Raw genomic sequence first — 57,671 nt, 5'->3', positions numbered from 1 at the left:
TCCTCTTAACTTTTCAACGGTGCTTCAATGCCTGAACAACCCTGTTACTGAGTTCATTTTGCCGCCTGATTGCCAACATAACGCTGACGGCTACCTGACCGCGTTGTCAGAAATCCTTTCCCATCGCAGTCTGTTTCCTGACAAAAATGTTATTTTCCTGTCACGATGCTGACAGCCCTCTCCGCCTAATCTGAGCCTGCAAATTTTATTCTGCGATCCTGAATAATCAGACCAATACTCATCGGGAGAGACCATGAAATTCACGCTTATAAGTGCAATGCTACTCACGGCAATGGCTGGAGTGACCTCAGTCAATGCGGCTGATTACAAAAAAAATCCATTCACACTCGTCTATGACGGATCCATCACTGAGAACGTTAAAGGCAAGGTCAACATTCATCCGGTGAAATACGATCTGCATGGGATCCAGATAGCTGCGAATGTCTATACCCCTGCTAACTATGATCCCGCCAAAAAATACCCTGCGGTAGTGGTGGCACATCCTAATGGCGGCGTAAAAGAACAGGTCGCCGGGTTGTATGCCCAGCGTCTCGCCGAACAGGGCTACATCACGATTACCGCCGACGCGGCTTATCAGGGTGCCAGCGGTGGGATGCCGCGCAGCGTGGATAAACCCGCTAATCGCATTGAGGATATCCACGGCATGGCTGACTACATCAGCCAGTATCCCGGTGTAGATACCGCCCGCCTTGGTCTGCTGGGTATTTGCGGAGGCGGCGGGTATTCACTTGTTGCGGCCGAAACTGACAAGCGGTTCAAATCGATAGCAACCATCAGCATGTTTAATTCAGGCCTTGTGCGCCGCAACGGTATGCAGGATTCACAGCTGGATACTATCCAGCAGCGTCTTCAGCAGGCTTCTGACGCACGTGCTCAGGAAGCCGCCGGAGGAGAAGTACTTTACTCCGGCGATGCCAACCTGACTGATGAACAGATTGCTAAATTACCCTTTGCCTTGTATCGCCAGGGCTACGAGTACTACTGGAAAACCCATGCCCACCCGAACTCCACGTTTAAATACACCACCAGCAGTCTTCTGGATTTGATGAGCTTTGACGTAACGGACTATATCAATCTCATCAATAAACCGCTGCTGATGATTGCCGGCACAAAAGCGGATACGCTCTATATGACTGAAGATGCGTTCGCGAAAGCCACCGGTACGAAGGACAAAGAACTCTTCCTGATCGAGGGTGCTACTCATATCGAGACGTACTGGGTGCCAAAATACGTTAACCAGGCAATGCAAAAGTTAGACGTCTTCTTCGAAAAAAATATTTAATCTTCCGCAGCCATGTTGGGCAGCGCTGAACGCTGGCCAGCATGTTGAGAATAACGGATGGTGAGGAGAAGATAACCCGGTCTGAATGGATAGGCTTTATGAATGAAATTCATAGGCCCGCTCAGGATCTTACAATCCGACTAGAGGAGGGATGAGTCGGACATTAAGCATGCGACAGGTCTATTAACCTTTGCGCCGCCTGTAAGTCTGCCAGGGTATCGATATCGTGGGTGATACCGTAATCCGACAGGAAAATATCTTTAACCTCTTCCCGTTGTCGTGCGCGTCTCACTATTTCTTTTGCTCCCCTATTTCCGGAAAGGGCGCTTAATTCAGCACGGTTTTTGTGCCCGAACCCGACCGGATGACCCGGATGATGCTGGTAGTGAGGCACCACAATCGAATTTTCTTCGAGCTCCGCGGCGACGCGTTGCAATGATGAAGGCTGAATTAAGGGAAGGTCGGCTGGCAGAATTAGCCATCCCGGAGCCTCTGGCGTGGCGTGAATGCCAAGAGAAATAGACTCGCCCATGCCGCGCGTTCCACCTTCAGGGCAGACCAGATGCCATTTCAGCTTCGCGTTTTCGACGGCTTCCAGCACATGTTCTAAAACCGACTTGCCGTTGAGCTGTGCGGCTAGTTTATGGGTACTGCCCCCGGAAGTAAGAAAGCGCTCCCCACGCCCGGCTGCGAGGATCAGGACGACGGGGGCAGGCATGAATCCTCCTTCTGATGGAGACGTACAGAGGCGACCTCTGCCAGCACGGAGAGTGCCAGAGTATGCGCATCCCGGGCTTTTGGGAATATCCCGACAGGCGCTCTGATTCGCTCTGTCTCCTCCTTACACCACCCCAGCTCGTGGAGCTTTTGCAGACGCAAAGTGTGCGTTCGAAAACTGCCCAGCGCGCCGAGATAAAAGGGTTTCGCCTCGCGCGCGGCCTGCAGTACTGGCAACTCCCGGTTGAGATCATGGCACAGCAAAATTACCGCCGTGTCGGCATCTATCTTAGCGCTGGCTGAGGCCGGAAAACGGTCAAAGATATGGCTGTCATAGCCTGTTGCCGCCGCAAGGCTGGCGGTTGCCTGTGCTTCAAGAGAACTTCCGTAAATCATCAGCCTTACGCAAGGCCTGAACCCCACCTCAAAGCCATTGAGATTCCAGCCTGTTCGGGTTTGCGCGGGCAGGCACACCAGCGATTGTGTTTGCGGATCGTAGCGCAGCCCCGCCGGTTTTCTTTGTTCCAGACGGTTCAGCACGGCAAGAAGGGGCCGTGGTGAGCGCAGCTTATGGAGCGTCAGAGTGATCCCGCCACCGCAGGGCAGAATAATGTCGAACCATGGTGAACCCTCGCCGTAGCGAATGTCGCGATCGCGGCCTGAGACCATCACCTCCAGCGCTTCAAAAGCAGTGGCGGCTTCCACGCAGCCGCCGGAGACAAAACCGCAGTAGCGGCCATCTTCGCGCACCACCATCTGTGCCCCCAGTGGTCGCGCCGCGCCGCCGCGTATCTCAACCAGCGTCACCAGCACCGCCCCTTTACCGGACATCAGCGCCTCCACCGCAAAACGCAGAATGGTCACGGGGTCATCGGTAAGAAACGCCAGTTCCGGCTTATGCAAGCGCTCGTCTATGTCAAAAAGCGAGTATGACATTGCTCCTCCTTAAACCACATCCGGCAGCTTATCGAGCAGCTTATCCAGGGTGATGGGGTAATCCCGTACCCGGACACCAGTGGCGTTGTAAACCGCATTGGCGATAGCCGCGCCTACGCCGCACAGGCCGAGCTCACCCACGCCTTTGGCTTTCATCGGGGAGGAAATGGGGTCGGTATCATCCAGGAAAATGACCTCCTGTAACGGAATATCCGCATGGACCGGCACCTCATACCCCGCCATATCGTGATTAACGAAGTATCCCAGACGAGTATCCACGGCCAGCTCCTCCATCAGTGCCGCGCCCATACCCATGGTCATTGCGCCAATGACCTGACTGCGGGCGGTTTTAGGATTCAGAATGCGCCCTGCGGCACACACCGCGAGCATGCGATGCACACGGATCTCGCCCGTTGCGCTGTGCACACCCACTTCAACAAAATGTCCGGCGAAGGTCGACTGCTGGTACTTCTCGCTGAGCGTCTCGAATTCAATACTCTCTTCTGCCGTCAGCCTGCCGCCAGACGTAGCCTCACGCAGCGTAGCGCTGCGCGTACCGCTGATAATTTTGCCGTCGGCAAACTGCGACTGCTCAGGATCAAACCCGACGGCTGAGGCAATCATCTCACGAAGCTTCACGCAGGCGGCGTACACGCCGGAGGTGGAGGTATTCGCGCCCCATTGCCCGCCAGACCCCGCAGAAACCGGGAAACTGGAGTCGCCGAGGTGAACAGTAACCTGCTCCAGCGGTACGCCAAGCATTTCCGCCGCCGTCTGGGCCAGAATGGTGTAGCTGCCGGTGCCAATGTCGGTCATGTCCGTTTCCACGGTAACGGTGCCATTTTCCTCGAGGTGAACCCGTGCGCCGGATTTTTCGAGCAGATTATTGCGAAAGCCCGCCGCGACGCCGATACCAACCAGCCACTCACCATCGCGCACCTGTCCGGGTGTGGCATTGCGCTGCTTCCAGCCAAATTTATCCGCCCCGGTGCGTAAGCACTCGATAAGCTGACGGCGCGAGAAGCGGCGTGTCGGCCTGGCGGGATCAACCTGAGTGTCATTCAGAATGCGAAACTCGACGGGATCGATGCCTGCTTTTTCCGCCAGCTCATCTATCGCGATTTCGAGTGCCATTAATCCGGGGGCTTCGCCGGGCGCACGCATGGCGTTCCCTTCCGGCAAATCAAGCGTGGCGAGCCGCAGGCCGGTATGACGATTCGCCCCCGCGTAGAGAAGTTCGCTTTGCTGTACCGCCGTTTCCGGTGTGCCGCCGGGCAGATTGCCAGACCAGCTTTCATGGGAGATAGCGGTGATTTTTCCGCTCTGGTCGGCACCGATACGCAGGTGCTGAAGGGTCGCGGGACGGTGAGTGGTGTTATTGGGAATGACGGGGCGGGGGAGCATCACTTTAACCGGGCGTTTTACCGCACGGGCGGCGAGGGCCGCCAGCAGCGCATCGCTTCTCAGGAACAGCTTGCCGCCAAACCCACCGCCGATGTACGGGGAGATAATTCGCACATTCTCCACGGGCACTTTCAGCGTTTTCGCCAGATCGGTGCGGCACCAGTCAATCATCTGGTTTGAGGTCCATACCGTGACTTTATTGCCCTCCCAGATGGCCATCGAGGCGTGCGGCTCCATCGCCATATGGCTCTGATCCGGGGTGGTGTAGGTGGCATCAATCTTCACCGCTGCGGAGGAGAACGCGCCGTCAAAGTCACCGACGTTCTTGTCAGGCGTATCTTCCGGTGGCTGACTGACAGCCGGTTTCTCATCCGCAAGAGAATAAGCCCCTCTTTCGCGGCGATAGTGCGCCTGTACCAGCGAGGCCGCCGCCCGCGCCTGTTCGAAGGTTTCTGCCACCACCAGAGCGATGGCCTGATGGTAATGCTCAATCGTGGGGCCGCCCAGCAGTCTGGCGGTGTTTTTGTCCCCTTTGCCGAGTGCCCCGGCGTTACTGGCGGTGATGACTGCCAGCACGCCTGGCGCTTTTTGCGCGGCGTCTATATCAAGGGCGGTAAGCCGGCCTTTTGCAATGGCGGAACCGACGATATAGCCATAGGCGGCGTTGGGCGCTATTTCGTGCCATTCGTAGGCGTAACGTGCCGTACCGGTCGTTTTCAGCGCGCCATCAATGCGGTCATGTGGACGACCGATAACCTTCAACTGATCAATCGGGTTTTCCCCGGCAGGTTTATCAAATTTCATGCCTGAGCCCTCGCTTCTGTCATTACGGAGGCAAGCGTTCGCTTCGCCAGCAGGAGTTTGAAGGTGTTTTCAGCGGTGGGATGTGCGCTGGCAAACAGCGTGTCATACACGGCCTGCGCCCCGAGGGGCATTTGAGCGTCCGCAGCCTCAACGCGCCAGGGCTTATGCGCCACTCCGCCCATCGCGACGCGTCCACTGCCGTCTGGCTGTATGATCGCCGCGACTGACACCAGAGCAAAAGCGTAGGAGGCGCGATCGCGCACCTTGCGGTAGAGATGTGCCCCGCCGACAGGCGGTGGCAACGTTACCGCGACGATAAGCTCGCCGGGTAGCAGAGCGGTTTCAATATGAGGTGTTTTCTCCGGCGGCCGATAAAAATCAGCCAGTGCGATATTGCGCGCCTTTCCATCCGGTGTGATGGTTTCCACCACCGCATCCAGCAACCGCATCGCGACCGCCATATCGCTCGGATGGGTGGCAATGCAGGCTTCGCTTATGCCTACTACGGCGTGCTGACGGCTAAAGCCTTCAAGCGCCGAGCAGCCGCTGCCGGGCAGGCGTTTATTGCAGGGCTGATTGGTATCGTAAAAGTAGGGGCAACGCGTGCGCTGAAGCAGATTACCTGCGGTGGTAGCCTGATTACGTAACTGGCCGGAAGCGCCAGCGAGAAGGGCGCGGGAGAGTACGGCATAATGCTGCCGCACGTGCTCGTGGGCTGCCAAATCGGTGTTCCGCACTAATGCGCCGATGCGCAGGCCGCCCGTGTCGGTTGCCTCAATCTTATCCAGCCCGAGCCCGTTTACATCGATAAGATGGGTAGGTGTTTCAATTTCCAGCTTCATCAGGTCCAGCAGATTGGTGCCACCCGCGATAAATTTTGCGCCGGGAACACGCTGAGCGCTGAGCGCCGCCTCAGCCGGGGTATTCACTCGTTCATAGGTAAATGCCTTCATGATTTTATCTCCCCCGCAGCGTCTTCGATGGCAGCAAGGATGTTGGCGTACGCGCCACAGCGACAGAGGTTGCCGCTCATACGTTCACGGATCTCATCGGCTGTCATTTCAGGCGGGGAAACCAGGTCGCGGGTGACGTGGCTTGGAATGCCGTCCTGAATCTCTTTCAGCACAGCCACTGATGAGCAAATTTGCCCGGAGGTGCAGTAGCCGCACTGGAAGCCATCATGCTTGATAAAGGCCGCCTGCATGGGATGAAGATGGTCTGGTGAACCCAGGCCTTCAATGGTGGTGATCTCGGCTCCCTGATGCATGACTGCAAGCGTCAGGCAGGCATTCAGCCTGCGACCGTTGACCAGTACGGTACAGGCCCCGCACTGTCCGTGATCGCAGCCTTTTTTGGTGCCGGTCAGATGCAGATTCTCCCGCAAAGCGTCCAGCAGCGTGGTCCGGGTATCCACCTCCAACTGCTCGTTTTTACCGTTCACTTTTAGTGTGAGGGGCATTATTTCAGGGGCGGGAGTTGCAGCCGGAACGCTTGCTGCAAGCGTTGAATGAGGATAAACGACGGCTGTTGCCGCCGTCGCGGCACTGACTTTAATTAGGTCGCGACGGGTCAGACTCAAATCGTGCGGTTCGTGATTGCCAACCCGATTATCTTCGGGGTATTCGCCGTGGTTGCTCATGCCAGGCCTCCGGTATGCAAAAGGGGAAATAAGAGTGCGTTGCGAGAATGCTGTTCGTTTTTTTAAACGTTAAGCATAGTCGGCGAGAGCAAAAAGAATATTCTTAAAACGCGAATGCCGTTATGTGTGGCCTGCATAGCAGAAACGCATCATCAGCCTTAAAAAAGCTATTTTTGTACAACAAAGTTACGCCGTCTGTGTCGGGATAATAAGTAGCCATTAAATCGCTTTGTATGGAACCTTTCCCGACAGGAATGTGGATATGTTAAAAAATACTCAGACACGTGCGTTTCATGTTATGGCAAAACCGTCTGGTTCTGTCTGTAATCTTAATTGCAGTTACTGCTTTTATCTTGAAAAGGAAGTTTACTATCAACAACATAATATAATGAGCGATAACGTTCTTGAGACGTATGTGCGAAGTTATATTGAATCGACGTATCCTGAAGATGAAGTCGCCTTTACCTGGCAGGGCGGAGAGCCTGCGTTAGCCGGGCTTGAATTTTATCAAAAAGCGGTCTCGCTACAGGATAAATACGGGGCCGGTCGGAAAATATCTAACAGTTTTCAGACCAACGGGATTTTACTAAACGATGCGTGGTGTCAGTTTTTTTCTGATAACGATTTTTTGATTGGCCTTTCGCTGGATGGTCCGGCAGCGATCCACGATAAGTATCGTCTTACTAAAAGCGGTAAACCCACCCATCATCGGGTTATGCGGGCGCTCGCCCTGCTGCAAAAGTACAAGGTAAAATACAACGTACTGACATGCGTAAATCGCCATAGCGCTCAGTACCCGCTGGAGATTTATCATTTTTTGCGTGACGCCGGGGTAGAGTTTATTCAGTTTATCCCGGTCGTGGAACGACTGGCGGATGATGACGCTCTGCAAGCCGGGCTAAAATTACATGCTCCCGGCGGGGATGGAAGCCGCGTGACGCCCTGGACGGTATTGCCTGCCGATTATGGTCATTTTCTTATTAGCGTATTCGAAGAGTGGCGTAAGCGGGATGTCGGCAGCATTTTTGTCATGAATATCGAATGGGCGTTTGCCCGCTTTATCAATGCCCCCGGCGCGGTGTGCCACCATCAGCCCACTTGCGGGCGCTCGGTTATTGTTGAGCACAACGGCGATATTTATGCCTGCGACCACTATGTCTATCCGCAACACCGGTTAGGCAATATTATGGGGGCAACCCTGGCGGAGATGATCGATTCAGCGGGCCAGGTAAAATTTGGTACTGATAAATATAACTCGCTGCCACGCCAGTGCCGTCAATGCAGGGTGTTACAGGCCTGTCAGGGAGGGTGCCCGAAGCATCGCTTTATGCGCAGTAAAGAGGGCGAGCCTGGACTCAATTATTTATGCGACGGCTTTCAGCTTTATTTTAATCATCTGCCGCGCTGGTTAAAGGCGATGACCGATCTTATCGCCAGTGGGCGGCCAGCCAGCGATATTATGCACGCGGATCTCATTCACATTAACAGCGCATCAAAGAAGTGAAAATAAAAAACGGCCATACCGGATGGCCGTTTTGCACAAGGCTTACAAATGAATTTGTACTGAAGGCGGGTACTTATTGAGGATGTTATTATAGTTTTTGATTTCTTCCTGCAGAATTATCCCGACAGGTATGTGGCGTATACCAACACTCTCATCTTCCTGTGGATTGGTATACAGATTAAAGATCATTGATCCCGCTGTCTTGCTGATAGATCCTGTAAATCCTCCCTGATAGCCTTTACTGGTGAAAGCATAAGGTTGCTGGATCAGCGTATGGTATTTAAATTCATCAACCCGTACGGCGGAAAGCTGACCGTTTAAGAAGTAATGCTCAGCCCGACGATTAGATTGCCCTGTATTTCCAACAAACCAGGATGCCTGATTAACCCCATCGATAAAGGTACTTTTGGGAACCAGTTTCGCAAGTTCAGCGCCCGATTTTCCCGCCAGGGCAAGGCTGGTGGGGAAAATGTCAGTGAGATCAAATAAGCCGTCAGATCTGCGGGGCTGTATCATGCCTTTCCAGTAAACAAAAGTGGGAACACGGACACCGCCTTCCCATGTCGATCCTTTTGATCCGCGGAAGGGTGTCCGACCATAGGGAGCGACTTCGGCTTCAGGGCCATTATCAGAAGTAAAGACAATCAGGGTATTATCCAGTTGGTTGGTTTCTTCCAGTGACTTATAGAGTCGGTTAAAGACATCGTTCATTTCAACCATACAGTCGCTAAAGGACGTTTTTGCCGGAGAACGACCGGCGTAATACGCGTTCGGGTAATTATCAAAATGACAGCCGCGCGTACCATAGTAGAGAAAGAAGGGTTTATCACTCTTCTGCATCGTACGGATAAAATCTGCACCATACTGCGACCAGCGTTGATCTAAATCTTCCATATATTTGGGAGTGATCTCCGCAACTTCATTAAATGTTCCGCTACGCGTCGCATGAATATCGCTCTTATTAAACGGCAGATTTTTTATATATTCCTGGCGGGAGGGGCTAAGGGCTATCTCTGGGTTAACATTGGCGTCCCGCCATTCTGTATACATATCTGAAACGGAGAGGAAGCCACGGAAATCATCGAAGCCAACGTTCTGAGGTTGAGACTCTTTATTTTCTCCTATATGCCATTTACCAATAGCCTGAGTGACATAGCCTTGATCGTGTAGCAGCTGGGGTAATGTGGTGAAGCCTTGTAATCCTCCTTTCTGACCGTACATAGGGGGCACCAGAATGCCATGGTGGGCTGAGTATTGCCCGGTCATGATAGAGGCTCTTGTCGGCGATGAGCTGGGCTGCGAATAAGCGGATGTTAAAATAAGCCCCTGTTCCGCGACCCTGTCTATATCCGGCGTCGGGTTACCTACTGCCACGCCGCCACCATTAAAACCGACATCCATCCAGCCTACATCATCCATGATAAAAACCAGAATATTAGGTTTTTTACCCGTTTTCTTTTCTAATTCTGCAAGTTTTTGTGCCGTTTCCTTTTCCTGCCCGGCGTTATAGATCACCGGCATCATATTATCGGCCAGAGAAGTGGTTTTAGTGACCATATACAACCCGGGCGTGTCATAGCCTTTATAGGCCTCAGTCGGTTGACCATTCGCGGCATTAACCATAAACGGGATAGCAAGTGTAATAGCCGACGCGACTGTTTTCATCATAAATAACTTATTCATAGGGTACTCCATGTTAAAGGCGATTAAATAAAAGCTCGACAGGCTTTTTTATTAACGGCCGAAGGTAATGTTCAATCCTGTAAAGAGAGTAAATTGCGGCTCATAATCCCCATTATGTGCCATGGTCCATTGAGGTTCGATAAAGGTATTGATTATGTTACTGCCTGATTTCCATGCCCGACCAATGCCAACGCCGACGGGCAGATAGTAATCATCGTTTTGCATGTTATAAGTCATTATCCCTGACGAGCGCAGATACCATCCTTGCGGAAGATTATTGAAAACAAAAGGTTGTAATGTGAGAGTCTCAACGTTGGTCCGATCTTTATCACCCGCGAAACTTTTCTGCCATTGCAATAATCCACCAAACAGACCGCTGCCGGAATCCTGTACGACAACAGCGGAAAAGCCTGCCAGCCATTTACCGGAGCCTGTTTCGTCCTGTGAGGCTGAATCCAATGTTAATAAGGGGCCGACACCGAGTTTAACGCCTTTTTGCTTAAGCAGAAGAATGTCAAAAATATTAATATCGCCGATGCCGGTATTATATCCGCCGGAAATTTGCGGTCGTGTGACAACCGGTACTGACATTCTGAAAATTTGGGGCACAGGGATCAATCCCGGCGCTATGGGGATCGTCCCGCGCAGGAAGAAATCATCAGTATGTTGTTCGCTGCCATAGAGTTCAGGGGTGTAATAATTATGAAAAGCCAGGGCGAAAGCCGGATGCAGCGGGTTATTAGATTGATTCGCAACACTGGCACTCTCACCCCATGCATAACAGGATAATGCCAGCAGACTCCCTGCCCAGAAAAGCCTGGTGTGATGAGTAAAAGCGATCATTTTTCGCGTCCTTTTACCAGGCGTACTGTAAGCGGAACGTCCAGCCATCGACATCCGGCGAACTTTCGCGATGATCAACGATGTTCGTCCATGCCACCATGCCGCCAAACTGCGGCGTTACCTGAAACCCGAATGATGCGCCGAGCATGACATCGTTTTTCTCATCGTCCTGCAGAACGTTATTAACCTTCGTTTCTCCACCGCCGGTCCACGAGCTGTCAATGGACAGCCATAATTCCGGCGATAAGCTGTAACTGATATGCCCTTCAGCGGTCCAGGAGGGACGCTGTGATAACGTGTTATTACCCAGATAATCATCATTATCGGTATAAAATACAGCCCACCCATTCAGTTCCAGCCAGACAGGACCCACCGGATATCCGGAGGCTAATTCCGGTTTAAACACCCAGCGATTAGCGCCAGCATTTAAGACGTTATTACTGTCATACTGACCATCCGGCACCGTAAGCCAGAATGCACCGGTTAAAAAGGGCTCTGGCGTCCATTTCCGAAACTCACTTTTGGATAAAGACGGGCCGCCAAAGATGTTATGCGCAAATACAATCTGGGTATCGCCGGGGTTTTCATTGATAAAACTTCCGGGGAAGCGGGCGTTGTCCGGCGTGGCCGACAGCCGGGTATAAGGCTGAACAATCTGTATAGCCGACGTGCGCCCATCAATCGCAAAGGTATAGCCATAACGAAAGAGAAATGTGTCAGCATCAATATTGACGCCGGGAGCATCAACGTTCATTGGCGCATAATAGCCAAACACAATATTGAGATCGTTCGGTAAGTTCATCCAGTCACGGGCATTGTCAGCATACGCGCCCGCGGATACGCATAAAAAAAGGATGCAGGCATAAGAAAGCCTGTTACAGCATTTTCTCGCCTGGTGTATGCAATGCGTTATGTTCATAAGCAATCCCTGTAGACACATGATGTGCACAGGAACATAAACGCAATAAAATCGTACAGGTGGATATTATAAAAACAGAAATAACCTAACGCTGAACGTCACTTTCTCATAACGCATGGATAATTCAAGCTTTTATTTTTGTGCGGGATATTTTTATTGTTTCAGTATCAGGTAAACCAACAAAAAATTACAAGCGGAAATAAAATTATCAACTGGTAATATAAGTAATCATTTCATTATTAATTTTTTCACAGATTAAGCGAGGATCATCAAGTAATAATTAAATCGCTTTTTAATAAAACTGTCTGACTGCAGGATGAAACAGGTTCGCCTGATGATGTCACTTCTCACCGGCGAACCTGCGGCTTCACCAGCCGGTCACAACATTCCGTACAGCAGCGCCGAGACGGTCAGCACACCACCCGTTAACACAATTAGCGGCGTAACCCCGCGCAGGGGACGCAGTGCATCACGGGTATAAATCAGAAAGACCGGGATCAGGAACAGGAAGATAGCAATCATTGGCCCGCAGACGGTTTCAATAAGATTGATCACATTCGGGTTCGCATAGACCACGGCAAACGACACGGCGAACATCAGCAGAAACGCGATTGTTTTGCCTTTGCTTTCAGTTACGCCGGTCGTTTCAGTAACCAAATCGGCGAAGGTTTCGGCAACCGGCAGGCAAATCCCTAAAAAGGATTTTGTCATGCCGATAATGGCGATCAGCGGAGCAGCATAAAAAAGTAATCCTGAGCGTCCTTCTCCTTCCATTACTGATAAGACGTTAAGGTTCTGCGCTTTCGCGGCGACAAAGGTGTCATGGGGAATGCTCAGGATACAACTCAGTACAAAGAATATAATGCTGAAGAAGATCAGCGTATAGGCAAGGCGCACAACCCGCACCGCTTTATTTTCGCCGCCGTTATGCTTTTCGCGATAATGTGCCGCCAGGGGGGAAATCAACGGCGTGGAGCAAAAAGCGAAAGTGATCAGCGGCAGCGTAAGCCAGAGGTTTTTTATCGTCTCACCGGTTGCCACATTATTGGTGGCGCTCAGCGCCGCAGTGAAATGATCCAGCTGCCAGTGAGGGATCTGGATTGCCGCGATAATCACCACCGTCAGGGCAAACGGCAACGCGAGGGTGCTTAAAATACTGACTACCTTTTCACGTCCGTTACTCAACACCATAAACAGACCCGCGACGATAATAAACGCCAGCCATGCGCGGCTCATTATCGTAATATGAAGATGATCGCTCAGGAGATTATCCAGCGCGTTTACCAGCGATACCGCGTAAACCAGCGTGACAGGAAAATGTGCCAGACAAAAATAAACCCGTACCGCCTTTTGTCCTTTCGCGCCGAAGAAAGTGCCAAACATCGGCAGGGATTTATCTGCCGTCTGGTGATCGCGCATAAACACGCGGCAAATCAGCACGTGCGGTACTATCGACAGCGGGAAGGCGAGAAGCAGCAGCATAAAGAACACCAGCGGCCCACGCGTACCTATTTCTACGGGCAGAAACAACGTCCCCGCGCCAACGGTGGCACCGTAAACACCGAGCATCCAGATGGTATCTCTGAATTTCCATCGAGGTCGGGAAGTGGCAATGTTTTCTACAATTTGCGTAGTCATAGTGTCATCTTTCATTAAAGGTTATTCAGAATGAGCTTAAGCGTGGCGGATGTATATATGGATGGCCAGCAGTAAATGGAAATTTAAAATTTAGTTAACAACCAAAGGCAATTGTTAAATTATTCCTTTGGAAGCTACGATCCATTCTGAAAAAAACGCTTCAATTTAAATAATCACCTGCTATTTAATTATCATATTCGCAGGGCGATGGAAAGGGAATTTGTCCGGCATCAATTGCGGGACGCCGTATGTACTAAAAAATCGGCTGAATGTTACAGTTTTAAATAATTCTGCAACATTCACTGGTGCATTACACTAACAATGTTTTTTAGCGGTTAATTATCGCGGGTGCGATGTAAACGAAGTTAACTAAAGTTAAACTGATAATATGTTAAGCAGCATTAATACTTGATCCAATGTCGGCTGTGCGTTATTTTTTGTTGCCGGGCGCATCCAATGTGCCGTCATTCCTTATTAATAACGATTTAATTTTATGAAAAAGACGCTTTTAACTTTGGCTATTTTATTGCCTGTGGGAAACGCGTATGCGCATGATAATTGTGCTGCGCTGGATAACTGGCAGTCGGAATGCAGCGCCGCAGAGCAGGCGGTAGAGGATAAAATAAACCAGACGCAACAAAATGGCATAGACAGCTGGTTAAACGATATTAACAACGAAGCGGATCGCCTTGGCGTCCATTTTGACAGCCCCGAAGAGGTTAATTACTGGAACGAGCATCATTACATTACGTGGGGCGACACCAGCGTATCCGATGATTTACTTGCTCAGTTGCATGATAGTATTACGGGGGATCACAACACCGGCAAGCCCGATAATAACGGCAGCGATAATAACGGCGATAACAATAATAATAACGCCGATAACAATAATAACCCCGATAACAATAATAACCCCGACAATACCGACAACCCTAATACTGACCCGGCGGATAACGGCGATACCTCACTGGCTTCGGTGATCGGTTACGCGGATGCTGTTTCCGATCACGCCGAAGCCGCCGCAGAAGGGCACGCCGATGACGCCGCCGCCGCAGCTGAAAAGCACGCCGACGCTCATGCGGACAGCGCCGCGGCTCATGCCAGAGCGCAGGCTAACACCTACACCGATGAACAGTTTGCCGCTGCGGAAGCCTACGCCAAAGTGCTGGCGGAATCCTCCGCGCGTTATGTTGATCAGGGCGTACAGGATGCAAAACGCTATACCGATCGCGTCGCTAAAGGTTTGCAAAAGCAAATTGATCGCAATAACAAAGCGATTAAACGCCTCGGTGCCAGCGCGCAGGCCACCGCTAACCTCCATTACAACGCTAACCGCAGTGGCTATGCCGTATCAGTAGGCGATTATCGCGGCGAAACCGCGCTGGCGGGCGGTTTGCAGTTCAGAGCGGGTAATCACAGTGCCGTTACGGTGCAGGGCAGTTATGACGCTGAAGCCTTTGGCGGCAGCATCGGTTTACATGGAGACTGGTAACAGATGTCACCTTACATGAAGCTTTTTCTTTATCTGCTTATCGTTGGCTGGGGATTGTTTGAGGGCGTACGAAATAACCCTGATAAATAACCTCCCTGGAATTTACTCACCCGCATAATGTTCATGGCGGGCCATCAGTATCCTCATCAGTGAGATGAGGATACTGACCTCATTTGCAGTGCTGCCTGATGTCAATCACTATCCACAATCACCCAACATAAAATCTGCGAAACTAGACATTTGTCGACTTTTCATCTTAAAGTCGGGATTCTGCTGTCAGACAACGCTGGTGTTCAGTTAACAAATGGTTAAATAATATTTTGCCGGGTGTAAATGACCGACCGAAAACCTCCATGGTCGGCATACAACCGGTGTTTGCAGTCGCTACGACACACCTCTTTGGGAGAATTTATGCATTCCTCTGTTAATAAAAACGAAAGCCGGACTTTCTTCGGGCATCCTTATCCGCTTGGCTCGCTGTTCTTCACGGAAATGTGGGAACGATTCTCCTTTTACGGCATTCGCCCGCTGCTGATTTTGTTCATGGCCGCTACCGTCTACGATGGCGGTATGGGGCTGGCACGTGAAAATGCCTCGGCCATTGTGGGGATCTTTGCCGGTAGTATGTATCTTGCCGCGTTGCCGGGCGGCTGGCTGGCGGACAACTGGCTCGGCCAGCAGAGGGCGGTGTGGTACGGCTCAATTCTGATTGCCCTGGGCCACCTCTCCATCGCGCTGTCGGCCATGATGGGCAACAGCATGTTTTTTATTGGCCTGATGTTTATCGTCCTTGGCTCCGGGCTATTCAAAACCTGTATTTCGGTGATGGTCGGTACGCTTTATAAAAAGGGCGATGCGCGTCGTGACGGCGGCTTCTCGCTGTTTTATATGGGCATCAACATGGGATCCTTTATCGCGCCGCTGATTTCTGGTTGGCTGATTAAATCCCACGGCTGGCACTGGGGCTTTGGTATTGGTGGAATCGGCATGCTGGTGGCGCTGGTTATCTTTCGCCTGTTTGCCGTACCGGCCATGAAACGCTACGACAGCGAAGTGGGTCTTGATTCCACCTGGAACAACCCGGTGGCGAAGAAAAACGGCGTCGGCGGCTGGCTGCTCGGCCTGGCGGCAGGCGTGGCGATTGTCGTGGCGCTTATCGCGCAGGGCGTAATTGTGATTAACCCGGTCGCTGTCGCCAGCGTGCTGGTATACGTCATTGCCGCCTCGGTGGCCCTCTACTTTATCTGGCTCTTTGTGTTTGCCGGGCTTAACCGTAAAGAGCGCGCCAGACTGCTGGTGTGCTTTATCCTGCTGGTTTCCGCCGCCTTCTTCTGGTCGGCCTTCGAACAGAAACCGACGTCATTTAACCTGTTCGCGAATGACTATACCAATCGTATGATCGGTGATTTTGAGATCCCTGCGGTGTGGTTCCAGTCCATTAATGCGCTGTTCATTATCATTCTGGCGCCGGTGTTCAGCTGGGCATGGCCGATGCTGGCGCGTAACAATGTGCGCATGAGCAGTATGACCAAATTTGTGATCGGCATTTTGTGCGCTGCGGGCGGCTTTGGGCTGATGATGCTGGCGGCGCAGAACGTGCTGGCGAACGGCGGGGCAGGCGTATCGCCATTCTGGCTGGTGGGCAGCATCCTGATGCTGACTCTCGGCGAATTGTGCTTAAGCCCGATTGGTCTGGCGACCATGACCCTGCTTGCGCCGGAAAGAATGCGTGGTCAGATGATGGGGCTGTGGTTCTGCGCCAGTGCGCTGGGCAACCTGGCGGCGGGTCTGATTGGCGGTCATGTGAAGGCGGATCAGCTGGATATGCTGCCGGATCTGTTCGCGCGCTGCTCTATTGCGCTGTTGATTTGCGCGGCGGTGCTGACCCTGCTTATCGTTCCGGTGCGTCGTATGCTGGAAAATGCCCAGGTGAAAACTGAAGCAAAACCGGTTGCTGATGCCTGAGTGATATAACGACGCTATGGCAGGTGTAAGCCTGCCTTAGCGTTTCGCCGTATCAGGCATAGCGACCAAAGACATGATAAAGACCCGTCAGGTTATTGACTGCAAACTTATGATAAATGTTGCGACGATGGTGGCTCACCGTTTTGCCGCTGACGTCCAGATAACGTGAGATTTCCTTATTATTTCGCCCTGAAATAATGTAGGGCAATAAATCACTTTCCCGCTTCGTCAGGTTCTTCTCTTTTTCAATATGATACAGCCGCCTGTTTTTGGTGACGATAATATGCTGATTGCCGGAGGCAAAATCCTTCAGGCACGCCTTTAATTTTCGGACGGCACTGACGCAATCAATTGAGTAATCGGAAACGGTATTGATAAGAATATTTTCAATGGTGTTTTCGAAGCAGCTTTCACGCGTAATAAATATAAAATAACTATCTGGATACTTATTCTTAACAACCAACAGATCGATGAGTTGCTGAATGTCTGACTGCCCGTAATCCACCACTATCGCTTTTGTTTGACTAAGTATTTTCTTGGTGAATGTATTAATGGTATCGCTGTACATCACCCGTGAAAAGGATTTGCACTCGGTAAGTAGTTGACGGGAAAGCTCATGAAACCCTTCACGAAAGAAGCTGCATGACGTTATTACAGCGATCATTATCCATAACCTTTATTAAAAATATTCATGGTGGCAATAATTACCTGTGACGGCAATAAAAGGCAATTAAGAAATAGGATTTGGATTATAAGAAAACTCTTACCAAAAAAGAAGCATATCGTGCGGCGACATTATTTTTATTACGATGGTGCTTAATAACTTTATAAAAAACAGATGGCTATATTTTTCTTTAAGATAAATCGTATTAGGGCAGCAACTGTCTGAATGGATCGCGAACTTTCCTCTGATATGTTTGGAGTCGTAACAAAATGTGAACTCATTAATTAAAGTACAGGCCCGCTGTCGGTAACGGGAACGCCGTAAAGAAATCGCGGCGCATTACCTTAAATAAGGCTGAATACTTAAGGAGTATGGTATGGAGAAGAATTTCCGCATCACCCGCATTGCCAGAAGTGTAGGGCTGGTATTAGGTGGCAGTCTTATCGTTCCTCACCTCAGCGCTGCAAATACCTGTGTCTCTTATAGCGCCGGAACCTGCGGGCTTAAGGAGTTGCAGGTCACCACCAGCCTTAATCCAAAACCGACAGCCTGGTATTTTACCAGCCCAACCCAGGATGCCGCCATTAACGGCGATGCGGCCGCGAAAAGCGTCTATTTCGCCAGCGGTACCTCGTCACGTGGCGATAATGACATTCAAAACCTGTTGGTTGATGGCGCGAAATTAGATAACGCTTACATTAACGCCAGTAAAAAAGGCACCGCCAGTATTACGCTGGCGAATAACGCGTCCGTGGACTGGCTGGAGGCTGGCGGCGGCACCACGCATTTACAGATAAAAGTCGATCGCTCCACCGTGAACGGCGCGCAGGCGGACGTGGACTACGATAAGAACGGCAAAACCCCTGCCAGTAAAAACTATGCCAGAGGGTCGGCGCTCTACCTCAGTACCACTGATAACGGTAACCAGAAAATCGATATTGTTAACGGCAGCGTGCTGAACGGCAGAGTGTTAACCGGCGGTGGCGGTATTCATGAAATAAATATCGAAGAGAGCCAGTTGAATAAGGGCGGCGTGGTGATCTCCGGTAGCCGCAATAACAATACCATCGCGTTGAAAAATAGCCGTATTGATACCGCCGGCGCGGTGGTGCCAACGGATAAAGCGCTGCACATTACCAGCTTCGCCACCACGGAAATCCAGAACGACATTGCGCTGGAAAACAGCCAGCTTAACGGCAGCATTTCGGTCACCAACCCGAAAACCGGTTTAAATACCCTGACGCTGAACGGCAGTACCGTGACGAAAACCACTAATGCCAATGGCGATGCGATTATCGTGAACGGCGGCACCTCCACCCGTCTGGCGGCGGCGTCCAGCACCATTAATGGCAATATCGCGCTGACCAGCAGCGATCGTGTGCAGGTTGATCTGCAAAACGCTCAGCTTAACGGCAATATGACGCTCGGCAACGCCATCGGTATTGATGTAAAACTCAGTAATAATGCGCATATCACCGGCGATGTGATCCTCGCGGGTGACACTGTGCAGAGCGCGAACGTGCTGCTCGACAATGCCGTTATCGACGGTCACCTCTACGGCAGCGTCAACAGCGCCCTGACGCTGGCCCGCTCGATGACCCGTCTGGATGGCAGTAAATTCAGCAATATCAGTAAGCTGAATATTATCGGCCAGACCGCGATACAGGGCGGCTTTACCGACGGTAACGTCGGCCAGGCGTTGCAGGTGAACGGCGGCAAAGTGACCGCCCCCGTCGATCTGAGCCTGGGAAAACTGACGTTCAATGCGGCGCAGATTATGGCGGATACGCTCTCCCTGCGCGATGGCGCCTCGCTTGAGCTGACTAACAAGAGCCTGCTGCAAACCCGGTCAGCACAGCTTTTTAATCAGGACGCCAGCACTGATACCACAGGCGGATTTAACGCTACCGGATCGCGCATCCGCATTAATGACAGCACCCTGGTGTTAACCGACAGCACCTATCAGCTCGGCTACGTGAAGTCGATAAACCAGCTGCTGGAAGGCCACACCAATGGCGCGCTGGTGATGACCGGACAACTGGTCAACGGCGATACGGCCGTGGGCACCGTCACTATCGCCGACGCCGCGGTTGCCGGGGCGGTACTTTCAGTGGTGCAGGTCACGGCGGATAAAAACCATCTGGTGATAGGCGCGTCCGGCGCGCCGCTGCCGGAGGATGCCATCGGCGTGGAAAACAGCTTTGGCGCCGCGCAGCTGGTGCTGGAAGGCACGCAGGATGCAGAGGTTGAAATTACCGGCGGCCAGTCGCTGACGCTGACCGGGGCGATGGGCGGCGCGCTGATTGGTGTCGCCGGGGCGCCTGAGGCAAATGTGAATATCAACGTCAGCAACGGCGCGTTAAACCTCGGTGCCAGGGCCACGGGCAACACCAGCGGCACGCTGCATGGCAATATCAGCGTGGGCAGCGACAGCCAGATGAACGTGGTCGCCGGACACCACAGCGTGACCTCCGGCAACAGCGAAGCGGCCATAGTCAGCAGCGGTACGGTGAATATCTATCAGAACGCTATTTTTGACGCCGACCTGGCGTTGCAGGATGAGGCGCAACTGAACGTTCAGGGGGCGCTTAATGCGGAGCATCTGATCGCAGGAGAGGACGCCATGATCACCGTCGGCAGTCTCACCGCCGCGGGATCGCTGGTGGTGGGCGATGCGGATCTGCAGGGCGCGCGGATGTTTATCGACCCGGCATGGAAGAGCGGCGCCACCCTGAAAGACGCCTCGCAGGTGGTAATGGCCGGTCGCGAGGTGAATGGTCGCCTGACCACCGGGCAGAATGCCCTGCTGGTGCTGGGGGACACGTCCAGCGCAGCTGCGCTGCAACACTTCGCCGACAGCGGGCTTCGCTGGGGCAAAGAGAGTATTACCGCGGCACTGGCGATTGGCGCACCGCAAACGCTGGCGGCAGGAACGGGCGGTCTGCGTATTGATGGCTCGCTGACCAGCGCATCGGCTTCCCGTGACGCCACGGTGAACCACGCTGAATTTGGCGAACATTCGCTGCTGATGGTGAATGCTTCCGCCGCCGCAGGGCACGGGGCGCTGAACGCCACTGACGGCACGTTAAAAGTGGCAGACTCGGCCGCGCTTTATATCGCCGACGCCAGAGCCAATAAAACCTATACCATTGCGAACGGTTTCAGTGACATCCAGCGGGAAGGGCAGGGCTGGCAGGGGGCGAACCTGGTGGTGAACAAGCTGCTTGACGCCACCACACAGGAAAATAACGGCGCGGTAACGGTCACCACCTCCGCCAAAGCGTCGCAGGTGGTTCTGCCGGGCGTGGCGATCGGTAATGCGCTCAACAGCATGATCAGCAGCGGATCGAACTCGCTGACCAGTCCGCACGCCAGTATTCGCCTGCTGTCGACCGCCATTGAAGATCCTAAAGTGCACAACAGCGAGGTGATCAAAACCGTCAACAGCGTGGCGCAACTGGCTATTGCGGGCGGGGTGCAGAGCAGCACGCTGGCGACCGGGATGGCCGCTGCCGGGGCGATTCAGGACAGGCTGTCGGTCACCGGTAACGGGCTGCAAGCGGATAAGGATGCCAGCGTCTGGGTGCAGGCGCTGTATGGCAACCAGCGCAACCGCGATTTGCACGCCTCGCGCATGACCTACGGCTATGACACCGACTTCACCGGCCTGATAGTGGGCAGCGATATGGCTTATGACAGCGCGCTGGGGGCGATGCGCAGCGGCGGCGCGGTTCATGCCGGTAACGGTGAAACCGACTCCACCGGTGACTTCAACGCCACCAGTAATGACTTCAGCTTCTGGGGCGTCGCGCTGTATCAGAACTGGGCGAGTCAGGGCGCGAACGTCACTGCGGACATCGGCTACAGCGAAAACCGTAACGACCTTGAACAGCGTATTCCGGCATGGACAAATCTGGATGGCAAAGTGAAGGGCGCGGTGGATTCGCAGTTGTTCACCGTCGGCATCACCGGTGAATATCGGATTAACACGCCGCTGGTGGAGATTGTCCCGCACGCGGGCGCTCGCTTCAACCAGCTGACCACCCACGGGTTCGATACTAACGGCAGCCGTCGCGACAGCCTGTTTAAAACGGATCAAACGCGCCAGGATATCTGGCAGTTCCCGGCGGGTGTGAAGTTTACTAAAGCCTTCGCGCTGGATGCGGGCTGGGATCTGCGCGCCCGGGCTGATGTCGGAGTGATTGCTGTCGCAGGCGACACGCGCACGCAGAGCAGAGTCTCCGCACCTGGGATCCAGGCTTCTGACGTGATTGCCGCCGATGTGGTCGACAACACCGCGTTCAACGGACAACTGGGCGTGAAGCTGCACAAAGGCAACATGGCCTTCGGCGTTGGCTACAACATCACGGCGTCTGAACACAGCACCGGTCAGACGATAGGCGCAACCTATAAACTTTCCTTCTGATAACATGAGGCTCGCGGGCGTCAGGCCCGCGATTTTTTTAGCTTAAATCATGCAGGGCTTTATCGAGTGGCGGCGTAAGCGCCATCTCCGGAAACTCCACTGCCAGCCCGCGCCGTTCAGGCGTACAGCACATCACGCCCACTTTCGCCGGGCCACGCGGAAACCAGCCTAAACGCAGCAGCGGCCAGTGCTGGCCATCGGTGGAATACTGTAGCCGCAGGCTGTCGCCCTTGCGTGTGAGCCGCAGCCAGAAAGTGCGCGGATCGCCCGGAAAAATCCCCGTCGCCCAGTCCGAATTCTCCCGCGTCAGCACGCTGCCGATAGCCGGCGCGCCATCGTTATACTCAATGCCGGCTTTTAACCAGTGGTGCTCGTCGATCATCAGCATGATCCCCGCCTGGTCGTACAGGGTGTTGAAATCTGCGCATACCTTTACCTGGAAGGTAAAGTCATCGGCGACTTCTGTTGCGAAGATATGCCCGGAAAAGCGCTCAAAGCCATACCAGGTTTTTTGCCAGAAGTCGGTCTTTTCGTCGGTAATAACCTGTAGTTTACCGTTTTCGTAATGCCACTGTGCGGGTTCATTGATCCAGTTAAAATTTACTGACATGCAGCCTCCAGCGTCGTCAGGATGAAGTCTCAGTGTAGAATCTTTCATACAAAACAGCCTATGGCGTACGCACCATTTCATACTGGGCAATCACCATTTCCTTAAAGCCCGCCCCTTCAAACAATGAAGAAAAAGCGGACGGAACGGCGACGGGCGTTCCAATCCCAGGATATTGCGCGTTGATTTTTTGCAACAGCTGGCGGGCAAGGCCCTGACGGCGGTGCGCGGGATCCACGAAAAGATAGCGCAGCTGCGGCGTGGCTGTCAGCGTGGCGATCACCCCCCAGGCGTGCTCGCCATCTTTCACCACCCGACACGGCAGCGACGGGAAGCAGAGCGGATCGAGCTGCCAGGGCGTATTTTCAGCCGGGCCGCGATAAACCGCGCACAGCAGGCCATCCAGCGAGTCGTCTGCCAGTTCAGTCCTGGGTTCGACAAGCTTGCCCTGATAGCCGCACAGTTCGCGCGCGACGCAAAATCCCAGCGATTCATACAGCGCAATGGCAGGCGTGTTCTCGCGGATCACTTCCAGCGACAGCGAGGTGACCTCTGCCAGCCCGGCAAATAACGCGCTCAGCATCGTTTTGGTCAGCCCTTTACCGCGCCAGCCAGGCTGGATCGCAAAGGCCGCCAGCCGCGCACGTTTGCCCCGCCGCGTAATAAGCGCGATCGCCACAGGCTCGTTATCCATAAACCAGACGCAGGAATCTGCAAAGCTCAGCCCCTCGGCAATAAAGCGGGCGGCGAAGTGCTCTGGCGTCAGCGTAAAAGGAACAAAATAATCCTGAAAACAGCGCCCGAGAATATCCGTCAGCTCAGTGATGCTGAGCGCGTAAGCGGGTACGGCGGTAAAAGGCATCGCATCTCTCCATGAACAAATGAGTCACTTATTCTACAGGGTAACGCCGACGGTTACTGTTGGGTTGACGGCAAAAGGCAGCTACACTCAGTTTGCAGATAACATTGCGCATGTTGCGCGCTTTTGCCAGAGGATATGACAATGCACCACACGATGAAAAACGATCCTGAAGATACGTCAAAAGAAGAAACCCAGGGTTCCGGCCTGTTGCAGCAAAAAATGCTCGCCTCCCGCTCGATCATTATTTCCGGCGAGATCAACCAGACGCTGGCCGAAAAAGTAGTGACGCAGCTGATCCTGTTGCAAAGCATCAACAATGATCCGATTAAGCTTTATATCAACAGCCAGGGCGGTCATGTTGAAGCGGGCGATACCATCCACGACTTTATCAAATTCATTCGTCCGGAAGTGCATGTCATTGGTACCGGCTGGGTCGCCAGCGCCGGGATCACCATTTACCTGGCAGCGAAAAAAGAGCACCGGTATTCTCTGCCAAATACCCGTTTTATGATCCATCAGCCGTTAGGCGGCGTGCGTGGTCAGGCAACGGATATTGAAATTGAAGCGCGTGAAATTATTCGCATGCAGGAAAGGGTTAACAAGCTGATTGCCGACGCGACCGGGCAGCCGCTGGAAAAAGTGAAAAAAGATTCAGATCGTAACTACTGGATGTCACCGGAGCAGGCGCTGGATTACGGCGTCGTCGGTAAATTAATTCAGCACTATGATGATTTAAACCTCGACTAAGCCTGTATTGCGCGCATAAAAAAAGCTCCCCAGGGAGCTTTTTGTTTTTGTCGGACGGCGCCAGGACAGGCTCGCTGACTTATTTTGTCAGTTCAGCGGTCATGTGCACGTTATTACTGACGTTAGCTTCGGTAATTTTATAGGATGCGCCGGCTTTTTCTGCTTTTGCGGCAATCTGCGCTTCAGCGGCGTCCAGCGTGGAGGCAGAAGCGGTAACGGATTGTGCGAAAGCGCCAAAAGACATCAGGGACAGAGCGGCTACAGCGGCCAGGGTTTTAACGTTTTTCATGATAATTCCTTCAACAGTATATTCGGTAAGAGCGTTAACTTTTCGTTCAGGGATCATTAGTTACTGGAGATCGCCTGCGGTCAGGTTTTCAGGATCGAAAGCGTGACTGTATTCCAGGTGGTTCTGATGCGCGGTGTTATCGATATTCGAACCGGCTTCAGGACGCGGTGTATGGTTATCGGCTGCCATTGCGCCAAAGGAGACGGTGGCGGCCAGGATAAAAGCAGTAACTACGCTGATGTTTTTCATTTTTTATACCTTCTTTCATCAAGGGTCGTTATCGGCGACTTATTTATAAATGACCGCAGTACCGTGCAGCGTATTCGGGCCGGTAACAGAAGTAATGCGGTAAGACTTCGCGCCCATTTCATCGGCTTTCTGTGCCAGTTCTGCTTCCAGTGATGCGATGTTAGTGCCCGCGTTAGCTGAGATATGCCCCACTTTCTGCTGACCGGCGGGAGTCGCATCAACCTGCACCGCAGCGACGCTTGCGAAAGAGAGTGAACTCAGGATGGCGACGGCGAACAGAGCTTTAACGTTTTTCATAATCAGTACCTTCAGTATTCGGTGTAATGAGTGTCGTAAGTAATTACTTAACGATCGATAGACAAATGATAGATGTGATCTGCATCACACGTCAACCTTATTTTTTAATGACCGTTAATATAATTATTAAACCCATATAAATCATTTAGATACATGAAAAAATTTTTTGTATAAAACCTGCTGGTCATCGCTGCCGACTTGTTTTTATAATGATTACTATATAAATCACTGAAAGCAGGGGGCCGAATGACCATGCAGATGACAAGTTGTACGAAGAAAGGCAGGGGACGACCCAAAGTGTTTGACCGTGAGGCCACGCTGGATCGGGCGATGGAACTATTCTGGCAGCACGGCTACGAAGCGACCTCGCTTGCCGATCTGGTAGAGGCGACAGGCGCGAAGGCGCCGACGTTATATGCAGAATTTACTAATAAAGAGGGACTGTTCCGGGCGGTACTGGACCGCTATGTCAGTACCTTTGCCGCCAGGCACAAAGCGCAGTTGTTCTGCGATGAGAAACCTGTGGAGCAGGCCGTGCGTGACTATCTCACCGCGCTGGCCCGTTGCTTTACCAGCACAGATACCCCGGCAGGCTGTTTTCTGATTAATACTTCCGCCACGGTATCGGCATCTTCAGAGCAAATCGCCTGTGCTGTGCGTACCCGTCATGCGCAGGAAGAAAAGATGCTGCTGGCGTTTTTAACGCAACGGCAGGAAAAGGGTGAACTGCCCGCCCACACCGATTTGTCAGCATTGACCGCTTTTATAAGCTGCCTGATCCAGGGGATGTCGGTCAGCGCCCGTGAAGGTGCGTCGCCTGAAGATCTGATGCAAATTATCGATACGACGCTGGCGTTGTGGCCGACGTTAGTTTCGTCTTAAGTCATTAAAATGATTGGTTTTACTGATAAATGGCGATACGGCCGGAAATGTGACCGGATACGATAATAAAAAATTTTCAGATAATTCTGCTAAAAAAGCACAATTTTAAGGCGGTCTGGTATAAACCATCTATAATCTCTATTCATACCTTTGAGGGTGAAAATGTGAACAATGGTTTTTACCGGATCCGGTACAAAGGTATCGTGCAGCTCGCATTCTATACGAATGAAGAAGTAGAAAACCTTGACACCGGTACGCAGACAATGGGTTTCTGGCGCTTTGTTGAGGGCTTTGAAATCGACAACAATGACGAGATTGGTGTACTGGGTGGGCCTTATGACGCCTTTGGAAACTCGCTGACGAGCATTGTATTAAGCAATGACACTGTTTATACGGGTGGCATTTTCGGCAGCGGCGAACAAACGGAACAAATATAATCTCAGAGAGGCCGATCGGACGATCGGCCTTTCTTTTTACTGCTTAAAAGCAGCAGATGAAATTACGCCTGCTGTTCAGCAAGGATCGTCAGTTTCTCATCTGTGGCTTTTTCTTCTTCCAGCGTTTCACCCAGTAAACGGGCAGCTTCTTTATAACCCAGTTTCACCGCCAGTGCGCGAAGCGTACCGTAAGTGGCGATCTCATAGTGCTCGACCTTTTGCGCAGCGCCAATCAAACCAGCGTCACGTACCGGGCCCGCTTCTACAGAATCGATGATTTCCTGGGCTTCCTCGACCAGACCTTCTAACGCATGGCATTTCATTCGCTTAATGCGTACACCCTCAGTGGCTTCCACCAGTTGATCAAGACGCTCAATCTGACCTTGCGTCTCTTCAAGGTGTTGTTTGAACGCGGCGACCAGTTTCTCATCGGTGGCTGCGCGAGCCATTTTCGGCAGGGCACGCGTAATTTGCTTCTCAGCGCTGTAAACGTCTGATAAATCGTGAATGAATAAATCTTCTAAAGTCTTAATGGTCATTTTGTATTCCTTAAATAATCATTGGAGAAACAATCCGCAAATTATGCGGGATTACGCGATGGTCAGGTTTCAGTTTAGACGATCCTCAAAATTTGCAATGAAAATAAAAATTTAGATTATGGGATGATTCCTGGGGAAAATCAGGCGGGGGATAATTACGTCACCTGTATAAACTATGTGAAAGTAATACTTCTTTATTAATTGCCGGGCCGGGAAATACCAGAACAGCGGTATGATAAGTTGGCAAGCCAGAATTTTCCTTTAATCCTGTACGGAAAACGATACACTTCAACATACGTTGTAATGAAGTCGTTGAGGAAAGAACGATGCTTTCGAATATCCACACCCGTACCGGGCAGCCGTCGCTGTTCCGGGCAGGTGCCCAGGCCTGTTTCCCTACGCTCCCCGGCTACTGGAGTATCGGTATCGCGGCAGGCGCGATAGGGACGTTATCCGGCTTTTCTGTTGTGCAAATCACGCTGCTGGCAGGGTGTCTTTACGCGGGCTCCGCGCATTTCCTTTTTTACTCCTTATGGGCCGCCGGGGCAGAAACCGCCTCCATCGTGCTGAGCGTGCTGCTCGTCAACCTGCGTTATCTGTTGATGAGTTCCTCTGTCAGCCTCTTTTTCCAGCACAGCACCACGTATCAGAAAATTGTCAGCGGCCTGCTGTTGACCGATGAAACCTTTGGCGTGGCCGTACAGTATGGTAGTGAAGCAGGTGAAATTCCCTTTAAATGGATGCTTGGCCTGAACCTCACGGCCTGGATTAACTGGATCATCTCCTGCGTACTGGGAGCCTGGCTGGCGTCGTCGCTGCCTGCTGCACTGATGGAAGGCCTGAGCTTTAGCCTGGTATCGATGTTTATCGGGCTGATCCTGATGACCTGGTTTGCCAGTAAACGACAACGTCTGGAAACGCTGACTATCGTCACCGCGATGGTCATAACCCTGTTATTTCACTCATGGTCGAACACCAGCCTGGTTGTTATTTTTGCCGCTTCAGCGGCAGCTACCCTGGCGACACTGGTGTTGATCAAAATGGAAAAAAGGGGCAAATAACATGGACAGAAATATTATTCTGGCAATTGCGCTGGTGTCGATTGTTACTGCTGCCATGCGCGTCCTGCCGTTATTGTTATTATCCCGTATGCGTTTATCCTTCACGCTGCAACAATGGCTGGCTTTTATTCCCTCCGGAATTATGACCGCCATCGTGGTGACTGAGCTGCTTCAGAAACCAGCGATGACCGCCTCCGGGCTCAGCGTATCGCTGCTGGCGGCGATTGTCGCAACCCTGGTCGGCGCGCTTACCCGCAGCTTATTCGCCACCGTGATTAGCGGTATGGTCGCTTTTTCCGTGCTGCAATTACTGAGCTGGCTATAATTTTTTACCTGTTACTTTTAGTCACAGCTTTTCTGGCGCAGGGGATAACCTCTCCTGCGCCATGGACGGCGGCCAGATCGCGCCATAATAAATGAAATTTGCGCTAAGCGCGTTTTGTAATGTAAAAGCCACAATAATTAAAAGTGAATAGCCCTATTTAACCATTTTAATTTCGATGATATAAATATTCCGAGCATGTCACATCCCCAATTCAGGTAGTGCGAATTTGCCTAAATGAGATAACTACGCATCCGCCAGCACGTAAAAATGAAATATGCTTAACCGCTGTTGGTTTCTGGATGTAATAGAAACAATAATCTACATGCAATTCGCGAGGCCTGAATGATTATTCTCATTACCCTCAGTCAGAGGCTGTGCCTGTGTTAATGATCGCTGTTCGCTTTCGGGAGCAACGCCAGTAAAAATGATGACTGATGATAAAAAAACCTTTAATCCCAGGGATGTAGACCTGAAACACCTGAACGATCTGCTTAATCATAATTCCGACTGGATTTGGGAAGTGGATGCGCAGGGACGTTATACCTGGTCGTCGGAGGTGGTCACCAGTCTGCTGGGATACACGCCGGACGAAGTGATTGGTTGTACGCCCTTTGATTTTATGCCGCCGGGTGAGGCCGAGCGGGTGGCCGGTGCGTTTCTGGCTATTGTGCAGCAGCAGATCCCCTTTTCCGGGCTGGTTAACCGCAATAAGCGGGCGGACGGGGAAGTGATCGTGCTGGAAACCAGCGGCATTCCGCTGTTCGACGAGAAGGGCGAACTGCGTGGCTATCGGGGTGTGGATCGCAATATCTCCACCCTGGGCGAACGCGTCCTGCAACTGGAAACCATCTACGATACCACGCCGGTGGCGCTGTGCATGATCGACCGCAACGGGCAGATGGTGATGTCCAACAAAGCCATGGCGCGGCTGTTAAACCGCACCAGCAATGAAATAAACGGCAAACCTGTTGTTGAGCTGATGCCGGCCTGCTGGCAGCACTTCGAGCGGGATTTTACGCTGGCGGATAGCGGCGCTGAACTCGCCGGGCGCGAAACCCACTGGGAAGGGCGTACCTTCTCATTGCATCCGGTGCCGGTACATGATGCGGCGGGTAACGTTGTCGGGCTGTCCGTCACCTGGGTGGATGTGACCGAACGGTATCAGGCCGAACAAAAACTGGCGGATGCCAATCAGGTATTACAGCAGCACGCCCAGCATGACTATCTCACCGGGCTGTTCAATCGTCGCTTTATGGACGAGTGCCTGAACCGTGAAATTATCCGCGCCTGTGAAAAGGGCTATTTTCTGTCGGTTTGTCTGGCGGATATTGATTATTTCAAACGTTTTAACGACAGTCAGGGCCACCAGGCAGGGGATGCCTGCCTGCGGGATGTCGCTAACGCGCTGACTGCCGTGCGTCACCGGCCCGATGATAACGTCAGCCGTTACGGCGGCGAAGAGTTTCTGGTCATTTTACCCTGCACCGATCGCGAGGAAGCGCAGGCCATTGCCGAGGGGCTGCGTGAAAGTATTGAGGCGCTGCGGATCCCGAATGCCGCAAGCCCGACCGGTTTTTTAACTATCAGCATCGGCGTCGCCACGCTCAATGGCAGCAAAACGCTGCCGCAGGACAAACCGCTGCCTATTATTGCCAGTGGCTTAATTCGCCGCGCGGATAACGCGCTGTATGCCGCGAAAAATCAGGGCAGAAACCGGGTGGTTATTTCCCGGGAGCCGGAAGGCCATTAGCCCTGCACGTTATACTGATGTTGTTAACCGTTTTTTAGGATCTGGAGCATGATTTCTACCCTGATTTACCGGAGTCGCCTGACAAGCAGCTTTGACCCCTCAAAGCTGAGCGAACTGGTATGCGTCTCCCGGACCCGTAACGCCGCTATGGGTATCTCTGGCATCCTGCTGTTTGACGGTAGCCATTTTTTGCAGGTGCTGGAAGGCCCGCTGGAGAAGGTTAACCAGCTGTACGAAAGCATTAACGCCGATCCACGCCACGACTCCGTGGTCGAACTGATGCGCGACTATGCGCCAAAACGCCATTTCCAGACTAACGGCATGGCGCTGTATGATTTACGCACCGGCAATCCGCGCGCCATCCTGCGCTCGGTGATCAGCGCCGGGGCGCTGAATTTCAGACTCGCCAGCGATGCCCGGGTGTACAAGTTTATTAAGTCCTTTATGCGCGGGCGCTGGCGCGATATCAATCCACGGCTCTCAGAGCCCGCTAACTGGGAATTTGTTGCGGAAAATTTGACCTTCACGCAACCGCAGGCGATGCTGTTTGCCGATCAGCCCTGCCAGTTTGCCATCCAGCCGATTGTCGAGCCGCTGCGCGGGCAAATTAGCTCCTTTGAAGCGCTGATCCGCAGTCCCACCGGCGGTTCGCCTCATGATTATTTTGCCTCCATACCGCCGGGGAAAATTCACGAGGCTGATTTGCTGTCCAAGGAGTATGCTTTTGCGCTTGCGAAAAAAATCGGCATTGGCAGCAATAAACTTTCCATTAACCTGTTGCCGATGTCGCTGGTCAAAATCCCTGACGCGGTAAATATCCTGCTCGATCAAATTACCCGCAACGGCCTGGTGCCGGAACAGGTGATCGTCGAGGTGACGGAAGATGAAGTGATTTCCGGCTACGACGCCTTCGCCTTTGCCATTATGCAACTGCGCTCGGCGGGGATTGGCCTTGCAATCGACGATTTCGGTGCGGGCTTTGCGGGGCTGTCATTATTAACCAAATTCCAGCCCGGCGAGCTGAAAATCGATCGCAGCATTATTACCGATATTCACCTGCACGGCCCGCAGCAGGCGATCCTCAATGCCATCATAAAATGCTGTGCCGAGCTGGAGATCGACGTGGTGGCGGAGGGCGTCGAAAAGGTTGAAGAGTGGTGCTGGCTGGAGGCCGCAGGCATTAAACATTTCCAGGGATATTTATTTGCGCGTCCGGGTCTCAACCGTGTACCGCCAATCCGCTGGCCGGTAAAAATCAAAAACTGACGCCGCTTTTTCCATCCTGTTGATTTATCTGCGCCTTAACCCTAAAGATCCGCCCGATAATGCCGTTATGCTTTGCAGGGTTATATTTAATGTCTGGCAAGGATCCGCATTATGGAAAATAAACACCAACTGCTGGCTACGCGTCTTGGGGAAATTCTCGGGCGTTTTAATAATGGCGAGACGCTGTACGTAAACCAACTGGCGGAAGAGTATGGCGTGCATCCGCGCACCATTAAGCGCGATATTCTCGAACGCCTGAGTTTTCTGGATATTGAGCCACAGGCGGAACGCGGCGGTTACAAAATTGCGCCCGGACTGCTGGGACGCTTCGATGCCAACAGCATCGATCTCTTTGCGCGGCTGGCGGGCGTCAGCGAACTGTTTCCGGGCTTTAATAAGCGCATGCTGTCATCCATGCATTCGGCCACCGCCAGTCAGACCATCACGGTACACGGGCATCGCTATATTGACAGCGAACTTCAGGCCGTTCACTTTTCCCGTTTACAGCGCGCCATTGACGAGCACTGCTGCGTCAACTTCCGCTACCTGCGTCGTAACGAGGAGCGCCGTTATGCGGTGGAGCCTTATCAGCTCACCAATCTGAACGGCATCTGGTACCTGGCGGCGCGTCATGAAAACCGCATGAAAAACTTCACCTTAACCAAGATCACCGCGCTGGATTGTACCTTTGAAACCTTTGAGCCGGATGGAGAACTACTGGCAAAAATGCGTCAGGAACCGAGCGTGTGGGGCGTGGAAGATAAGTTCAGCGTGACGCTCAGCGTGGCGCCGGAGGTGGCGGAGTATTTCCAGCGCCGGGATCTGCTCAACGAGCAGGTGATCGAACAGCACACCGCCGATGGCGGACTGATCGTCACCACTCAGGTAGCGCATAAAAAAGAGATCCTGCCGGTGGTGCAGTACTGGATCCCGCACCTGAAGATCCTCGCCCCTGCATCACTGCAAAGCGAAATGGAAGCGGAGATCAAAAGCTGGCTGACGGCGTAAACGCGTTTCAGGTCAGCGGCACGCGCGGCTTCACCAGGCCGTGCAGCGCCGGATTATCGCTTTCATCCTTTAGTTTTACGCCGGTCAGACGGCGTAAAAACGCCTGCTCCAGCAGCCATGCCAGCTTAAACGCCGCCGCGTCGTGGCACAGCCCTTCCGGACGGATATTGGAAATGCAGTTGCGCTCCGACTCCAGCCGCGTGCGGCCCGGTTTCCACGTCAGGTAAACGCCCAGGCTGTCCGGCGACGACAGGCCGGGGCGCTCGCCAATCAAAATCGCCACCGCCTGGCTGTTCAGCGTTTCGCCGATGTCATCCCCCAGCGCGACCCGTGACTGATGCGCCAGTACCACAGGCGCGAGGGACAATCCCAGCGTGTGCAGATACGGCAGCAGGGCGGCGATCAGCGGCACCGCCTGGCGATGCACCGCATGGGACGAGAGCCCGTCGCCAATCACCAGCAGCAGATCGTGTGCGGCAACGGGATGATCGCGCAGTGCGTCACGGCTCTCCTCACTCAGTTTGCGCCCCAGATCCGGGCGATTTAAATAAATATGCCGATCCGCCGCCGCGCTGTGGACGGTCAGGGTTTGCAGGCCGAGCGCCGCTAATTCGTTTTCCAGCGAGCGGCTGTCAAAGGGCTGGTGGATGGCGTCGCGCGCCTGCGCATGGGCGAGACCAAAATTCAGTACCTCGCGGGTCGGCAGGCTGGCCCCGCTGCGGCCGAGGGCGATACGCGCATCGGTAAATTCCCGCAACAATGACCAGGCATCGGGATTTTTCATACTGTCGCTCCCTGCGGCAGGATGCTGAGCAACGGGTGACTGGCACCGGTTAAGCGCAGCTGGCCGCTATTGTCGATGATCTGCATACGGGTCAGCCATTCGGCGAACTCCGGGGCATGTTTCAGGCCGAGCAGACGCCGGGCGTAGAGCGCATCGTGAAAGGAGGTGCTCTGATAATTGAGCATGATGTCATCCGCGCCCGGCACGCCAATCAGGAAGGTCAGCCCGGCGTTGCACAGCAGCGTAAGCAGGGTATCCATGTCATCCTGATCCGCCTCAGCGTGGTTGGTGTAGCAGACGTCGCAGCCAATCGGCAATCCCATCAGTTTGCCGCAGAAGTGATCTTCCAGCCCGGCGCGGATGATCTGTTTGCCGTCATAGAGATATTCCGGGCCAATAAAGCCCACCACGGTATTCACCAGCAGCGGATCAAAGTGTCGCGCCACCGCGTAGGCCCGCGCTTCGCAGGTTTGCTGATCGACGCCGTGATGCGCTCCCGCCGACAGGCAACTGCCCTGGCCGGTTTCAAAATACATCAGGTTACTGCCGAGCGTACCCCGTCCGAGACTCAGCGCCGCCTCCTGCGCCTCGCGCAGCAACGCCAGATTGATGCCAAAACCGCTATTCGCCGCTTCGGTGCCTGCCACCGACTGAAATACCAGATCGACAGGCGCGCCGCGTTCGATCAATTGCAGCGTGTTGGTGACGTGCGTCAGCACGCAGGACTGGGTGGGGATCGCAAAGCGGTCAATGATATCCGCCATCATATGATTCAGCCGCTCCAGCACCGGCAGGCTGTCGCTGGCGGGATTAATTCCCACTACCGCGTCACCTGCGCCGTACAGCAGGCCGTCGAGCATACTGGCGGCAATACCTTTCAGATCGTCCGTAGGGTGATTCGGTTGCAGGCGCACGCTAAGGTGCCCCGGCAGACCGATGGTGTTGCGAAAACGGGTGATTACCCGGCATTTACTGGCGGCGAGGATCAGATCCTGGTTGCGCATAATTTTGCTGACGGCCGCCGCCATTTCCGGCGTGATGGCGCGGGCGACGCGGCTTAATGTCTGCGTGTCGGTACTGTCCTCCAGCAGCCAGTCGCGAAAATCTCCCACCGTCAGGTGACTGATGTCGCGAAAGGCCTCCTGGTCATGGGTATCGATAATCAGCCGGGTAACTTCGTCCTGCTCGTAGGGGATAAGCGGATCCGCAAGGATGTTACGCAGCGGCACCTCCGCCAGCGCCATTTTTGCCGCCATGCGTTCTTCCGCAGACTCTGCACTGACGCCCGCCAGCACATCCCCGGAGCGCGCCGGGGACGCTTTCGCCAGCAGATCTTTCAGGCTGGCGAAGCGGTAGGTCCGGTGCGCCAGAGTGGTTTTATACATGGTGTCTCCTCAGGAGATCGCCCGCAATTGCGGATCCAGCGCCGCCTGCTCGCGGGCCGACGCAGTTTTGCGAAACCACACATAACCCGCGAGCATCATGGCGGCAAAAATCAGCGCCAGCAGCGGGTTATACCAGACCATCGCCACCAGACAGAGCACCGCCATCGCGAGCGCGAAGGCTGGCGCATACGGGAACAGCGGCGCGCGAAACGGCCGGATCAGCCGGGGTTCGCTGCGGCGTAGTTTGAACAGCGCGGCCATGGAAGTGATATACATAACAATAGCGCCAAATACCGACATCGTCACAATGCAGGCGGTAAGCGGCATACCGCTGATGGTGATGAGCGAATCGGAGAAGATCGCTGCGATCCCCACCACGCCGCCCGCGAGGATCGCCAGATGAGGCGTGCGGGTGCGGCGGTTAAGGGTGGCGAGCCGCGCCGGTAAGTAACCCGCCCTGGCCAGAGAGTAGATCTGGCGGGAATAGCCCATGATGATGCCATGAAATGACGCCACCAGGCCAAACAGCCCGAGCCATACCAGCATGTGCAGCCAGCCGCTGCTGCTGCCGACCACCGCTTTCATCGCCTGCGGCAGCGGATCGTTAATGTTCGACAGGGCGCGCCAGTCGCCGACGCCGCCGGCAAATATCATCACGCCGACTGCCAGCACGGTGAGCGTCAGAATACCGCCGCCCAGCGCGCGGGGAATGGTGCGCTGGGGATCTTTGGCTTCTTCGGCCGCCATGGATGCGCCTTCGATGGCGAGGAAAAACCAGATGGCAAAGGGGATGGCGGCAAACATCCCCGGCAGCGCCAGGCTGCTGAAGCTTTCCGCGCCAGCCCAGCCGTGGGCGGTAAAGTTGTCCCATGAGAAGCCAGGCGCGACCACGCCCATAAACACCAGCAGTTCGAAAATCGCCAGCAGGGTGACGATCAGCTCAAAGGTGGCGGCGATGCCGACGCCCAGAATGTTCAGCGTCATAAAGATGACGTAAGCGCCGCAGGCCACCCATTTTGGATCGAGCGACGGGAACTGAACGTTGAGGTAGGCGCCAATCGCCATGGCGATCGCCGGTGGCGCAAACACGAATTCGATCAGCGTGGCGAATCCGGCAATAAACCCGCCGGTCGGCCCGAAGGCGCGATACGCATAAGCAAAAGGCCCACCGGCATGAGGAATGGCGGTGGTAAGCTCCGTAAAGCTAAAAATAAAGGCGCAGTACATGGCGGCGATCAGCAGGGCGACAATCAAAAAACCGAGCGTGCCCGCCTGCGACCAGCCGTAGCTCCAGCCGAAATATTCCCCTGAAATCACCAGTCCAACAGCAATGCCCCACAGACGGAAGCTGCCGAGCGTTCTTTTTAACGTGGTTGTTTCTGTGTTCATCGTGAAGTGCCTCGCCATTAAACCCAGTCGGAAAAGGCGTTGCAAAGGCGATGCCAGAAATAAACCTCATCATTTTCATGTGGATAGCGTAAAGGTGAACACCCACTGCACCGTCATGAACGTTATGACGGTGCAGTTTGCTCCGGCGTAGTGAAAGGGCGATTAAAATATCCAGGTGAGATCAAGCGCCGCATTGACGCCAGTATAGTTTTCCAGCGGCATATCGTACCACTGCTTGCCGAGGGTAATGCCCAGCACCCAGTGCGCATTCAGAGGCTGTACGCGGCGCAGGCTGACGCTTTGCGTGGTGCCGGTGTAGCTCTCCGGCGCCCAGTCATAGTTATAGGCACCGCTGCCCCAGGCAAACCACATCTGGGTGCTGCCTTTGCCAGCGGCGTCGTTGAGTTTCAGCGACACCACATGACTGTAGCTGTCCCCGGCGCCGTGTGAGTCGTACCAGGTATAACGCCAGTTAGTGATGGTCGGCCCCGCGTAATACGTTAATCCTGCGGACCAGGCGTCCACATCGACGCCGCCATAATACCGGGCAGTGCGATAGCCTCCCGTGACCAGCAGTGGTTTAAGCACTTTGAGCGTTACATCCTGCTGGAGATCCTGGCGGGCGAAAACGGGCGTATCTTCTGCCAGCGCGATGCTGCTGCGGGTGGACAGCCTGTCATTCCAGCGATGCCAGAGGGACGCGCGGCCCCGCACGCTGTGATAGCGTTCACCGGCCGCGTATTCCCGCTCCCCTTCACTGAGATTAACCACCAGCGCGCCCTTATCCAGCGTATTTTTGATTTCAGCAAACAGCATATTCCGCGAACCATGGGAGCCGGAATAGTCGTTAAAATCATAGCCGGCGGTCAGGCTGGTCAGCTCCGCGTGCAACGGCGCGCACATCAGGGGTGCCGTTATTGCCAGCGCAATTCGCCTCATCTGTCATCTCCTTATGAATGATTTCCTGTTTCAGGCTGTAGCGGCCGGATGGCAGATTCTTTTCCACCAGAATACGCGGCCCCAGCAGGGTATCCGGCGCGATAATGCGCCCTGGCAAAATGATTACCTGGATGCCCAGCCGCGCACCCCGGCCAATCGAGGCGCCGAGCTTTTCACAGCCGGTGTCGATCCGCTCTCCGGCTATATCGACGCTGACGGTTTTGCCATCAAGCCGGTGGTTGCTGGTGCGTACCTGCGCCCCCAGATAGGCGTCCTGCCCGATCGCCGAGTCGGCAATAAAACATTGCGGCCCAATGGCGACGTTCTTTTCAATGACCGCGTTTTTGATTTCAGTGGCGAAGCCCACCCTGACATTGTTACTCAGCACGCTGCCGGGACGAATAAAGGCGTAGTTGCCGATCAGGCAATGAGCGCCTATCACCGCGGGCCCCTGGATCACCGCGCCGTGGCAAATTTTTGTGCCCTGGCCGATGCGGACTTCCCCCGCGCTTTCGTCGATCAGCGCCGTCGGGGCAATCTCCACAGGAGCGGTTGCCGAAGGCTCAAGCCTGAGATAGCTGATCATCAGCGGCGACAGGTTTGCCGGTTGCAGCGGGCGGCGTTTCCACCACGGCAGCATAACGGGTGGGTTTGTCGCGCTGAGGTTCACGTCCAGTGAAAAAGGCAATAATTCCATAAACCATCCATATGGCGTAGGCCAGTAATACGTAAAACACAGAGAGAGGCGCCAGCGGAATTAATAGCCAGCAGCGATGATACCAGGCGCTGAAGGTGCCGATCACACAGACGATCCCCACCCAGATCAGCGGGAAGACAGACTCCACAATCCCTATGGGCCCGTGCGTAATGATGCTCCACGTCCAGACCATCGCGTAGGTCATGACGCCGTAAATCACCACCAGCACCATGGGCAGGATTGAAAATATGCCGAAGCGGCTTAAGATCAGCGATTTATGCAAACGCATGCAGACGGCGTAACCCACAATCCAGCGTCGCCAGCGTTTCCACTCATCCCGAAAGGTATTGCACTCCTGGGGGTAAACCACGCAGCGATTGGCCTGGCGGATGCAATAACCGTTGGCGATCAGCGTCCAGGAGAGATCGAGATCTTCAACTTTGGTGCGATCGGAAAAGCCATATTTACGCAGTACCCGGGTACGGAACATGCCGCAGGCCCCGCTGATGATGAAGGGCGCGCCGCCGAGAAACTGCTGTAAGGTGCGCTTCATGACAATCATCGGCAGCTTTACCGTGGCGCGAATATGGGGAAGAATGCCCGCACCCTGCAGGTGGGTTGATGGGATACCGCCAACGGCATCCGCGCCGCTGTCAATTTCCGCCAGCATGTAGCCGATCCCGTCCTGATCGTAGGGCACCCAGGTGTCGGCATCGCTCAGGAAAACCTGATCGCAGGTGGCGTATTGCAGACCATTCATCAGCGCGCCGCCTTTGCCGGTATTTTTTTGCGTCACGGCAATAAAACGGTCGCCCCATTTTTTTTTCACCTGCGCCATTACGGCTTCTGTATTATCGGTTGAGCCATCATTGACGCAAATGACCGTGCGGAAATAAGGATTACGCAGCAGATTATCCAGTGACTGGGCGAGGCAGGGGCCTTCGTTATAGGCGGGAATAATGGCATCCACTTCACCATATCGCCGGCTGGGTTTTTTATTTAAGCGCAGCAGGATCCAGCAAAGGATAGTGATACTCATCATAATAAAAATGATAGTTTTCATTTTTTCTCACAAAATCATTTTTTGCACAACGAAACCTTCGCACAAATTCATGCCTGCCTGTAAACCACGAAATTGAGCCAGCGCTCTTATGGACTCAGGCTGCATATAATCGCGATGTTTCTGGCTTTGATGAAATTTAAGGGCGGCAATTTTATTCGTCAGCGCCTTCTCATCAAACTCTTCAAAGGCTTGCGGAATAAAAGACAGACGACAGCTTGGCGTTTCATAACACAATATTTGCGGTATGGTGCGACAGGCGACCATCGAGGCCTGATAGGTTGCGCGGTGGTCCTGATGGCGGTCTTTATCGTGCATGGTGTAAGTACGCACAAACCTGATACCAGCGTCTTCCTGTGCTTTTATCACTTCACCGATGCTGTTGATAATAGCATCCAGATAATGATCGGTGCGGGTATCCTGATAATGAAACGGAAATAAATCCTGACAGCCCAGTGTGTTAAGCGCCAGCCGGGATTCATCATGACGGCTTATTCCCGCAGGGCAACCGGCATTACCCGCAGTAAGAATAATAGCGGTAATGTGAAAGCCTTTTGCAGCAAGATTAGCCAGGGTCGCACCGCAGCCAAGTTCAATATCATCCGGGTGCGCGCCAATTGCCAGAATACCGGGTTTACGGTTTTGTATAAAATGATCAGAAATACCGACGTGCATTTTACTATCCACAATAGTCATCCTTTATTGTAGTTTTTTGTTGTTTTTATAATGGTGCGGGTGCGCGGGCTATTGTGTTTCTGAGCGTAGTAAAATGTCCTTTGTCGATAGTTTGCATTTTATAAACAACAGGCATGATTTTATCTTGAATAAAATTAGAAGTTGAGAACGTTAAGGATATTAATTTGGGGTAGGGTAGGTGTCAATCATTATGTTTTAGGACATCTTTTAACAAGATTTATTAATTGTCTGGTAAATATATTCCTGCGCTCATTTTCTCAATTTTTAGGATTCTATTTAGATAAAAATGATGCGCTATTCACGAAAAAGGGATTGTTTTATTAAGTGAATGGCATCATCCCTCTCTTAAGTCAAAGTATGAGGGAAAATTAATTTTGTAAACATTCACCTGTGAAATGAAAAAAATGTCACACCATTAACCGAAAAATGGCGTCTTTCCCGGCGGGAAGACGCCGCAGGTTTAACGGTGCACGCCAATGTAGCGCTCGTAGCGATTGGTTTTAAGATAGGTGAGATCCACCAGCACCAGCCCGTCCACGCAGTGGTTAAAATCGGGATCGCTGCCGAAATCAATAAACTGCACGCCGCCCGGCTCGCACAGCTCGGAATACTGTTTGTACAGCGGGGGAATGCCGCAGCCCAGATTGCCGAGCAGGGATTTCAGGCGCGTAAGATCGGAGGTGTAATCTTCGCCGGTAAACTGTGCCAGCACATCCGGCAGACTGGCAGGATAAGGGCGGCGCGAGGCGGCGAAGGGGTGCGCAGGCGGGAACCACAGGCGGTAAAAGGCCACCAGCAAATCCCGCGCGGCGGGAGGCAGACCGCCGGAAATGGAAACCGGTCCAAACAGATAGCGATACTGCGGAAAACGCGCCAGATACGCCCCGATACCGGACCATAAATAGTCCAGACCCCGGCGTCCCCAGTAGCGCGGCTGAATAAAACTGCGCCCCAGTTCGATGCCCTGTTGCAGAATATCGGCCATTTTGTCGTCGTAATGGAACAGGCTGTGGCTGTAAAGCCCTTCGATGCCCTGTGCGTTAAGGGCGCTGGCAGCAGGCTTAAAACGGTATGCGCCAACCACTTCCAGATCCGCTTCATCCCACAGGATCAGATGCAGATAGTCATCATCGTAGCGATCCGTGTCACGGCGTTTACCGCTGCCTTCGCCCACCGCGCGAAAGGCGATCTCACGCAGGCGGCCCAGTTCGCGCAGGATCGGCGCATCTTCTTCGCCGTTGCGCTGCCATAAATAGATGGTTTTCCCGTCGGCGGTTTGCCCCAGGCATTCGGCTTTGCCCAGCGCCCGCTTCAGGGTGAGACGATCTTCCGGACGGGCAATGGCGCACTCGGTTCGCAAGATGCCGGGCTGGTTTTTGCTTAAACGCATCAGGTGCTGACGGCATTTTTCGGCCATCTCCCGCGAGGCGCTTTGCGGACTGTACCAGCTATCCCAGGGAATGCGCTGGCCGATGTTGATCGGCAGGCTGCTGTTGCGACGGCGGAACATCTGTTGCATCAAGAGCAGCAACGGCAGCGTGCGGGAAATCAGCGTACTGGCGTAAAACAGCGCGCTGTTGTGGGCACGGATATGCACCGGCAGCAGCGGAGTGCGGAATTTCGCCGCCATTTTGACAAAGCCCGCCTGCCAGCTGCGATCGCGTATGCCGCTGCGGGTCAGGCGCGACACTTCCCCCGCCGGAAAGAAGATCAGCACGCCGCCGTCCTGTAACTGATTTTCCATCTGTTGCAGCGAGGCTTTTCGCGTACGCCCGCCCAGATTATCGACCGGAATAAACAACGAGCTCAGCGGCTCCAGATGGCTCAGCATGCGATTGGTGACCACTTTTACATCGCGGCGCACGCGGGAGACGGCATACAGCAGGGCCAGGCCGTCAAGCGTACCGGTAGGGTGGTTGGCGACGATCACCAGCGGGCCATGTTCGGGGATTTGTTCAAGGTCGTGAGCGGGAATGGTGCAGCGGATCTGTAAGTGTTCAAGCACCTGCTCGACCATCTCCAGCCCTTTCAGATGACGATGCCGGGCGGCGAACTGCTGAAACTCTTCTTCATAGAACAGACGTCGCAACGCATTTTTTTGCCAGGGTGCCGGTCTGGCCTGCGGCCAGAGGTCGTCGAGTACATTATCGAGGCTAAACATGTTGGCTCCTCCTCCCGTCCTGATGCAGACAGTAGAAGGGCATGATGACGTTTACATTTCAGCGGTATGAATAAATAAAATCGTTAAGCGGGAATATAAAAGGCATAAAAAAGGCGGGATAACCCCGCCTGTTGATTAGAGGATCTTGCGTTCCGCCAGATCCAGCGCGAAGTAACTGAAGATCAGATCCGCGCCGGCGCGTTTGATCGCGCCCAGGCTTTCGAGGATCACCTTATCTTCATCAATCGCGCCCGCCTGAGCGGCGAATTTGATCATCGCGTACTCGCCACTTACCTGGTATGCGCCAAGCGGCAGCTGCGTGCGTTCACGAATATCGCGCAGAATGTCCAGATAGGCGCCTGCCGGTTTCACCATCAGGCAGTCTGCGCCCTGGGCTTCGTCGAGCAGGGATTCGCGGATCGCTTCACGACGGTTCATGGGGTTCATCTGATAGGTTTTACGATCGCCTTTCAGCGCGGTACCGGCGGCTTCACGGAACGGGCCGTAAAACGAAGAGGCGAATTTGGTGGAGTAGGACATGATGGCGGTATCGTTGAAGCCAGCCGCATCAAGCGCCTGACGGATCGCCTGTACCTGACCATCCATCGCGGCGGACGGGGCGATAAAATCAGCGCCCGCAGCCGCGGCGACTACCGCCTGCTTACCAAGATTGATAAGGGTTGCGTCGTTATCGACACCGTGCTCGCACAGCACACCGCAGTGGCCGTGGGAGGTGTATTCACAAAAACAGGTGTCGGACATCACGATCATTTCCGGCACGGCATCTTTCGCGATCCGCGACATACGCGCCACCAGACCGTCTTCTTTCCAGGCATCGCTGCCGGTGGCGTCAGTGTGGTGTGATATGCCGAAAGTCATCACCGAGCGGATCCCGGCCTTCGCAATGCGTTCAATTTCGCGGGCGAGAAACTTCTCCGGAATGCGCATCACGCCCGGCATGGCATCGATGGCCTTGTAGTCGGCAAGTTCTTCTTCAACAAAAATTGGTAACACCAGGTCGTTAAGGCTCAGTGTTGTCTCTTCAAACATGGCGCGGAGTGCGGGTGATTTGCGCAGACGGCGCGGGCGGGTGATTAAGTCGGTCATGATTTGCCTGATGTTGGTGGGACACCATGGCATTTTACCTCAATTTGACCGCGATGTTTCACCAAACTGGCCTTACAGACCGCCGTGGCAGACTGGCGTAACGTGTATTCGTAATATATTTCCTGCAATATAAATTCGTATTAATATATTTATTTGCTAACTACGTTTTTCATTTTTATAAATAATTATAGGTTTGCTAAATGACGATTTTTAAATAATCACCGATATCAATGTATATCTGGATTTTAATCTTAAAAAATCGTCCCCTGATGAAAATAAGCTGGTATAACCAGTTGTTTTGACAGGATAATTCACATGTTGGCTGTCGTGCCTGATTATTATGTCTGGATTCGTACTTTATGAGCGGATTAGTTGAACTTTCCTAACCCTCCACCGCATAATTCCCGGGGTGGCAATATTATTGCTGTTCTATTTTTACGAGCTAACGAATTAAATCCCTGAGGAGGGATGACAAATGCACTCCTGGAAAAAGAAACTCGTTGTATCTCAACTAGCATTAGCCTGCACTTTGGCAATCGCTTCTCAGGCAAATGCTGCAACCTATAATACCTGGGGCTATCACGACAATACTTCTACTGTACTGGACTGGGGTAACATGGATGCTCCAGGTTCTGATGGCAACTATGTCACTTACAGTGGTTTTATTTATCATAACAACACCAACGCTGATTATGATCAATCCTTCAACGGTGATACCGTTAATGGCACCATTTCAACTTATTATTTAAATCATGACTATGTGTCAGGTTCAGATAATACGGTAAACATCGCAAACTCAAATATTCATGGTTCCATTACCTCAGAATTGCCGTTTGGTTATTATGGTATAACCCCTGCCTCCACCGACCCGGACACGGGCGACTACCTGCCTCGCACCTATGAAGGGTATTCTTTCAACGACGGCACGACCATCGTTGATACTAACTGGTACGATGGCGATATATTTACACTGAACGTCGCCAATTCTACCATTGATGATGACTATGAAGCGCTTTACTTTACAGACACTTATCTGGACGGTACGACAGGCAAATCCACGAACGAGTCTTTCTATACTTCCCGCGGCGTAGCCGTTAACCTGGATGTAGAAAGCAATATTAATATCTCTGATAACTCACGCGTTGCAGGTATTGCGTTGAGCCAGGGGGATACCACCAATACGAATTACGGCTCCGAATATCATCAGTGGGATAACACTATCAGTGTGGCCAATTCCACAGTGACTTCCGGTTCGCAAAGTCCGCTGGAATCATATGAGGACGATAATTTCGGCGAGTTTGGCGGTCATTTCGGAAACTCAGAAGAGCCGAGTGATTACGCAGGAAATGGTGGCGCAAATGACGTAGCCCTGTCTTTCACAGACAACGCGGCTTCACATTACTCAATGAAGAACAACGTCTATTTCAATCATTCTACTCTGCTGGGCGATGTTGAATTTACCAGTAACTGGAATGATGACGGCGAGTTTTTCTATTCAACGGGTCATGATTCTAATGGTGACGGCATTCTGGACACTAATGGTGGCTGGGTTGACGACGCACAGAATGTTGATGAGCTGAATATTACTCTGGACAACGGCAGCAAGTGGGTAGGTTCAGCAAATATTTATGCTGACGATATTGCGCCTGCGACAATGTACGATGTGGCGACTAATAGTCTTACTCCGGGCGCTATCGTTGAAGCCAATGACTGGGGACGCGTTGTCAGCAATCAGGTATTCCAGAGCGGCGTGTTTAATGTAACCTTAAATAACGGTTCTGAATGGGATACCGTTAATGGTTCCGTTATTGATAGCCTGGCAGTAAATAATGGCTCTCAGGTAAACGTAACTGACTCTGGTTTAACTTCAGATACCATCGTATTAACTAACGGTTCTTCAATGAACATTGGTGAAGATGGACAGGTAAACACCGATCACCTGACGATTAATACCTTCAGTACCGTTGCGCTGAATGATGACGTCACTCACTATGGTGATTACTCTCTGTACGCCAATACCATCACCGTAACAAACGGCGGCGCATTAGATGTTAATGTCGATCAGTATGACAACGGCGTCTTCAGCACCGATAAACTGGAACTGACCAGCGGTAACGTTGCGGATAACCATGGTGATGTGGTGTCCGGTGTGTTCAATATCCACAGCAGCGATTATGTACTGAATGCGGATCTGGTGAACGATCGTACCTGGGATAAAACGCAGGCTAACTACGGTTACGGTACTATCGCCATGAATTCTGATGGTCACCTGACCGTTAACGGTAACGGCGATATCAACAATGGCGATGAACTGGATAACAGCTCCATTGACAACGTCATTGCTGCGACCGGTAACTATAAAGTGCGTATCGATAACGCCACCGGTGCCGGTTCTGTTGCTGAATACAAAGATAAAGAACTTATCTACATTAACGACCAGAACAGTAACGCTACCTTCTCCGCTGCCAACAAAGCCGACCTGGGGGCTTACACCTATCAGGCTGAGCAGAACGGCAATACCGTTATCCTCAAGCAGAAAGAGCTGACCGATTACGCCAACATGGCGTTGAGCATTCCGTCTGCCAATACCAATATCTGGAACCTTGAGCAGGACACGTTAGGCGCTCGCCTGACCAATGGCCGCCATGGTCTGGCCGATAACGGCGGGGCATGGGTAAGCTACTTTGGCGGCAGCTACAACGGCGATAACGGCACCATTGCTTACGATCAGGATGCCAGCGGTATCATGGTGGGTGTTGACTCCCTGGTTGAAGGCAACAACGCTAAATGGACCATCGGTGCTGCGGCGGGCTTCGCAAAAGGCGACATCAGCGACAGAACGGGTCAGGTTGATCAGGACAGTCAGTCTGCCTGGTTGTATTCTTCCGCTCGCTTTGCCAACGATGTCTTCCTGGATGGTTCATTAAGTTACAACCGTTTCAATAATGACCTGTCAGCCACTATGAGCAACGGCCAGTATGTTGATGGTGATTCTTCAACAGACGCCTGGGGCTTCGGTCTGAAACTGGGTTATGACTTTAAGTTCGATAACACCGGTTATCTGACGCCTTATGCCAGCATCAATGGTCTGTTCCAGTCGGGCGATGACTATCAGCTGAGCAACGACATGCGTATGGACGGTCAGTCTTATGACAGCCTGCGTTATGAACTGGGCTTCGATGCGGGTTACACCTTCAATTACGGTGCCGACCAGGCGCTGACCCCGTACTTCAAACTGGCGTGGGTGTATGACGACGCCGACAACAGTGCAGAAATTAACAACGACGATATCGACAATGGTGTTGAAGGTTCAGCGGTTCGTGTTGGACTGGGTACCCAATTTAGCTTTACCAAAAACTTCAGCGCTTACAGCGATGCAACCTACCTGGGCGGCGGCGACGTTGAGCAGGATTGGGGCGCGAATGTTGGTGTGAAATATACCTGGTAAGAACAGTATCGTTTTTGTTCACCTGTTGTGTAATAAAGCCCGCCAGGCAACTGGCGGGTTTATCAGCAAGGAAAGACAGTAAAAATGATCAACAGCCAACCGGTAGACGAGTTTCATCGTCTGAATCATCGGTTAATGCCTTCAGGAACGCCCTTTGAATATGCCCAGGGCAGCGTTATCGTTCCGGAAGAGAGTAATGAACTGCGCACTTACGTTTTCCTTGAAGGGGCAATTTCTTTAGAACGTCAGAATAATCGGTTGCTGCTTGGCGTCGTAGCCGCACCGGGGATTTTTGGGCTCGGTATCGGCGCAATGCCGACGCAGGAACACTATCATCTGCATGTTGAAACATCTTGTCGCGGCTATCATCTTCCTGCCAGTACCACGTTACAACTTCTGGATAAATATCAGCTTTGGCGGGACGCCTTCTACTGGATGACCTGGCAAAACCGGGCGCTGGAAGCGCGCGACCAGCAACTGATTGGCACCAGCTCCTATGCGCAAATACGTGCAACGCTGCTGACGATGGCGAAATGGGATGATGCTTTGCGCGCCCGTATAGGCGTTATGACCTATATCCAGCGGCGCACGCTGATTTCACGTTCGGTCATTGCAGAGGTGCTGGCGGCACTGAGGCAGGGTGATTATATTCGCATGGAGAAGGGCAAGCTGGTCTGCATTAACCGCCTGCCCCTGGATTACTGAACGTGCGCAGCGGCTCAGGATGCCGGGATCACTTCCGGCTTATGGCCACTCAGCTCACTGACCAGGTCGTTTACGCCGTCGCTCATATTTACAAAACGCGTCAGCGGTGAACGGGTGACCACAACAAAAACGCCGACATTGTTTTTCGGCACCATCGCCATATAGGTAATAAAACCGCCGCCACCGCCGGTTTTTTGAATGATCCCAGGACGGCCATTTTTAGGCGACATGTACACCCAGCCAAGACCGAGCGCATCAGCCTTGCCGGGGACGTCCATTCCGATCACTCGCGTAAGCTGCGTGCGCTGATAGATCAGCGTCTGCATCCGATCGGCCTGATTATTACGCGCATAAAAATCGGAGGAGAGGAACTGCTGCATCCAGCGCATCATATCGCCCGGCGTCGAGTACACGCCGCCGCTGCCGATGGCCGCCAGAGTATTATTGCAGGGACTCGCGCCTTTCTCGGCCACCATCAACCGCTTGCACTGATCCGGCGACGGCGTAAAAGTGGTGTCTTTCATCCCCAGCGGACGGGTAATTTGCTCTTCGAAAAGCTGCGGATAGGGTTTGCCTGCTGCGGTGGACAACGCATCCGCCAGCAGATCAAAGGCCAGGTTTGAATAGGCTGCCTGCGCTCCCGGCGCGCTTTTCAGCTTAGCGGTAGAAAGCCAGTTCCAGCGCTGCTCGCGTGTTGGCCAGACAAATACCGGACGATGCGCCGCGCCGCCCGGCTGTTCGCGCGGTAACGCGCTGGTATGGGTGGCAAGGTTAACCAGCGTAATAGGCGTGCCGTTATAAGTCGGAACACGTGCGCCTGGCGGGGCATACTTGCTCAGGGGATCGTTAAGTTTAACCACGCCCTGATCCAGCAGTTTCACCAGCATCTCGCTGGTCATCAGCTTGGAAATCGAAGCGATGCGGATCACGGAATCAAGCTGCGGATGGACGTTGCTGCCCGGTCGGGTTTCACCAAAACTTCGAAACACCCGCTGGTTACCATCGATCACCACCATCGCCATGCCGGTGGCGCCGCTACCGTAATAAATATGGTTTGCGTAGCGATCGACAACATCAGAGGCAAATTCCGGATCGAGCGAGGGTTGCGCGGCATTGGCCGACGAGAAGCTCAGCACGCCCAGCATCACGGATAAAAGCAGACAACGTTTCAACGAAGTATCCATCAAAGAATTAAGAAGATTATGCGTATTTATACTATTTAGTTGCCCGATGCAAAGCCCGGAAAAGGGCATTATTCGCGGTTAAAACGTAACGATGCGTAAACAGACGGGTTTTCTTGCCCCCTAATGTCTGCTTCTGTGACGCCAGCCTTATGGTAACCTCCTAAACTTCGGCAATTTTCTCAGGGGCAAAGCGATGTCAGCCAAACGGGTAGTCATGATTGTGGATATGCAGAACGGTGTTTTCGCCACTCCGCGCTTGCAGCGTGAGCAGTGCGTCATGCGTATTAACCAACTGACACAAGCCGCAGACAGGGTGATTTTCATCCAGCACTGCGAAGAGGGTGGTCTGGAAGCCGGCAGCGAAGGCTTCGCATTATTACCCGAACTTGTTCAGCCAGAACGGGCGAACTATGTGACGAAAACCGCCTGCGATGCTTTTTATAAAACCGAACTGGCGCAGCTGCTGGAAGATAACGGCATTAGCGAATTTGTGATTTGCGGCTGTGCGACAGATTACTGCGTCGATACCACGATCAAAACCGGGGCCAGCCGCGGTTACGCGATCACAGTGGCAGAGGATGCTCACACCACAGCGAATCGCGCCGCGGTCGACGCGGCGTCGCTGATTGCTCACCACAATGAGGTCTGGCGCACGCTGATCATGCCCGGCAATCCGGTGCAGGTGAAATCCACAGAAACAATTCTTGGCGAGTGGCAGGCGAACTAAGCCACCGCCGGTTGGTCTGAAAGGCGGATTTCATCCGTTAAGCACGTTGTTCGCTATAAAAATGAGAAGCTTCAGGAGCAGATATGTTTAAGTCTTTTTTCCCAAAGCCGGGACCATTCTTTTTGTCGGCATTTATTTGGGCGCTGATTGCCGTTATTTTCTGGCAGGCTGGCGGGGGCGACTGGCTACAACACATTGCCGGTGCGTCTGATGACGTCCCGATTGGCGCTGCGCGCTTCTGGTCGGGCGGCTATCTGGTCTTTTACGCTTACTACGCCCTCTGCGTGGGGATTTTTGCGCTGTTCTGGTATAAAGCCGCGCCGCATCGCTGGCAGAACTGGTCGATTCTGGGTACGGCACTGATCATCTTCGTCACCTGGTTTATGGTGCAGGTGAGCGTGGCGATTAACGCCTGGTACGCGCCTTTTTACGATCTGATCCAGACCGCGCTCAGCGCGCCGCACAAAGTTACCCTGGGCCAGTTCTATCGTGAAATCGGCGTCTTCCTGGGTATCGCGCTGATCGCGGTGCTGGTGGCGGTGCTGAATAACTTCTTCGTCAGCCACTATGTGTTCCGCTGGCGCACGGCGATGAACGAATATTACATGGCGCACTGGCAGCGTTTACGCCATATCGAAGGGGCCGCGCAGCGTGTGCAGGAAGACACCATGCGCTTCTCCAGTACGCTGGAAGACATGGGCGTCAGTTTCCTCAACGCCATTATGAAGCTGATCGCTTTCCTGCCGATTCTGGTGACGCTGTCGGCGCACGTGCCGGAGCTCCCCATTATCGGGCATATCCCCTATGGTCTGGTGGTGGCGGCTATCCTCTGGTCGCTGGTGGGCACTGGCCTGCTGGCGGTGGTGGGTATCAAACTGCCGGGGCTGGAGTTTAAAAATCAGCGCGTGGAAGCGGCCTATCGTAAAGAGCTGGTGTATGGCGAGGACGATCCGGAGCGTGCCGATCCGCCTACCGTGCGCGAGCTGTTTGCCGCGGTGCGCCGTAACTATTTCCGCCTCTATTTTCACTATATGTACTTCAATATCGCGCGTATTTTTTACCTGCAAATCGATAACGTTTTCGGCCTTTTCCTGCTGTTCCCGTCGATTGTTGCCGGTACCATCACGCTCGGACTGATGACGCAGATCACCAACGTATTTGACCAGGTGCGCAGCTCTTTCCAGTATCTGATCAACTCCTGGACAACGCTGGTGGAACTGATGTCTATCTACAAGCGTTTGCGTACCTTCGAACGCACCCTCGATAACGAGGAAACGCCGGACGTTGTCACCACACTGAGCTGATACAGGGAAAGAGTATGTCTTTGATCGCACCACGTTTTATCCCGATTCTGGCCGGTCTTATCCTCGCCGGATGTAGCACAGAGCGTGCGACGCCGCTAAAAGAGGGGGAGAAGGCGGTTGATGTGGCAGGCGTGGTGCGGGCGAAAATGCCCGCCAGCGTGAAAGATCGCGATGCGTGGGCGAAGGACCTGGCAGCCACCTTTGAAAGCCAGTCGCTGGCGCCGACGCTGGAAAACATCTGCTCGGTGCTGGCGGTGGCGCAGCAGGAGTCTAACTATCAGGCCGATCCCCCGGTGCCGGGGCTGAGCAAAATCGCCTGGCAGGAGATCGACAAGCGCGCCGCGCGGCTGCACATTCCCTCGTTTGTTGTGCACACCGCGCTGAAAATCAACTCAACGACGGGCAAAAGCTACAGCGAGCGTCTTGATAACGTGAAGACCGAAAAGCAGCTCAGCGCGATTTTCGACGACCTGATCGACCGCGTACCGCTGGGGCAGACGCTCTTTGGTTCGCTGAATCCGGTGCACACCGGCGGGCCGATGCAGGTGAGCATCGACTTTGCTGAAAAGCATGCCAGCGGTTACCCGTGGAAGATGGACGGCTCGGTGCGTCAGGAAGTGTTCACCCGCCGCGGCGGTCTGTGGTTCGGGACTTATCATTTGCTTAACTATCCCGCCAGTTACTCCGCGCCGCTCTACCGTTTCGCCGATTTTAATGCCGGATGGTACGCCAGCCGCAATGCTGCGTTCCAGAATGCGGTCAGCAAAGCCAGCGGCGTGAAGCTGGCGCTGGATGGCGATCTGATCCGTTACGATACGCGCGAACCGGGTAAAACCGAGCTGGCAGTGCGAAAACTGGCGGGCAAACTGGATATGAGCGAGCGTGAAATTCGTCAGCAACTGGAGAAGGGCGACAGTCTGGCGTTTGAAAAGACCGCGCTCTATCGCGAAGTGTATCGTTTAGCAGAGCAGAAAAGCGGGAAAGCGCAGCCGAAAGAGATGTTGCCCGGCATTCAGCTGGAAAGCCCGAAAATCACCCGCAACCTGACGACCGCCTGGTTTGCTAAGCGTGTGGACGATCGTCGGGCGCGCTGCATGGGAAAGAAATAAAAGGCTTAATCGTAACGCCGCCAGCGCAGCAGCAGGGCAATGACGCCAAGAATGGCGCTACCGATGAGAAAGGGGACCAGACCAAAAATGGTCCCTACGCCCAGCCCCATTTCGACATGCGGCCGGTTTACATCCTGCATCTGCATCAGATGTTCAAACACGCCAGGCGCATGCACCAGCAGGTTTAACAGTTGCGCACCGGCCCAGAAGCAGAGCAGTACAAATACGGCATACGCAATGTTACCCGGGGTGGAGGCGTCACGCTTTTTTCCTTTCCGATCCGAAAAGGGTTTCGACAAAGTAAAGTCTGCCATATCGACCTCCGCTACTCATGATGAACGTCGGCTAAAAGCCGGTGATACTGAGTTTATTTTGACAGGACATCGTGATTGTCAATATCAGATTGGTGACAAATTGCACCGTAACGCGGGGAAGAATAATCAATTTTTGCTGACACTCACATTTTTGTAACATATATATTTATTCATTAACATTTAAGATTTTCCGCATGCCGCACAGACGAGCGGGCGCAAATATGCGAGGATATTTTTTTAGCCTGCGGAGTTGTTATGAAACTGCCTGAGAAAATTCGCCGTGACTGGCATTATTACGCGTTTGCCATTGGTTTGATCTTCATTCTTAACGGCGTGTTGGGACTACTGGGATTTGAGGCGCAGGGGTGGCAGACGTATGCCGTCGGGCTGGTGACCTGGGTGATCAGCTTCTGGCTGGCGGGGCTGATTATTCGCCGCCGCCCCGCAGAAGACGAGACGGCGGCGAAAACGCCGGATTAATTCATGGTGCTTTTCAGCGCGCTGTCGGCCTGATGGCGCGCTAACGCCAGATCGATCAGACGGCTAATCAGATCTGTATAACCGATACCGCTTGCCTGCCACAGCTTGGGATACATACTGATATTGGTGAATCCCGGCAGCGTGTTGATTTCATTAATAATTACGTCATTATCAGCCGTCAGAAACACGTCCACGCGCGCCATCCCGGCGCAGCCCAGTGTCTGATATGCCTGCACCGCAATATTACGGATCGCGTCATTGATCGCCGGATCGATATCCGCCGGGACCACCACCCGCGCGCCGTTATCATCAATGTACTTGGTATCGTAAGCGTAAAACTCACTGTTAAGCACGATTTCGCCGCAGGTGCTGGCTTCAGGCTCGTCGTTACCCAGCACGGCGCATTCGATTTCGCGACCGACAATGCCTTTTTCCACCACGACTTTATGATCGAATTCGAAGGCCAGACGCACCGCCGCCTCATACTGCGCTTCGGTGGTCACTTTACTGACGCCAACGGACGACCCCTGGTTTGCCGGTTTAACAAACAGCGGCAGGCCGAGCGTCGAGGTCATCTCAGCGAAAGAATAGCGCTGGCGGTTAGCCCGCGTCAGGGTGATAAAGGGGGCGATATTCAGTCCGGCATCGCGCAGCAAGCGCTTGGTGACGTCTTTATCCATACAGGCGGCGGATCCGAGCACGTCTGAGCCGACAAACGGCAGGTTAGCCATGCGCAGCATACCCTGCAAAGAACCGTCTTCCCCCAGCGTGCCGTGCACAATCGGGAAAATCACGTCAATGTGCGGCAGCGGCTCGCCATTGTCGGCGTTAATCAGCGGCTGTTCCGCCTGGCCTGGGATCTGCGCCAGGCGGGTTGCGGAAGGATTGAGCGCAATGCGCGCCGGATCATGGGCATTCAGCAGGTAATTTTCTGCATCATTAACGTGCCACTGTCCCTGCTTATCAATACCCAGTAACACCACCTCGAAGCGGTTTTTGTCCATCGCTTCCACGATGTTTTTCGCCGACTGCAATGAGACTTCATGCTCCGCCGATTTACCGCCAAACACCACGCCTACCCGCAACTTCTTCATCACCACATCCACTCATTAACGTCATGAAAGTCTCTACCTTACCACGTCAAAACGGCGGATTCCCGGCCTTCTGATATAATGTTTCTTCATCCTGAAAGGAGAACGCGTGAAAGGAAAAAGCCTGATTGTTGTCGCGGTTCTTTTGGGGGCGGGCGTGATGGCGTATCGCCATCTGCCCTCCTGGTATAACCCCTTTACGCCGCTGCGCTTAAGCGATCCGCCCGGCGTCATTACCCAGTTTAAGCTGCGACGCTTGCCGCCTGAGCAGTGCGCCGCCTTGCTGGCAGAGGCCAATCAGCAGGGGCTGATCACCACGCGGTCGGTCGCCAACACCACCGGCAGCTGTCCGCTCACCAACGCGGTGCGGGTGCGCGATTTTGGCCCGGTAAAGCTCAGCAGCAGTTTTCTGGCCTCATGTCCGCTGGCGTTAAGCTCGGCGCTGTTTGTCGATCAACAGGCGCGGCCTTTGACGCAGCAGTTCATGGGCAGCCCGCTGGTGCGCATCGACCATTTGGGCAGCTATGCCTGCCGTAATATTTATCACCGCGAGAACGCGCGCCTGAGCGAACACGCCACGGCGGATGCGCTGGATATCAGCGGTTTTCGTCTCGCCTCCGGTCAGCAGGTCAGCGTACTGCGTGGCTGGAAAGTGGATAAAACCCAGCCCTGGCTTCAGGCGATGCTCAGTGCCAGCTGCGACTATTACGGCAACGGGCTGGGCCCGGAGTACAATGCGGCCCACGCAAATCATTTTCACCTTGGCATGCGCGGCTATGGCCTGTGCCGCTAATGGGTGATCCACATAAGAAAGACAACCTGTTATGGAAGCCTGGAAAGTAAATCTTATCTCCGTCTGGTTCGGCTGTTTTTTCACCGGCCTGGCGATCAGTCAGATCCTGCCTTTTCTGCCGCTGTATGTGGCACAGCTCGGCGTTACTTCACATGAAGCGCTGTCAATGTGGTCAGGGCTGACCTTCAGCATTACCTTTCTGGTGTCGGCCATTGTTTCGCCGATGTGGGGCAGCCTCGCGGATCGCAAGGGCCGCAAGCTGATGCTGCTGCGCGCCTCGCTGGGCATGGCCATCGCCATTCTGTTACAGGCCTTCGCCACTAACGTCTGGCAGCTCCTGTTGCTGCGCGGCATCATGGGGCTGACCTCCGGCTACATTCCCAACGCGATGGCGTTGGTCGCCTCGCAGGTGCCCCGCGAGCGCAGCGGCTGGGCGCTCAGCACCCTGTCCACGGCGCAAATCAGCGGCGTGATCGGCGGCCCGTTGATGGGCGGCTTTCTGGCGGATCATGTTGGTCTGCGGGCGGTATTTTTCATTACCGCTATCCTGCTGGTGGTCAGTTTCCTGGTCACGCTGTTCCTGATCAAAGAGGGCGTACGGCCGAAAATCAGCAAAGCGCAGCGTTTGTCCGGCAAAGCGGTATTTGCCTCGCTGCCTTATCCGCGGCTGGTGATCAGCCTGTTCGTCACGACCATGGTCATCCAGTTGTGTAATGGATCCGTGGGGCCGGTGCTGGCGCTGTTTATTCAGTCGCTGTCGCCGGACAGCACCAATATTGCGTTTCTTAGCGGTATGATCGCCGCCATTCCGGGCGTATCGGCGCTGATCTCCGCGCCCCGGCTCGGTAAGCTTGGCGATCGCATCGGTACCGCCCGCATTCTGATGGCGACGCTCATCTGCGCCGTCGGGCTGTTCTTCGCCATGTCTTTTGTCACCTCGCCGCTGCAATTAGGCATCCTGCGTTTTCTGCTTGGCTTTGTGGATGGCGCCATGCTGCCGGCAGTGCAGACGTTGCTGCTAAAATACTCCAGCGATCAGGTCACCGGACGCATTTTCGGCTACAACCAGTCGTTTATGTATCTGGGCAACGTCGCCGGTCCGCTGATGGGCGCGACCGTCTCCGCGATGGCCGGATTCCGCTGGGTGTTTGCCGCCACCGCCGTAGTGGTTTTGCTTAACGTCTGGCAACTGGCGGCAGAACTCAGGCGCACCCGCCTTCGCATTGATAAAAAATAAGTAAGCAGACTTAAACTATTATTTAACGGAGCTTAATGCTCCGTCAGTCTGTTGTTTTGCCTGCACACTTTGGCCAGCATTGCTGTATTTACAGCCCGGCAAAGCCAAAATAATTCGCGGTCATAAAAAAGCATTAATCATTTGAAAAAAATAATACCTGAAGCTACTTTGCAATTATCAGATCTGGTGCTAACGTCAGCGGAAATCACATAAGGAAATAGCGCTATGAAAAACCTCATCGCAGAGTTGTTGGTTAAGCTTGCTGAAAAGGAGGAAGAGTCCAAGGAGTTGGTCGCGCAGGTCGAGGCGCTGGAAATTGTGGTGACGGCACTGCTGCGCCACATGGCCGCGCCGGAACAGAATGCGCTGATCCAGAGTATCGAAGGCGCGCTGGAAGCGGCCCGCCCGGATGCCGAGGTCTCGGAAAAGGATTCTGAACTGTTGCAGCAATACGTAAAAAAGCTTCTCAGGCATCCCCGCAGTTAAATTACTGAATGGGAATGCCAGCGATCGCGCTTTTTATTTCTTTTATTGCCCTGCCTGTCTTTGCTGGCAGAAAATAGTCTACAACCACCCTCCGTTCATTTGCCGCCTGATTGCGCAAATGAACGGAGGGTGGTTTTTTTTTCGTAACGCGCCATGCTTAAAGAGAAACTTGCCCTGAGGATGGTGATATGAAAATAACATTCCTGGTAACCCTGCTGTTTGGCATGCTTTTTATGATGGCAGTCAGCGCGGCTGAAAAAGATCTGACGCCGCAACAGCAACGTATGACCATTTGTAATCAACAGGCCACCGCGCAGACGTTAAAAGGCGACGCCCGCAAAAGTTATATGAGCGATTGCCTGAAAAATACTAAGGTAGAGCCGGGCCAGAAAAGTCTTTCCCCCCAGCAGCAAAAAATGCGCGAATGTAATTCTCAGGCGACCCAGCAATCGCTGAAAGGCGAGGATCGCAGTAAGTTTATGAGCGCCTGCCTCAAAAAATAATGCTGATACAAACGGGTGACGCTGCGCGGCGGCTCACCCGAAATTTCATACTTACCTGTCGGTTCACCTGCCTATAATTTTTGGAAATGTTTCAGAATGTTCCCAAAAATTATGAATGATAACAATTTTTATACTTCTGCGCCGTCCCGTCCTGACGGCGACAGCTTACACAGTCAGGACGAACTTTACCGGGCCGGGCAGCAGTTTGTCCGCCGCGCCAGGATGCCGCGCGTGGCGGGTGTGGGTGGCCTCTATTTCCCGCTGGCAGGCGTTATGGTGACGCAATCCCTCGCCGGGGGCTGGTGGATGGCGTTGCTGTGCTGGGCGTTTATCTGGCCGCATTTTGCCTGGCAACGGGCAGTGCGCGCCAGCGAGCCGAAGCGTGCGGAACTGGCCAACCTGAAGACGGATGCCATTCTTGCCGGTGTGTGGATCGCCATTATTGGCGTGAACGTCATGCCTACCGCGGCGCTGGTAATGATGATCGGCGTGAATTTAATGGGCGCAGGCGGCCCGAAATTATGCGGCATGGGGTTAGTTCTGCTGCTGGTAACCTGTCTGGTCACGCTGCAAATCACCGGTATTGCCGTGGTGCTGACCAGTACGCCGCTGGAAGGGTGGTTGTCGATCCCCTTTCTGGTGATCTATCCGATGCTGTTCGCGTGGGGGAGTTACAAAACGGCGAACCGGCTGGCCGCGCAGAAACGTCGTCTGAAGGTGATGAGCACCCGCGATGGCATGACCGGCGTCTACAACCGCCGCTACTGGGAGATCCTGCTGCGTAACGAATACGATAATTGTCGCCGCCACCAGTTGGCTTCCACGGTACTGCTTATCGATCTCGACCATTTCAAAATCATCAATGACACCTGCGGCCATGACATTGGCGATGAAGCCATCATTGCTCTGACGCACCATCTGCAAATGAGTCTGCGCGGCGGCGATGTGATTGGGCGCTTTGGCGGCGATGAATTCGCGGTGATCATGAACGGCACCAGCCCGGAAAGCGCCGCTGCCGCCATGAGTCGCGTCCATGCCAGGCTTGCGACCTTCCGCCTGACCTCCGCTCCGCACGTCACCCTGCACATCAGCGTGGGCGTTGCGCCCTTAACCGCCGATATGCTGCACTACCGCGAATGGCTAAAGGCCGCTGATATGGCGCTGTACAAAGCCAAAAACGCCGGACGCAACCGTACCGAAATCGCCGCCTGAACTCAGGCTTTGCTGAGCTTCTCTGATTTTTCCATGCATTTGTTCATCGCTTCGATCACCGCCGAGCGGAAACCGCGATCTTCCAGCACCCTGACCGCCTCGATAGTGGTGCCGCCAGGTGAGCACACCATGTCTTTCAGTTCACCCGGATGTTTACCGGTTTCCAGCACCATTTTTGCCGAGCCCATCACCGCCTGCGCCGCAAACTTATAGGCCTGGGCGCGAGGCATACCGCCGAGCACCGCTGCATCAGCCATGGCTTCGATAAACATAAACACATAGGCCGGGGCGGAGCCGCTGACGCCGACGACCGGATGGATCATCGGTTCGGCGATCACTTCCGCTTCACCGAAGCAGCGGAAAATATTCACCACATCCGCAATATCTTCCGGCGTCACCAGCGCGTTAGGGGTGATCGAGGTCATACCGGCATTCACCAGCGCAGGGGTGTTAGGCATGGTACGCACGATTTTGCGATCGTGGCCGAGGGCGCGCGCCAGCTGATCCAGCGTCACGCCTGCGGCGATAGAGACAATCAGCGTATCTTTATTAAGGCTGGAAGTGATTTCACTCAGCACTTTGATCATGACGTTAGGTTTCACCG

Annotated in this window: 53 protein-coding genes (1 of these 53 only partly in view); 24 read left to right on the top strand and 29 right to left on the bottom strand. The window is 53.5% G+C overall.

The annotated features are described in order from the left end of the window. Positions 1 to 277: 277 nt before the first annotated feature. Positions 278 to 1,303 carry a CocE/NonD family hydrolase gene (locus tag ACQUTD_RS07535; RefSeq protein ID WP_473274372.1) on the top strand — a complete coding sequence of 342 codons (1,026 nt, stop codon included), beginning with the start codon at positions 278 to 280 and terminating at the stop codon, positions 1,301 to 1,303. 163 nt (positions 1,304 to 1,466) lie between these two features. On the opposite strand, the gene ACQUTD_RS07530 is transcribed toward ACQUTD_RS07535, so the two are convergent. From ACQUTD_RS07530 to paoA, 5 genes are read right to left on the bottom strand one after another with little or no spacing between them, the layout of a single operon-like run. Further along, positions 1,467 to 2,021: an NTP transferase domain-containing protein gene (locus ACQUTD_RS07530; protein WP_473274003.1), complete on the bottom strand. Its 555-nt coding sequence runs from the start codon at positions 2,019 to 2,021 to the stop codon at positions 1,467 to 1,469. Further along, complete coding sequence (locus tag ACQUTD_RS07525) at positions 2,000 to 2,956, bottom strand: XdhC family protein (protein ID WP_473274004.1); 957 nt, start codon at positions 2,954 to 2,956, stop codon at positions 2,000 to 2,002. The genes ACQUTD_RS07530 and ACQUTD_RS07525 overlap by 22 nt, the downstream gene beginning before the upstream one ends. A 9-nt stretch (positions 2,957 to 2,965) precedes the next feature. Continuing rightward, complete coding sequence (gene paoC, locus ACQUTD_RS07520) at positions 2,966 to 5,164, bottom strand: aldehyde oxidoreductase molybdenum-binding subunit PaoC (protein WP_473274005.1); 2,199 nt, start codon at positions 5,162 to 5,164, stop codon at positions 2,966 to 2,968. Beyond that, positions 5,161 to 6,117: an FAD binding domain-containing protein gene (locus ACQUTD_RS07515; protein WP_473274007.1), complete on the bottom strand. Its 957-nt coding sequence runs from the start codon at positions 6,115 to 6,117 to the stop codon at positions 5,161 to 5,163. Before ACQUTD_RS07515 ends, paoC begins: the two co-directional genes overlap by 4 nt. Further along, complete coding sequence (gene paoA / locus ACQUTD_RS07510; RefSeq protein ID WP_473274008.1) at positions 6,114 to 6,803, bottom strand: aldehyde dehydrogenase iron-sulfur subunit PaoA; 690 nt, start codon at positions 6,801 to 6,803, stop codon at positions 6,114 to 6,116. Before paoA ends, ACQUTD_RS07515 begins: the two co-directional genes overlap by 4 nt. Before the next feature lie 262 nt (positions 6,804 to 7,065). Here paoA and ACQUTD_RS07505 point away from each other — a divergent pair, with 262 nt between their 5' ends. After that, positions 7,066 to 8,307 carry an anaerobic sulfatase maturase gene (locus tag ACQUTD_RS07505; RefSeq protein WP_473274010.1) on the top strand — a complete coding sequence of 414 codons (1,242 nt, stop codon included), beginning with the start codon at positions 7,066 to 7,068 and terminating at the stop codon, positions 8,305 to 8,307. Positions 8,308 to 8,349: 42 nt separating this feature from the next. On the opposite strand, the gene ACQUTD_RS07500 is transcribed toward ACQUTD_RS07505, so the two are convergent. From ACQUTD_RS07500 to ACQUTD_RS07485, 4 genes are all read right to left on the bottom strand, one after another. Further along, positions 8,350 to 9,990: a sulfatase-like hydrolase/transferase gene (locus tag ACQUTD_RS07500; protein WP_473274011.1), complete on the bottom strand. Its 1,641-nt coding sequence runs from the start codon at positions 9,988 to 9,990 to the stop codon at positions 8,350 to 8,352. Between the two features lie 51 nt (positions 9,991 to 10,041). Then, a complete protein-coding gene (locus ACQUTD_RS07495) occupies positions 10,042 to 10,833 on the bottom strand; it encodes a hypothetical protein (RefSeq protein WP_473274012.1) in 792 nt (263 codons plus the stop codon). Positions 10,834 to 10,846: 13 nt separating this feature from the next. Beyond that, a complete protein-coding gene (locus ACQUTD_RS07490; protein WP_473274013.1) occupies positions 10,847 to 11,635 on the bottom strand; it encodes a transporter in 789 nt (262 codons plus the stop codon). Positions 11,636 to 12,130: 495 nt separating this feature from the next. Beyond that, positions 12,131 to 13,321 (bottom strand): amino acid permease, encoded by a 1,191-nt coding sequence (locus ACQUTD_RS07485; RefSeq protein WP_473274375.1) that lies wholly within the window; start codon positions 13,319 to 13,321, stop codon positions 12,131 to 12,133. A 562-nt stretch (positions 13,322 to 13,883) separates the two neighbouring features. On the opposite strand from ACQUTD_RS07485, the gene ACQUTD_RS07480 reads away from it, so the two are divergent. Together ACQUTD_RS07480 and ACQUTD_RS07475 are read left to right on the top strand one after the other, a co-directional pair. Next, positions 13,884 to 14,882, top strand: coding sequence for a YadA C-terminal domain-containing protein (locus ACQUTD_RS07480; protein ID WP_473274015.1), 999 nt, complete (start codon positions 13,884 to 13,886; stop codon positions 14,880 to 14,882). Between the two features lie 411 nt (positions 14,883 to 15,293). Then, entirely contained in the window at positions 15,294 to 16,847 is a 1,554-nt protein-coding gene (locus tag ACQUTD_RS07475; protein WP_318376141.1) for a peptide MFS transporter, read from the top strand. Between the two features lie 52 nt (positions 16,848 to 16,899). Here ACQUTD_RS07475 and ACQUTD_RS07470 read toward each other — a convergent pair whose 3' ends face one another. Further along, positions 16,900 to 17,511: a LuxR C-terminal-related transcriptional regulator gene (locus ACQUTD_RS07470; RefSeq protein ID WP_473274016.1), complete on the bottom strand. Its 612-nt coding sequence runs from the start codon at positions 17,509 to 17,511 to the stop codon at positions 16,900 to 16,902. 376 nt (positions 17,512 to 17,887) lie between these two features. Between ACQUTD_RS07470 and ACQUTD_RS07465 the strand changes: the two genes are divergently transcribed. Continuing rightward, positions 17,888 to 21,937, top strand: a complete 4,050-nt coding sequence (locus tag ACQUTD_RS07465) for an autotransporter outer membrane beta-barrel domain-containing protein (RefSeq protein ID WP_473274017.1) — start codon at positions 17,888 to 17,890, stop codon at positions 21,935 to 21,937. A 37-nt stretch (positions 21,938 to 21,974) separates the two neighbouring features. Here the strand turns inward: ACQUTD_RS07465 and ACQUTD_RS07460 are convergent, their stop codons facing one another. Both ACQUTD_RS07460 and ACQUTD_RS07455 read right to left on the bottom strand, forming a co-directional pair. Continuing rightward, complete coding sequence (locus tag ACQUTD_RS07460) at positions 21,975 to 22,547, bottom strand: DUF1349 domain-containing protein (protein ID WP_473274018.1); 573 nt, start codon at positions 22,545 to 22,547, stop codon at positions 21,975 to 21,977. A gap of 58 nt (positions 22,548 to 22,605) precedes the next feature. After that, on the bottom strand, positions 22,606 to 23,406 hold the full coding sequence (locus tag ACQUTD_RS07455; RefSeq protein ID WP_473274019.1) for a GNAT family N-acetyltransferase: 801 nt from the start codon (positions 23,404 to 23,406) through the stop codon (positions 22,606 to 22,608). Between the two features lie 141 nt (positions 23,407 to 23,547). On the opposite strand from ACQUTD_RS07455, the gene ACQUTD_RS07450 reads away from it, so the two are divergent. After that, the gene (locus ACQUTD_RS07450) at positions 23,548 to 24,153 is read left to right on the top strand and encodes an ATP-dependent Clp protease proteolytic subunit (protein WP_072567463.1); all 606 of its coding nucleotides are present in this window, start codon (positions 23,548 to 23,550) and stop codon (positions 24,151 to 24,153) included. A 79-nt stretch (positions 24,154 to 24,232) separates the two neighbouring features. On the opposite strand, the gene ACQUTD_RS07445 is transcribed toward ACQUTD_RS07450, so the two are convergent. The 3 genes from ACQUTD_RS07445 to bhsA are packed head-to-tail and all read right to left on the bottom strand — an operon-like array spanning position 24,233 to position 24,988. Beyond that, complete coding sequence (locus tag ACQUTD_RS07445) at positions 24,233 to 24,442, bottom strand: YdgH/BhsA/McbA-like domain containing protein (protein ID WP_072567464.1); 210 nt, start codon at positions 24,440 to 24,442, stop codon at positions 24,233 to 24,235. 60 nt (positions 24,443 to 24,502) lie between these two features. Further along, on the bottom strand, positions 24,503 to 24,691 hold the full coding sequence (locus tag ACQUTD_RS07440) for a hypothetical protein (RefSeq protein ID WP_473274020.1): 189 nt from the start codon (positions 24,689 to 24,691) through the stop codon (positions 24,503 to 24,505). 39 nt (positions 24,692 to 24,730) lie between these two features. Further along, a complete protein-coding gene (gene bhsA / locus ACQUTD_RS07435; RefSeq protein WP_318363185.1) occupies positions 24,731 to 24,988 on the bottom strand; it encodes a multiple stress resistance protein BhsA in 258 nt (85 codons plus the stop codon). A 246-nt stretch (positions 24,989 to 25,234) separates the two neighbouring features. Here bhsA and ACQUTD_RS07430 point away from each other — a divergent pair, with 246 nt between their 5' ends. Beyond that, the gene (locus ACQUTD_RS07430; protein ID WP_072567467.1) at positions 25,235 to 25,870 is read left to right on the top strand and encodes a TetR/AcrR family transcriptional regulator; all 636 of its coding nucleotides are present in this window, start codon (positions 25,235 to 25,237) and stop codon (positions 25,868 to 25,870) included. A 164-nt stretch (positions 25,871 to 26,034) separates the two neighbouring features. Next, entirely contained in the window at positions 26,035 to 26,307 is a 273-nt protein-coding gene (locus tag ACQUTD_RS07425) for a hypothetical protein (RefSeq protein ID WP_318363186.1), read from the top strand. Between the two features lie 62 nt (positions 26,308 to 26,369). Here the strand turns inward: ACQUTD_RS07425 and ACQUTD_RS07420 are convergent, their stop codons facing one another. Then, positions 26,370 to 26,846: a YciE/YciF ferroxidase family protein gene (locus tag ACQUTD_RS07420; RefSeq protein WP_072567469.1), complete on the bottom strand. Its 477-nt coding sequence runs from the start codon at positions 26,844 to 26,846 to the stop codon at positions 26,370 to 26,372. Positions 26,847 to 27,172: 326 nt separating this feature from the next. Between ACQUTD_RS07420 and ACQUTD_RS07415 the strand changes: the two genes are divergently transcribed. The 5 genes from ACQUTD_RS07415 to ACQUTD_RS07395 all read left to right on the top strand — a co-directional run bounded on the left by ACQUTD_RS07415 (position 27,173) and on the right by ACQUTD_RS07395 (position 32,256). Further along, on the top strand, positions 27,173 to 27,907 hold the full coding sequence (locus ACQUTD_RS07415) for an AzlC family ABC transporter permease (RefSeq protein WP_321988681.1): 735 nt from the start codon (positions 27,173 to 27,175) through the stop codon (positions 27,905 to 27,907). 1 nt (position 27,908) lies between these two features. Next, positions 27,909 to 28,232 (top strand): AzlD domain-containing protein, encoded by a 324-nt coding sequence (locus ACQUTD_RS07410; RefSeq protein WP_318373614.1) that lies wholly within the window; start codon positions 27,909 to 27,911, stop codon positions 28,230 to 28,232. 424 nt (positions 28,233 to 28,656) lie between these two features. Next, positions 28,657 to 29,982, top strand: a complete 1,326-nt coding sequence (locus ACQUTD_RS07405; RefSeq protein ID WP_234007221.1) for a sensor domain-containing diguanylate cyclase — start codon at positions 28,657 to 28,659, stop codon at positions 29,980 to 29,982. 48 nt (positions 29,983 to 30,030) lie between these two features. Then, positions 30,031 to 31,248, top strand: a complete 1,218-nt coding sequence (locus ACQUTD_RS07400; RefSeq protein WP_321988682.1) for a diguanylate phosphodiesterase — start codon at positions 30,031 to 30,033, stop codon at positions 31,246 to 31,248. A gap of 111 nt (positions 31,249 to 31,359) precedes the next feature. Next, a complete protein-coding gene (locus tag ACQUTD_RS07395) occupies positions 31,360 to 32,256 on the top strand; it encodes a helix-turn-helix transcriptional regulator (protein WP_072567474.1) in 897 nt (298 codons plus the stop codon). A gap of 7 nt (positions 32,257 to 32,263) precedes the next feature. Here ACQUTD_RS07395 and eutC read toward each other — a convergent pair whose 3' ends face one another. The 9 genes from eutC to hemB form a co-directional block, all read right to left on the bottom strand. Next, complete coding sequence (gene eutC / locus ACQUTD_RS07390; protein WP_321988683.1) at positions 32,264 to 33,040, bottom strand: ethanolamine ammonia-lyase subunit EutC; 777 nt, start codon at positions 33,038 to 33,040, stop codon at positions 32,264 to 32,266. Then, positions 33,037 to 34,425, bottom strand: coding sequence for an ethanolamine ammonia-lyase subunit EutB (locus ACQUTD_RS07385; protein ID WP_473274023.1), 1,389 nt, complete (start codon positions 34,423 to 34,425; stop codon positions 33,037 to 33,039). The genes eutC and ACQUTD_RS07385 overlap by 4 nt, the downstream gene beginning before the upstream one ends. 9 nt (positions 34,426 to 34,434) lie before the next feature. Next, positions 34,435 to 35,814, bottom strand: coding sequence for an ethanolamine permease (gene eat, locus ACQUTD_RS07380; protein ID WP_473274024.1), 1,380 nt, complete (start codon positions 35,812 to 35,814; stop codon positions 34,435 to 34,437). A gap of 162 nt (positions 35,815 to 35,976) precedes the next feature. Next, complete coding sequence (locus ACQUTD_RS07375) at positions 35,977 to 36,753, bottom strand: YaiO family outer membrane beta-barrel protein (RefSeq protein ID WP_473385626.1); 777 nt, start codon at positions 36,751 to 36,753, stop codon at positions 35,977 to 35,979. Further along, complete coding sequence (locus ACQUTD_RS07370; protein WP_473274027.1) at positions 36,668 to 37,393, bottom strand: GlgC family sugar phosphate nucleotidyltransferase; 726 nt, start codon at positions 37,391 to 37,393, stop codon at positions 36,668 to 36,670. The genes ACQUTD_RS07375 and ACQUTD_RS07370 overlap by 86 nt, the downstream gene beginning before the upstream one ends. Next, entirely contained in the window at positions 37,317 to 38,513 is a 1,197-nt protein-coding gene (locus ACQUTD_RS07365) for a glycosyltransferase family 2 protein (protein WP_318363195.1), read from the bottom strand. Before ACQUTD_RS07365 ends, ACQUTD_RS07370 begins: the two co-directional genes overlap by 77 nt. A gap of 6 nt (positions 38,514 to 38,519) precedes the next feature. After that, positions 38,520 to 39,185, bottom strand: coding sequence for a PIG-L deacetylase family protein (locus ACQUTD_RS07360; RefSeq protein WP_072567480.1), 666 nt, complete (start codon positions 39,183 to 39,185; stop codon positions 38,520 to 38,522). Positions 39,186 to 39,666: 481 nt separating this feature from the next. Continuing rightward, a complete protein-coding gene (gene olsF / locus ACQUTD_RS07355) occupies positions 39,667 to 41,367 on the bottom strand; it encodes a bifunctional ornithine lipid synthase OlsF (RefSeq protein ID WP_473274028.1) in 1,701 nt (566 codons plus the stop codon). Positions 41,368 to 41,502: 135 nt separating this feature from the next. After that, positions 41,503 to 42,474, bottom strand: a complete 972-nt coding sequence (hemB, locus tag ACQUTD_RS07350; RefSeq protein ID WP_072567482.1) for a porphobilinogen synthase — start codon at positions 42,472 to 42,474, stop codon at positions 41,503 to 41,505. Between the two features lie 475 nt (positions 42,475 to 42,949). Between hemB and ACQUTD_RS07345 the strand changes: the two genes are divergently transcribed. Then, positions 42,950 to 45,922 carry an autotransporter outer membrane beta-barrel domain-containing protein gene (locus ACQUTD_RS07345; protein ID WP_473274029.1) on the top strand — a complete coding sequence of 991 codons (2,973 nt, stop codon included), beginning with the start codon at positions 42,950 to 42,952 and terminating at the stop codon, positions 45,920 to 45,922. Between the two features lie 84 nt (positions 45,923 to 46,006). Continuing rightward, a complete protein-coding gene (locus ACQUTD_RS07340) occupies positions 46,007 to 46,627 on the top strand; it encodes a helix-turn-helix domain-containing protein (RefSeq protein WP_318376347.1) in 621 nt (206 codons plus the stop codon). Between the two features lie 14 nt (positions 46,628 to 46,641). On the opposite strand, the gene ampH is transcribed toward ACQUTD_RS07340, so the two are convergent. Continuing rightward, positions 46,642 to 47,799, bottom strand: a complete 1,158-nt coding sequence (ampH, locus tag ACQUTD_RS07335; protein WP_321988744.1) for a D-alanyl-D-alanine-carboxypeptidase/endopeptidase AmpH — start codon at positions 47,797 to 47,799, stop codon at positions 46,642 to 46,644. Positions 47,800 to 48,004: 205 nt separating this feature from the next. On the opposite strand from ampH, the gene ACQUTD_RS07330 reads away from it, so the two are divergent. The 3 genes from ACQUTD_RS07330 (at position 48,005) to ACQUTD_RS07320 (ending at position 50,951) form a co-directional block, all read left to right on the top strand. After that, the gene (locus ACQUTD_RS07330) at positions 48,005 to 48,538 is read left to right on the top strand and encodes an isochorismatase family protein (RefSeq protein WP_318363199.1); all 534 of its coding nucleotides are present in this window, start codon (positions 48,005 to 48,007) and stop codon (positions 48,536 to 48,538) included. Positions 48,539 to 48,621: 83 nt separating this feature from the next. Beyond that, positions 48,622 to 49,842 (top strand): peptide antibiotic transporter SbmA, encoded by a 1,221-nt coding sequence (sbmA, locus tag ACQUTD_RS07325; protein WP_072567487.1) that lies wholly within the window; start codon positions 48,622 to 48,624, stop codon positions 49,840 to 49,842. Between the two features lie 14 nt (positions 49,843 to 49,856). Then, positions 49,857 to 50,951 (top strand): DUF1615 family protein, encoded by a 1,095-nt coding sequence (locus ACQUTD_RS07320; protein ID WP_473274030.1) that lies wholly within the window; start codon positions 49,857 to 49,859, stop codon positions 50,949 to 50,951. A gap of 5 nt (positions 50,952 to 50,956) precedes the next feature. Here the strand turns inward: ACQUTD_RS07320 and ACQUTD_RS07315 are convergent, their stop codons facing one another. Beyond that, entirely contained in the window at positions 50,957 to 51,265 is a 309-nt protein-coding gene (locus tag ACQUTD_RS07315; RefSeq protein ID WP_072567489.1) for a DUF2755 family protein, read from the bottom strand. 255 nt (positions 51,266 to 51,520) lie between these two features. Between ACQUTD_RS07315 and ACQUTD_RS07310 the strand changes: the two genes are divergently transcribed. Beyond that, entirely contained in the window at positions 51,521 to 51,745 is a 225-nt protein-coding gene (locus ACQUTD_RS07310; RefSeq protein ID WP_473274032.1) for a DUF2754 family protein, read from the top strand. On the opposite strand, the gene ddlA is transcribed toward ACQUTD_RS07310, so the two are convergent. Continuing rightward, on the bottom strand, positions 51,742 to 52,839 hold the full coding sequence (gene ddlA, locus ACQUTD_RS07305; RefSeq protein WP_473274034.1) for a D-alanine--D-alanine ligase: 1,098 nt from the start codon (positions 52,837 to 52,839) through the stop codon (positions 51,742 to 51,744). The two genes, ACQUTD_RS07310 and ddlA, sit on opposite strands and share 4 nt — an antisense overlap. A gap of 106 nt (positions 52,840 to 52,945) precedes the next feature. Between ddlA and ACQUTD_RS07300 the strand changes: the two genes are divergently transcribed. The 5 genes from ACQUTD_RS07300 (at position 52,946) to adrA (ending at position 57,067) form a co-directional block, all read left to right on the top strand. Beyond that, entirely contained in the window at positions 52,946 to 53,629 is a 684-nt protein-coding gene (locus ACQUTD_RS07300) for an extensin family protein (RefSeq protein WP_473274035.1), read from the top strand. 31 nt (positions 53,630 to 53,660) lie between these two features. Next, a complete protein-coding gene (locus ACQUTD_RS07295) occupies positions 53,661 to 54,866 on the top strand; it encodes a multidrug efflux MFS transporter (protein WP_072567493.1) in 1,206 nt (401 codons plus the stop codon). A 225-nt stretch (positions 54,867 to 55,091) separates the two neighbouring features. Beyond that, complete coding sequence (gene iraP, locus ACQUTD_RS07290) at positions 55,092 to 55,352, top strand: anti-adapter protein IraP (RefSeq protein WP_072567494.1); 261 nt, start codon at positions 55,092 to 55,094, stop codon at positions 55,350 to 55,352. 188 nt (positions 55,353 to 55,540) lie between these two features. After that, on the top strand, positions 55,541 to 55,855 hold the full coding sequence (psiF, locus tag ACQUTD_RS07285) for a phosphate starvation-inducible protein PsiF (RefSeq protein ID WP_318363205.1): 315 nt from the start codon (positions 55,541 to 55,543) through the stop codon (positions 55,853 to 55,855). 96 nt (positions 55,856 to 55,951) lie between these two features. Beyond that, positions 55,952 to 57,067: a diguanylate cyclase AdrA gene (gene adrA / locus ACQUTD_RS07280; protein ID WP_473274038.1), complete on the top strand. Its 1,116-nt coding sequence runs from the start codon at positions 55,952 to 55,954 to the stop codon at positions 57,065 to 57,067. 2 nt (positions 57,068 to 57,069) lie between these two features. Here adrA and proC read toward each other — a convergent pair whose 3' ends face one another. After that, positions 57,070 to 57,671, bottom strand: partial view of a pyrroline-5-carboxylate reductase gene (gene proC / locus ACQUTD_RS07275; protein WP_072567496.1) — the 3' portion only. The gene runs 208 nt beyond the window's last position; only the last 602 of its 810 coding nucleotides appear in the window; the start codon falls outside the window, past its right edge — the gene reads right to left on this strand; its stop codon occupies positions 57,070 to 57,072.

This window comes from Enterobacter sp. K510 (assembly GCF_055804875.1).
The sequence above is the reverse complement of the archived record's forward strand: the minus strand, read 5'-3'. Positions and strand labels throughout refer to the sequence as shown.

Coding starts and splice junctions, on each gene's coding strand:
- ACQUTD_RS07535 (WP_473274372.1), top strand. CDS start 278: ATGCTACTCACGGCAATGGCTGGAGTGACCTCAGTCAATGCGGCTGAT.
- ACQUTD_RS07530 (WP_473274003.1), bottom strand. CDS start 2,021: ATGCCTGCCCCCGTCGTCCTGATCCTCGCAGCCGGGCGTGGGGAGCGC.
- ACQUTD_RS07525 (WP_473274004.1), bottom strand. CDS start 2,956: ATGTCATACTCGCTTTTTGACATAGACGAGCGCTTGCATAAGCCGGAA.
- paoC (WP_473274005.1), bottom strand. CDS start 5,164: ATGAAATTTGATAAACCTGCCGGGGAAAACCCGATTGATCAGTTGAAG.
- ACQUTD_RS07515 (WP_473274007.1), bottom strand. CDS start 6,117: ATGAAGGCATTTACCTATGAACGAGTGAATACCCCGGCTGAGGCGGCG.
- paoA (WP_473274008.1), bottom strand. CDS start 6,803: ATGAGCAACCACGGCGAATACCCCGAAGATAATCGGGTTGGCAATCAC.
- ACQUTD_RS07505 (WP_473274010.1), top strand. CDS start 7,066: ATGTTAAAAAATACTCAGACACGTGCGTTTCATGTTATGGCAAAACCG.
- ACQUTD_RS07500 (WP_473274011.1), bottom strand. CDS start 9,990: ATGAATAAGTTATTTATGATGAAAACAGTCGCGTCGGCTATTACACTT.
- ACQUTD_RS07495 (WP_473274012.1), bottom strand. CDS start 10,833: ATGATCGCTTTTACTCATCACACCAGGCTTTTCTGGGCAGGGAGTCTG.
- ACQUTD_RS07490 (WP_473274013.1), bottom strand. CDS start 11,635: ATGAACTTACCGAACGATCTCAATATTGTGTTTGGCTATTATGCGCCA.
- ACQUTD_RS07485 (WP_473274375.1), bottom strand. CDS start 13,321: ATGCTCGGTGTTTACGGTGCCACCGTTGGCGCGGGGACGTTGTTTCTG.
- ACQUTD_RS07480 (WP_473274015.1), top strand. CDS start 13,884: ATGAAAAAGACGCTTTTAACTTTGGCTATTTTATTGCCTGTGGGAAAC.
- ACQUTD_RS07475 (WP_318376141.1), top strand. CDS start 15,294: ATGCATTCCTCTGTTAATAAAAACGAAAGCCGGACTTTCTTCGGGCAT.
- ACQUTD_RS07470 (WP_473274016.1), bottom strand. CDS start 17,511: ATGATCGCTGTAATAACGTCATGCAGCTTCTTTCGTGAAGGGTTTCAT.
- ACQUTD_RS07465 (WP_473274017.1), top strand. CDS start 17,888: ATGGAGAAGAATTTCCGCATCACCCGCATTGCCAGAAGTGTAGGGCTG.
- ACQUTD_RS07460 (WP_473274018.1), bottom strand. CDS start 22,547: ATGTCAGTAAATTTTAACTGGATCAATGAACCCGCACAGTGGCATTAC.
- ACQUTD_RS07455 (WP_473274019.1), bottom strand. CDS start 23,406: ATGCCTTTTACCGCCGTACCCGCTTACGCGCTCAGCATCACTGAGCTG.
- ACQUTD_RS07450 (WP_072567463.1), top strand. CDS start 23,548: ATGCACCACACGATGAAAAACGATCCTGAAGATACGTCAAAAGAAGAA.
- ACQUTD_RS07445 (WP_072567464.1), bottom strand. CDS start 24,442: ATGAAAAACGTTAAAACCCTGGCCGCTGTAGCCGCTCTGTCCCTGATG.
- ACQUTD_RS07440 (WP_473274020.1), bottom strand. CDS start 24,691: ATGAAAAACATCAGCGTAGTTACTGCTTTTATCCTGGCCGCCACCGTC.
- bhsA (WP_318363185.1), bottom strand. CDS start 24,988: ATGAAAAACGTTAAAGCTCTGTTCGCCGTCGCCATCCTGAGTTCACTC.
- ACQUTD_RS07430 (WP_072567467.1), top strand. CDS start 25,235: ATGACCATGCAGATGACAAGTTGTACGAAGAAAGGCAGGGGACGACCC.
- ACQUTD_RS07420 (WP_072567469.1), bottom strand. CDS start 26,846: ATGACCATTAAGACTTTAGAAGATTTATTCATTCACGATTTATCAGAC.
- ACQUTD_RS07415 (WP_321988681.1), top strand. CDS start 27,173: ATGCTTTCGAATATCCACACCCGTACCGGGCAGCCGTCGCTGTTCCGG.
- ACQUTD_RS07410 (WP_318373614.1), top strand. CDS start 27,909: ATGGACAGAAATATTATTCTGGCAATTGCGCTGGTGTCGATTGTTACT.
- ACQUTD_RS07405 (WP_234007221.1), top strand. CDS start 28,657: ATGATGACTGATGATAAAAAAACCTTTAATCCCAGGGATGTAGACCTG.
- ACQUTD_RS07400 (WP_321988682.1), top strand. CDS start 30,031: ATGATTTCTACCCTGATTTACCGGAGTCGCCTGACAAGCAGCTTTGAC.
- ACQUTD_RS07395 (WP_072567474.1), top strand. CDS start 31,360: ATGGAAAATAAACACCAACTGCTGGCTACGCGTCTTGGGGAAATTCTC.
- eutC (WP_321988683.1), bottom strand. CDS start 33,040: ATGAAAAATCCCGATGCCTGGTCATTGTTGCGGGAATTTACCGATGCG.
- ACQUTD_RS07385 (WP_473274023.1), bottom strand. CDS start 34,425: ATGTATAAAACCACTCTGGCGCACCGGACCTACCGCTTCGCCAGCCTG.
- eat (WP_473274024.1), bottom strand. CDS start 35,814: ATGAACACAGAAACAACCACGTTAAAAAGAACGCTCGGCAGCTTCCGT.
- ACQUTD_RS07375 (WP_473385626.1), bottom strand. CDS start 36,753: ATGAGGCGAATTGCGCTGGCAATAACGGCACCCCTGATGTGCGCGCCG.
- ACQUTD_RS07370 (WP_473274027.1), bottom strand. CDS start 37,393: ATGCTGCCGTGGTGGAAACGCCGCCCGCTGCAACCGGCAAACCTGTCG.
- ACQUTD_RS07365 (WP_318363195.1), bottom strand. CDS start 38,513: ATGAAAACTATCATTTTTATTATGATGAGTATCACTATCCTTTGCTGG.
- ACQUTD_RS07360 (WP_072567480.1), bottom strand. CDS start 39,185: ATGCACGTCGGTATTTCTGATCATTTTATACAAAACCGTAAACCCGGT.
- olsF (WP_473274028.1), bottom strand. CDS start 41,367: ATGTTTAGCCTCGATAATGTACTCGACGACCTCTGGCCGCAGGCCAGA.
- hemB (WP_072567482.1), bottom strand. CDS start 42,474: ATGACCGACTTAATCACCCGCCCGCGCCGTCTGCGCAAATCACCCGCA.
- ACQUTD_RS07345 (WP_473274029.1), top strand. CDS start 42,950: ATGCACTCCTGGAAAAAGAAACTCGTTGTATCTCAACTAGCATTAGCC.
- ACQUTD_RS07340 (WP_318376347.1), top strand. CDS start 46,007: ATGATCAACAGCCAACCGGTAGACGAGTTTCATCGTCTGAATCATCGG.
- ACQUTD_RS07330 (WP_318363199.1), top strand. CDS start 48,005: ATGTCAGCCAAACGGGTAGTCATGATTGTGGATATGCAGAACGGTGTT.
- sbmA (WP_072567487.1), top strand. CDS start 48,622: ATGTTTAAGTCTTTTTTCCCAAAGCCGGGACCATTCTTTTTGTCGGCA.
- ACQUTD_RS07320 (WP_473274030.1), top strand. CDS start 49,857: ATGTCTTTGATCGCACCACGTTTTATCCCGATTCTGGCCGGTCTTATC.
- ACQUTD_RS07315 (WP_072567489.1), bottom strand. CDS start 51,265: ATGGCAGACTTTACTTTGTCGAAACCCTTTTCGGATCGGAAAGGAAAA.
- ACQUTD_RS07310 (WP_473274032.1), top strand. CDS start 51,521: ATGAAACTGCCTGAGAAAATTCGCCGTGACTGGCATTATTACGCGTTT.
- ddlA (WP_473274034.1), bottom strand. CDS start 52,839: ATGAAGAAGTTGCGGGTAGGCGTGGTGTTTGGCGGTAAATCGGCGGAG.
- ACQUTD_RS07295 (WP_072567493.1), top strand. CDS start 53,661: ATGGAAGCCTGGAAAGTAAATCTTATCTCCGTCTGGTTCGGCTGTTTT.
- iraP (WP_072567494.1), top strand. CDS start 55,092: ATGAAAAACCTCATCGCAGAGTTGTTGGTTAAGCTTGCTGAAAAGGAG.
- psiF (WP_318363205.1), top strand. CDS start 55,541: ATGAAAATAACATTCCTGGTAACCCTGCTGTTTGGCATGCTTTTTATG.
- adrA (WP_473274038.1), top strand. CDS start 55,952: ATGTTCCCAAAAATTATGAATGATAACAATTTTTATACTTCTGCGCCG.